53 protein-coding genes, 1 pseudogene and 1 riboswitch (2 of these 55 only partly in view) are annotated in these 55,633 nt (G+C 74.7%); of the genes and pseudogenes, 30 read left to right on the top strand and 24 right to left on the bottom strand.

Going from position 1 to position 55,633, the window contains the following annotated elements; genetic code table 11:
• Both ACWCXH_RS15920 and ACWCXH_RS15915 read left to right on the top strand, forming a co-directional pair.
• Positions 1–458, top strand: the final stretch of a protein-coding gene (locus ACWCXH_RS15920) for an HSP90 family protein (RefSeq protein ID WP_449802018.1). The gene continues 1,441 nt to the left of window position 1, outside the view; 458 of the gene's 1,899 nt are visible here — the last part of the coding sequence; its start codon lies off the left edge, out of view; the stop codon is at positions 456–458.
• Complete coding sequence (locus ACWCXH_RS15915) at positions 458–3,373, top strand: hypothetical protein (RefSeq protein WP_449802017.1); 2,916 nt, start codon at positions 458–460, stop codon at positions 3,371–3,373. Before ACWCXH_RS15920 ends, ACWCXH_RS15915 begins: the two co-directional genes overlap by 1 nt.
• A 60-nt stretch (positions 3,374–3,433) precedes the next feature.
• Here ACWCXH_RS15915 and ACWCXH_RS15910 read toward each other — a convergent pair whose 3' ends face one another.
• On the bottom strand, positions 3,434–4,693 hold the full coding sequence (locus ACWCXH_RS15910) for a carbohydrate-binding protein (protein WP_449802016.1): 1,260 nt from the start codon (positions 4,691–4,693) through the stop codon (positions 3,434–3,436).
• 199 nt (positions 4,694–4,892) lie between these two features.
• On the opposite strand from ACWCXH_RS15910, the gene ACWCXH_RS15905 reads away from it, so the two are divergent.
• Complete coding sequence (locus tag ACWCXH_RS15905) at positions 4,893–6,965, top strand: NB-ARC domain-containing protein (RefSeq protein WP_449802015.1); 2,073 nt, start codon at positions 4,893–4,895, stop codon at positions 6,963–6,965.
• On the opposite strand, the gene ACWCXH_RS15900 is transcribed toward ACWCXH_RS15905, so the two are convergent.
• From ACWCXH_RS15900 to ACWCXH_RS15885, 4 genes are all read right to left on the bottom strand, one after another.
• Positions 6,953–8,620, bottom strand: coding sequence for a translation initiation factor 2 (locus tag ACWCXH_RS15900; protein ID WP_449802014.1), 1,668 nt, complete (start codon positions 8,618–8,620; stop codon positions 6,953–6,955). The two genes, ACWCXH_RS15905 and ACWCXH_RS15900, sit on opposite strands and share 13 nt — an antisense overlap.
• Positions 8,621–8,832: 212 nt before the next feature.
• Positions 8,833–9,828 carry an Lrp/AsnC family transcriptional regulator gene (locus ACWCXH_RS15895; protein ID WP_449802013.1) on the bottom strand — a complete coding sequence of 332 codons (996 nt, stop codon included), beginning with the start codon at positions 9,826–9,828 and terminating at the stop codon, positions 8,833–8,835.
• The gene (locus ACWCXH_RS15890; RefSeq protein WP_449802012.1) at positions 9,818–11,278 is read right to left on the bottom strand and encodes an MFS transporter; all 1,461 of its coding nucleotides are present in this window, start codon (positions 11,276–11,278) and stop codon (positions 9,818–9,820) included. Before ACWCXH_RS15890 ends, ACWCXH_RS15895 begins: the two co-directional genes overlap by 11 nt.
• A 169-nt stretch (positions 11,279–11,447) precedes the next feature.
• Positions 11,448–12,344, bottom strand: coding sequence for a LysR family transcriptional regulator (locus tag ACWCXH_RS15885; RefSeq protein WP_449802011.1), 897 nt, complete (start codon positions 12,342–12,344; stop codon positions 11,448–11,450).
• A gap of 124 nt (positions 12,345–12,468) precedes the next feature.
• Here ACWCXH_RS15885 and ACWCXH_RS15880 point away from each other — a divergent pair, with 124 nt between their 5' ends.
• From ACWCXH_RS15880 to ACWCXH_RS15850, 7 genes and pseudogenes are all read left to right on the top strand, one after another.
• Positions 12,469–13,416, top strand: a complete 948-nt coding sequence (locus ACWCXH_RS15880) for a DMT family transporter (RefSeq protein ID WP_449802010.1) — start codon at positions 12,469–12,471, stop codon at positions 13,414–13,416.
• 147 nt (positions 13,417–13,563) lie between these two features.
• The gene (locus ACWCXH_RS15875) at positions 13,564–14,481 is read left to right on the top strand and encodes a GNAT family N-acetyltransferase (RefSeq protein WP_449802009.1); all 918 of its coding nucleotides are present in this window, start codon (positions 13,564–13,566) and stop codon (positions 14,479–14,481) included.
• Positions 14,482–14,516: 35 nt separating this feature from the next.
• A complete protein-coding gene (locus ACWCXH_RS15870; RefSeq protein WP_449802008.1) occupies positions 14,517–15,308 on the top strand; it encodes an aminotransferase class IV in 792 nt (263 codons plus the stop codon).
• Positions 15,309–15,353: 45 nt separating this feature from the next.
• Positions 15,354–15,572: pseudogene (locus ACWCXH_RS15865) on the top strand (multicopper oxidase domain-containing protein); the annotation flags it as partial.
• 185 nt (positions 15,573–15,757) lie between these two features.
• Entirely contained in the window at positions 15,758–17,116 is a 1,359-nt protein-coding gene (locus ACWCXH_RS15860; protein ID WP_449802007.1) for a DUF2252 domain-containing protein, read from the top strand.
• A gap of 158 nt (positions 17,117–17,274) precedes the next feature.
• A complete protein-coding gene (locus ACWCXH_RS15855; RefSeq protein ID WP_449802006.1) occupies positions 17,275–17,817 on the top strand; it encodes a GNAT family N-acetyltransferase in 543 nt (180 codons plus the stop codon).
• A gap of 74 nt (positions 17,818–17,891) precedes the next feature.
• The gene (locus tag ACWCXH_RS15850) at positions 17,892–18,812 is read left to right on the top strand and encodes a DUF6891 domain-containing protein (RefSeq protein ID WP_449802005.1); all 921 of its coding nucleotides are present in this window, start codon (positions 17,892–17,894) and stop codon (positions 18,810–18,812) included.
• 64 nt (positions 18,813–18,876) lie between these two features.
• On the opposite strand, the gene ACWCXH_RS15845 is transcribed toward ACWCXH_RS15850, so the two are convergent.
• Positions 18,877–19,782 carry a diacylglycerol kinase gene (locus tag ACWCXH_RS15845; protein ID WP_449802004.1) on the bottom strand — a complete coding sequence of 302 codons (906 nt, stop codon included), beginning with the start codon at positions 19,780–19,782 and terminating at the stop codon, positions 18,877–18,879.
• Positions 19,779–21,401: an FAD-binding oxidoreductase gene (locus ACWCXH_RS15840; protein WP_449802003.1), complete on the bottom strand. Its 1,623-nt coding sequence runs from the start codon at positions 21,399–21,401 to the stop codon at positions 19,779–19,781. The genes ACWCXH_RS15845 and ACWCXH_RS15840 overlap by 4 nt, the downstream gene beginning before the upstream one ends.
• Positions 21,402–21,421: 20 nt before the next feature.
• Between ACWCXH_RS15840 and ACWCXH_RS15835 the strand changes: the two genes are divergently transcribed.
• Together ACWCXH_RS15835 and ACWCXH_RS15830 are read left to right on the top strand one after the other, a co-directional pair.
• The gene (locus ACWCXH_RS15835; protein WP_449802002.1) at positions 21,422–22,048 is read left to right on the top strand and encodes a TetR/AcrR family transcriptional regulator; all 627 of its coding nucleotides are present in this window, start codon (positions 21,422–21,424) and stop codon (positions 22,046–22,048) included.
• Between the two features lie 14 nt (positions 22,049–22,062).
• The gene (locus ACWCXH_RS15830; protein WP_449802099.1) at positions 22,063–23,631 is read left to right on the top strand and encodes a glycerol-3-phosphate dehydrogenase/oxidase; all 1,569 of its coding nucleotides are present in this window, start codon (positions 22,063–22,065) and stop codon (positions 23,629–23,631) included.
• Here the strand turns inward: ACWCXH_RS15830 and ACWCXH_RS15825 are convergent.
• The 3 genes from ACWCXH_RS15825 to ACWCXH_RS15815 are packed head-to-tail and all read right to left on the bottom strand — an operon-like array spanning position 23,628 to position 24,910.
• Positions 23,628–24,080 carry a hypothetical protein gene (locus ACWCXH_RS15825; RefSeq protein WP_449802001.1) on the bottom strand — a complete coding sequence of 151 codons (453 nt, stop codon included), beginning with the start codon at positions 24,078–24,080 and terminating at the stop codon, positions 23,628–23,630. The genes ACWCXH_RS15830 and ACWCXH_RS15825 overlap by 4 nt on opposite strands.
• On the bottom strand, positions 24,077–24,565 hold the full coding sequence (locus ACWCXH_RS15820; protein WP_449802000.1) for a MarR family winged helix-turn-helix transcriptional regulator: 489 nt from the start codon (positions 24,563–24,565) through the stop codon (positions 24,077–24,079). The genes ACWCXH_RS15825 and ACWCXH_RS15820 overlap by 4 nt, the downstream gene beginning before the upstream one ends.
• A 51-nt stretch (positions 24,566–24,616) precedes the next feature.
• Positions 24,617–24,910 (bottom strand): hypothetical protein, encoded by a 294-nt coding sequence (locus ACWCXH_RS15815; protein ID WP_449801999.1) that lies wholly within the window; start codon positions 24,908–24,910, stop codon positions 24,617–24,619.
• A 255-nt stretch (positions 24,911–25,165) separates the two neighbouring features.
• Between ACWCXH_RS15815 and ACWCXH_RS15810 the strand changes: the two genes are divergently transcribed.
• Entirely contained in the window at positions 25,166–25,741 is a 576-nt protein-coding gene (locus ACWCXH_RS15810; RefSeq protein ID WP_359965676.1) for a TerD family protein, read from the top strand.
• Positions 25,742–25,801: 60 nt separating this feature from the next.
• On the opposite strand, the gene ACWCXH_RS15805 is transcribed toward ACWCXH_RS15810, so the two are convergent.
• Entirely contained in the window at positions 25,802–27,049 is a 1,248-nt protein-coding gene (locus ACWCXH_RS15805) for an FAD-dependent monooxygenase (protein ID WP_449801998.1), read from the bottom strand.
• A gap of 214 nt (positions 27,050–27,263) precedes the next feature.
• Between ACWCXH_RS15805 and ACWCXH_RS15800 the strand changes: the two genes are divergently transcribed.
• The 6 genes from ACWCXH_RS15800 (at position 27,264) to ACWCXH_RS15775 (ending at position 33,135) form a co-directional block, all read left to right on the top strand.
• The gene (locus ACWCXH_RS15800) at positions 27,264–29,303 is read left to right on the top strand and encodes an oxidoreductase (RefSeq protein WP_449801997.1); all 2,040 of its coding nucleotides are present in this window, start codon (positions 27,264–27,266) and stop codon (positions 29,301–29,303) included.
• A 31-nt stretch (positions 29,304–29,334) separates the two neighbouring features.
• Positions 29,335–29,868: a PadR family transcriptional regulator gene (locus ACWCXH_RS15795; protein ID WP_449801996.1), complete on the top strand. Its 534-nt coding sequence runs from the start codon at positions 29,335–29,337 to the stop codon at positions 29,866–29,868.
• 52 nt (positions 29,869–29,920) lie between these two features.
• On the top strand, positions 29,921–30,157 hold the full coding sequence (locus ACWCXH_RS15790) for a hypothetical protein (protein ID WP_449801995.1): 237 nt from the start codon (positions 29,921–29,923) through the stop codon (positions 30,155–30,157).
• Between the two features lie 244 nt (positions 30,158–30,401).
• Complete coding sequence (locus ACWCXH_RS15785) at positions 30,402–30,644, top strand: helix-turn-helix domain-containing protein (protein ID WP_449801994.1); 243 nt, start codon at positions 30,402–30,404, stop codon at positions 30,642–30,644.
• 83 nt (positions 30,645–30,727) lie between these two features.
• Positions 30,728–32,275: a hypothetical protein gene (locus ACWCXH_RS15780; RefSeq protein WP_449801993.1), complete on the top strand. Its 1,548-nt coding sequence runs from the start codon at positions 30,728–30,730 to the stop codon at positions 32,273–32,275.
• A gap of 104 nt (positions 32,276–32,379) precedes the next feature.
• Positions 32,380–33,135 carry a serine hydrolase gene (locus tag ACWCXH_RS15775; RefSeq protein ID WP_449801992.1) on the top strand — a complete coding sequence of 252 codons (756 nt, stop codon included), beginning with the start codon at positions 32,380–32,382 and terminating at the stop codon, positions 33,133–33,135.
• A gap of 64 nt (positions 33,136–33,199) precedes the next feature.
• Here the strand turns inward: ACWCXH_RS15775 and ACWCXH_RS15770 are convergent, their stop codons facing one another.
• The 5 genes from ACWCXH_RS15770 to ACWCXH_RS15750 all read right to left on the bottom strand — a co-directional run bounded on the left by ACWCXH_RS15770 (position 33,200) and on the right by ACWCXH_RS15750 (position 38,708).
• Entirely contained in the window at positions 33,200–34,333 is a 1,134-nt protein-coding gene (locus ACWCXH_RS15770; RefSeq protein WP_449801991.1) for an FAD-dependent monooxygenase, read from the bottom strand.
• A 58-nt stretch (positions 34,334–34,391) separates the two neighbouring features.
• Positions 34,392–34,988 carry a GTP-binding protein gene (locus ACWCXH_RS15765; protein ID WP_449801990.1) on the bottom strand — a complete coding sequence of 199 codons (597 nt, stop codon included), beginning with the start codon at positions 34,986–34,988 and terminating at the stop codon, positions 34,392–34,394.
• A 2-nt stretch (positions 34,989–34,990) separates the two neighbouring features.
• Entirely contained in the window at positions 34,991–35,410 is a 420-nt protein-coding gene (locus ACWCXH_RS15760) for a DUF742 domain-containing protein (protein WP_449801989.1), read from the bottom strand.
• Complete coding sequence (locus ACWCXH_RS15755; RefSeq protein ID WP_449801988.1) at positions 35,410–35,871, bottom strand: roadblock/LC7 domain-containing protein; 462 nt, start codon at positions 35,869–35,871, stop codon at positions 35,410–35,412. Before ACWCXH_RS15755 ends, ACWCXH_RS15760 begins: the two co-directional genes overlap by 1 nt.
• Positions 35,872–36,068: 197 nt before the next feature.
• The gene (locus tag ACWCXH_RS15750; protein WP_449801987.1) at positions 36,069–38,708 is read right to left on the bottom strand and encodes a sensor histidine kinase; all 2,640 of its coding nucleotides are present in this window, start codon (positions 38,706–38,708) and stop codon (positions 36,069–36,071) included.
• 1,045 nt (positions 38,709–39,753) lie between these two features.
• On the opposite strand from ACWCXH_RS15750, the gene ACWCXH_RS15745 reads away from it, so the two are divergent.
• The 8 genes from ACWCXH_RS15745 to ACWCXH_RS15710 all read left to right on the top strand — a co-directional run bounded on the left by ACWCXH_RS15745 (position 39,754) and on the right by ACWCXH_RS15710 (position 45,788).
• On the top strand, positions 39,754–39,972 hold the full coding sequence (locus tag ACWCXH_RS15745; protein WP_449801986.1) for a hypothetical protein: 219 nt from the start codon (positions 39,754–39,756) through the stop codon (positions 39,970–39,972).
• 67 nt (positions 39,973–40,039) lie between these two features.
• Positions 40,040–40,345 (top strand): urease subunit gamma, encoded by a 306-nt coding sequence (locus ACWCXH_RS15740; protein WP_449801985.1) that lies wholly within the window; start codon positions 40,040–40,042, stop codon positions 40,343–40,345.
• Complete coding sequence (locus tag ACWCXH_RS15735; protein WP_449801984.1) at positions 40,346–41,212, top strand: cobalamin biosynthesis protein CbiX; 867 nt, start codon at positions 40,346–40,348, stop codon at positions 41,210–41,212.
• A 61-nt stretch (positions 41,213–41,273) separates the two neighbouring features.
• On the top strand, positions 41,274–41,696 hold the full coding sequence (locus ACWCXH_RS15730; RefSeq protein ID WP_449801983.1) for an urease subunit beta: 423 nt from the start codon (positions 41,274–41,276) through the stop codon (positions 41,694–41,696).
• Positions 41,696–43,420, top strand: coding sequence for an urease subunit alpha (gene ureC, locus ACWCXH_RS15725; protein WP_449801982.1), 1,725 nt, complete (start codon positions 41,696–41,698; stop codon positions 43,418–43,420). The genes ACWCXH_RS15730 and ureC overlap by 1 nt, the downstream gene beginning before the upstream one ends.
• Positions 43,417–44,127, top strand: coding sequence for an urease accessory protein UreF (locus tag ACWCXH_RS15720; protein WP_449801981.1), 711 nt, complete (start codon positions 43,417–43,419; stop codon positions 44,125–44,127). Before ureC ends, ACWCXH_RS15720 begins: the two co-directional genes overlap by 4 nt.
• A gap of 75 nt (positions 44,128–44,202) precedes the next feature.
• The gene (ureG, locus tag ACWCXH_RS15715) at positions 44,203–44,823 is read left to right on the top strand and encodes an urease accessory protein UreG (RefSeq protein ID WP_449801980.1); all 621 of its coding nucleotides are present in this window, start codon (positions 44,203–44,205) and stop codon (positions 44,821–44,823) included.
• On the top strand, positions 44,820–45,788 hold the full coding sequence (locus tag ACWCXH_RS15710) for an urease accessory protein UreD (RefSeq protein WP_449801979.1): 969 nt from the start codon (positions 44,820–44,822) through the stop codon (positions 45,786–45,788). Before ureG ends, ACWCXH_RS15710 begins: the two co-directional genes overlap by 4 nt.
• A 187-nt stretch (positions 45,789–45,975) precedes the next feature.
• Here ACWCXH_RS15710 and ACWCXH_RS15705 read toward each other — a convergent pair whose 3' ends face one another.
• Positions 45,976–46,434, bottom strand: coding sequence for a protein-tyrosine phosphatase family protein (locus tag ACWCXH_RS15705; RefSeq protein WP_449801978.1), 459 nt, complete (start codon positions 46,432–46,434; stop codon positions 45,976–45,978).
• Positions 46,435–46,705: 271 nt separating this feature from the next.
• Positions 46,706–48,049: a LuxR C-terminal-related transcriptional regulator gene (locus ACWCXH_RS15700; protein WP_449801977.1), complete on the bottom strand. Its 1,344-nt coding sequence runs from the start codon at positions 48,047–48,049 to the stop codon at positions 46,706–46,708.
• Between the two features lie 217 nt (positions 48,050–48,266).
• On the opposite strand from ACWCXH_RS15700, the gene ACWCXH_RS15695 reads away from it, so the two are divergent.
• Positions 48,267–49,196, top strand: coding sequence for an NADP-dependent oxidoreductase (locus tag ACWCXH_RS15695; protein ID WP_449801976.1), 930 nt, complete (start codon positions 48,267–48,269; stop codon positions 49,194–49,196).
• Positions 49,197–49,217: 21 nt separating this feature from the next.
• Here ACWCXH_RS15695 and ACWCXH_RS15690 read toward each other — a convergent pair whose 3' ends face one another.
• From ACWCXH_RS15690 to ACWCXH_RS15675, 4 genes are all read right to left on the bottom strand, one after another.
• Positions 49,218–49,493 (bottom strand): SpoIIE family protein phosphatase, encoded by a 276-nt coding sequence (locus ACWCXH_RS15690; protein ID WP_449802098.1) that lies wholly within the window; start codon positions 49,491–49,493, stop codon positions 49,218–49,220.
• A 270-nt stretch (positions 49,494–49,763) separates the two neighbouring features.
• Positions 49,764–50,186 carry a MarR family winged helix-turn-helix transcriptional regulator gene (locus tag ACWCXH_RS15685; RefSeq protein WP_449801975.1) on the bottom strand — a complete coding sequence of 141 codons (423 nt, stop codon included), beginning with the start codon at positions 50,184–50,186 and terminating at the stop codon, positions 49,764–49,766.
• Positions 50,187–50,239: 53 nt separating this feature from the next.
• A complete protein-coding gene (locus ACWCXH_RS15680) occupies positions 50,240–51,433 on the bottom strand; it encodes a M48 family metalloprotease (protein ID WP_449801974.1) in 1,194 nt (397 codons plus the stop codon).
• Between the two features lie 153 nt (positions 51,434–51,586).
• The gene (locus ACWCXH_RS15675) at positions 51,587–52,363 is read right to left on the bottom strand and encodes a universal stress protein (RefSeq protein WP_449801973.1); all 777 of its coding nucleotides are present in this window, start codon (positions 52,361–52,363) and stop codon (positions 51,587–51,589) included.
• A 230-nt stretch (positions 52,364–52,593) separates the two neighbouring features.
• On the opposite strand from ACWCXH_RS15675, the gene ACWCXH_RS15670 reads away from it, so the two are divergent.
• Positions 52,594–53,772, top strand: coding sequence for a CapA family protein (locus tag ACWCXH_RS15670; RefSeq protein WP_449801972.1), 1,179 nt, complete (start codon positions 52,594–52,596; stop codon positions 53,770–53,772).
• Here the strand turns inward: ACWCXH_RS15670 and ACWCXH_RS15665 are convergent.
• The gene (locus ACWCXH_RS15665; RefSeq protein ID WP_449801971.1) at positions 53,708–54,112 is read right to left on the bottom strand and encodes a hypothetical protein; all 405 of its coding nucleotides are present in this window, start codon (positions 54,110–54,112) and stop codon (positions 53,708–53,710) included. The genes ACWCXH_RS15670 and ACWCXH_RS15665 overlap by 65 nt on opposite strands.
• A gap of 404 nt (positions 54,113–54,516) precedes the next feature.
• The gene (locus ACWCXH_RS15660) at positions 54,517–55,389 is read right to left on the bottom strand and encodes an MBL fold metallo-hydrolase (protein WP_449801970.1); all 873 of its coding nucleotides are present in this window, start codon (positions 55,387–55,389) and stop codon (positions 54,517–54,519) included.
• Positions 55,390–55,401: 12 nt separating this feature from the next.
• A riboswitch (guanidine-III (ykkC-III) riboswitch) is annotated at positions 55,402–55,471 on the bottom strand.
• Positions 55,472–55,586: 115 nt separating this feature from the next.
• Between ACWCXH_RS15660 and ACWCXH_RS15655 the strand changes: the two genes are divergently transcribed.
• On the top strand, positions 55,587–55,633 hold the beginning of the coding sequence (locus ACWCXH_RS15655; RefSeq protein ID WP_449801969.1) for a zinc-dependent metalloprotease. It continues 832 nt past the right edge of the window; the window shows 47 of its 879 coding nt (coding positions 1–47); its start codon is at positions 55,587–55,589; its stop codon lies off the right edge, out of view.

Below are 55,633 nucleotides of genomic sequence, written 5' to 3'. Positions count from 1 at the left end.
CCGCCGCCGCGTTCCTCACCGTCGCCCGCGAGGTGGTCGGCCGCTTCGACTGCGACGTCGCGCTGCGCAGCTTCCACCCGACCAGCGCCCCCGCCCTGCTGCTCGACAACCGGGAGGCCCGGCACGAGCGCACCCGGGCCCAACTCGCGGACGAGGCGGACGGGTTGTGGGCGGACATCCTCGGCTCGCTGCGCGCCGAGGTGCCCCGCGCCCAGCTGGTGCTCAACCACCTCAACCCGCTGGTGCGCCGCGCCGCGTCGCTCACCGGCAGCCGCGACCTCACCGTCACCGCCGTCGAGGCGCTGTACGGGCAGGCGGTGCTGATGACCCGCCGCCCGCTCAAGGCGAGCGAGAGCGCCCTGCTCAACCGCTCGTTCATCAGCCTGCTCGACCACGCCATGCTCGGCCACGAGGCGGCCGGGGGCCGTGGCGCCGGCACCGACCCGAAGGAGGCGTGATGCTGGACACCCCCGACGCGGTGATGGCCGCGCTGCGCGAGAACGACGCCCGCCCCTACGGCCGCCAGCGGACCGTGACCGCCGAGGAACTCGTCGACGCCGCCGAGCAGTTCGACGACACCGGGGTGCGTTCGATGGCCCTGCTGGAGCTGATGGAGGCGTACCAGTACGACGGCGAGCGCAGCAAGTCGCCGGTGGTCTTCGCCCGCGTGCTCAAGCTGTGGGACACCGACCCGGACGGCTTCGGCGAGTGGGCCCGGGACCAGGTGTTCTGGCGCTTCAAGTGGGTGGCCGGCTCGCTGATCGGCACCCCGGACGTGCCGCTGGAGGCGATCCGCCGCTGGCACACCGAGATGCGCGACCGCTACCGCGCGGCCGGCTTCGGCCTCCAGCCGTACTACGCCCAGCGCTACCACCTGGCCGCGCACATCGGTGTCGGCGCCGAGGACGCCTACGAGCTGTGGACCGGCCGTCCGCGCACCGAGCTGAGCGACTGCCCCGCGTGCGAGATCCGCGCCCGCGCCAACCACCACGTGCGCGCCGGCGACGACGCGCGGGCCCTGGAGGTCTGGCGGCCCGTCCTCGGCGGCCACAGCACCTGCTCCGAGGAGCCCTACCTCAGCCATGCCGCCGCCCTGGTGCCGCTGCTGCGCGAGGGCCGCCTGGACGAGGCCCGTTCCAGTCACCTGGTCGGCTACCGCTTCGCCCGCGGCAAGGCCGGCATGGCCCGACCGGTCGGCCAGCACATCGAGTTCTGCGCGCTCTCCGGCAACGAGCCGCGCGGCCTGGAGATCCTCTCCGAGAACCGCGACCTGTTCGCCGCCACCGGCGACCCGGTCGGCCGCCTGGAGTTCCTCACCGGCGTCGAGGTGCTGGCCGCCGCCCTCGCCCGCCAGGGCCACGGCGAGCTCGCGGTCAGCGGCCCGCCCGGCCGCAGCTGGACGGTCGACACGCTGCTCGCCCACGTCCGGACGGAGGCCGGCGCGCTCGCCGCCCGCTTCGACGCCCGCAACGGCACCGACGCGGTCGGCGCCCGCCGCCGCGCCCGGCTGGAGCGCGGGCCGCTGCTCGCCGAGCCGCTCGCGCTCGGCGTCCGCGCCGCCGTGGCGCCCGACCTGGCCGGCGCCCCGGCCGCCGCGCCCGCGCAGCGCCGCGAAGTCGAGCCGGAGCCCGAGGACTTCACCGCCCTCGTGGTCCGCGCCCGCGAGCTGGACCTGGTCGGCCACCCGGACGCCGACCGGCTCTGGCGCCGGATAGCCGAGCGTTTCGAGGCCGACGGCTACGTGCACGAGGAAGGCACCGCGGCGGGCACCGCGGCCCGGCTGCGCGCCGAACTCGCCGAGCAGCGCGCCCACGAGGCGCTGGAGCGCGACGACCACGCCGCCGGCAAGGCCCAACTGCTGGCCGCCGCCGACCTGTTCGAGCAGGAGGGGCTGCTCGGCCAGGCTCTCATGGTGCGCACCCGCACCCTCGTCGTCGAACTCGGCGAGGTCGAGGGCCTGGCGCCCGACTGGCCGGCGCTCGACGAAGCGCTGCGCCGCGCCCGCGAGTTGCGCGCCACGGGCTGCATCAGCGACGACGACTACCTGATCGTGTTCCAGTGCCGGGCCTTCGCCGCGCACCACGACCTGATCGCCGCACTGCCCGAGCCGCCGGCCGACGCCGTCGCCCGGTTCGAGGAGGCCGTCGGCGCCTACCGCGCCGAGAGCGTCGCGCTCGGCTCGGCCCGGCGGGCGGCCACCTCGCGCCAGTACGCCGCCGACGCCGCCGCCCGGCAGGGCCGGATGGCCGAGGCGGCGGCCGAACTGAGCGATGTCATGGCGCAGTTGGACGCCGCCGAACTGCCGTGGCAGGCCCCGCGGGTGCTCGGTCTGCTCGGCCAGGTGCTGCTGCAGAGCGGCGAACCGGCCCAGGCCGTCGAGGTGTTCCACCGGGCGCTGGCCGAGGCCACCCGCTGGGGCGACGACTCCTACCCGTTCGCCCCCACCTACATGATGCTCGGCCACGCGAAGGCGCACACGGGCGACGACGGCGGGGCGATCAGGGCCCTGTCGGAGGCCGCTGCGCGCTTCGACCGCAAGGGCCGGCCGGCGGCCGAGGAGGCCGCCCAGGTGCGGCTGCAGCTGGCCGACCTGCTGCGCGGCGGCGGTCGGGTGGTCGACGCGGTGGCCGTGCTGGAGTCGGTGCTGCTCGACGCCGCCGCACCGGAGCTGGACGAGCGGTTGATGGCCCAGGTCCGGCTCGACCTCGCCCGCGGACTGTTCGCGCTGGAGGAGTACCGCGACGCGGCCGAGGAGTACCTGCGCCTCGCCGACACCGTCGCGGGCTGGGAGGACCAGTCGACGCACACCATGGTCGCCTGCGAGGCCGCCCTCGCGCTCGCCCACGCCGACCGCTGGGAGGCGGCCGACGCGGCCCGCGAGCGAGCCCTCGCGGCGCACGCCGAGGCGCCCCAGTGGGACCAGGTGGCCGGGACGCTGCGCGACTTCGCCAAACTGGTGATGCGCGCGCACGGCCCGGAGGGGCTGGCGACCGCGCTCGCCCGGCTGGCCGAGGCGGACGGCGTCGGCGAGGCCGCCGAGCGGGCCGGGGCATCGTACAACTCGTGGTTCCTGCGCGGCGGTTCGCACTACGAGCGGGCGCGCTGCCTGGCCCTCGCCGGGCGGTTCGAGGAGGCGCTGGCCGAGGCCGAGCGGGCGATCCCGGTGTACGAGGAGGGCGGTGAGGAGGCCGAGTCGCCGCGTGCCGAGGCGGTGCGGCTGGCCGCGCTGATCGAGGGCACCGACCTCGGGCGGACGCAGGCCGCGGTGGCCCGGCTGACCGCCGCCGTCGACCGTTGTCGGCGGGTCGGGCTGCCGGAGGCGGCGGAGATCCTGGCCGACCTGCGGGAGCGGATCGCGGGCGACAAGGGCTGACGGCGAGGGGGCGGGCCCGGTGACGCCGAGCGGGTCCGCCCCTCCCCGCGTTCAAGGCCGTCAGCAGGGGCCGTCGTCGGCCCAGACGCCCCATTGGCCGCTGGCGCTCGGAACCTCGTTCAGCGTCCACCATTTCGCGTGGTAGTCGTGCCCGTTGTACGAGACCTTGTTGCCCGCCGTGTACGTGGTGCTCGCGCTCCACGCCGGGAGGGTGCAGGTGCCCGGGGTGGTCGGCGGCGTGGTCGGGGGAGTTGTCGGCGGCGTGCTGGGCGGTGCCGCGCCGGCGAACTTCACCGTGTACTTGGTGAAGTCCCAGTCGCTCTGCGCCACGCTGGAACAGGAGCCGGACAGCCCCGGGTCCACCGGGCCCTGGCACTGGCGGTCGCGGTTGACCGACCAGAAGGTGTACCGGGCCAGGTTGTGCGCGGTGGCGAAGTCCAGCACGGTCTGGAAGTCCGCCTGGTGGAAGTACTCGGCGGCGTCGGTGCGGCCGTTCATCATCGAGACGCCCTCGTGGGCGTACGCGGTGGCCTGCGACCAGCCGAAGGTGGTCTGCAGGAGCTGGTTGAACTTCACCAGTGCGTCGGTCTGCGCGGCGGCGCCGTTGAACCCGCCGTCGAACGGCATGATCGAGTAGTTGTTCGGCGTGAAGCCCTGGGACTTGGCCTCGCCCAGCATCTGGGTGCCGAACCAGCCGGTGCCCGCGTTGGTGCCGGCCGTGGTGATCGACACGTACAGGCCGGGGTTGTTCTGCTGGAGGATGCGGGCGGCGCCGATCTCGTTGTGGATGGCGGACGTGTTCTCGTACTCCGGCTCCTCCAGGTCGAAGTCGATCGCCTTGAGCCGGTACTTGGCGATGACCTGCTGGTACCCGGCGGCGGTCGCCTCCGGCGTCCCGCAGACCTGGCCGAGCTTGGTGCCGCCGTAGCCGCCGACCGACACCGAGACGTCCCCGCCCTTGCCGCGGATCGTCTGGATCACGGACGGCATGGTGGTGTCGGAGTCGATCGAGGACGTTCCGCCCCAGGAGGGGGCGCAGCTGTTGCCCTGCGCGAGGACGAAGGCCAGCTGGAAGGCCTTCTGCCCGGTGGCGTCCATCACCGCGGCGGCGTCCGGCGGGCTGTTGTCCTCGGGCATCAGGTACGGCGCCGAGGCGTACCAGTTGCTGCCCAGGCCGGTGGTGGTGTCGGCGGACGCGGAGCCGGAGGCGGTGACGGCGCCGACGCCGCCGGCGACCAGTCCGAGCACGCCGGCGACGGCGACGACGGCCCGGCGGGAGATGCTCTGGCGCGCGGGATGTGGGGGAAGAGCGCGTTCCATCGGAAGCCTTTCCAGGAAACGGCAGGGGGACGGGGCCCGTCCGCGCCGTACGTGGGGGCGGGCGCGCGGGCCGAACGGTCCGTCGGCACGGGGTCGTTGCCGAAGGCTGTCACTGGTATAGACCTTTTTCTGAATGGTGGTCAACCCCGAATCGGTCAAGCCGATTCCGCGAGACCGCGGCCAGCCCTAGAGTTGACGGGTGGCCAACGAGACCTCGAACCGGGTGGACGGGCAGGTGCGCGCGGGCAGCATCGTCCAGGCGCGGAGCATCGGGCACCTGTGTGTGCACGCACCGGCCGTCGAGCGGGATGCGCCCGTCCAACTGCCCCCGCCGCCCAAGTACTTCGCGGACCGGACCGTCGAGCAGGACCTGGTGCTGGCCACCGTCGCGGGCGATCACGGTGAGTCGGCGGACGGCCCCCTGGCGGTGTGCGTCAGCGGCATGGGCGGCATCGGCAAGACCGAACTCGGCTTCCGCCTCGCCCGCGAGCTGCGGCGCCGCGGCCACTGCCCCGACGGCGTGTTCCACGTCGACCTGAACGACCTGCGGCGCGACGGCGTCGTCGAGATGGCCGACGCGCTCGGCGACCTCTGCCGTTCGCTCGGCCGGGGTGACGCACTGCCGGCGGGTTACGCCGAGCGGCGCCGCGAGTACTGGGCGGCCACCCAGGACAAGCGGCTGGTGGTCGTGATCGACAACGCCCAGAGCGGCGCCGAGGTCCGCCCGCTGCTGCCGGCCTCCGGCGCCGCGATCGTGGTCGTCACCAGCCACGCCCGGCTGGCCGACCTCGACGGCACGCGATCCGTCGACCTCCCGCTCGGCCCGCTCTCCGGCGAGGACGCCACCGGCCTGCTGCGCGCCACCGTCGAGGACCCCCGGCTCGCGGACGATCCGGCGGCCGCCGCCGAACTGGCCGGGTGCTGCGCGGGCCTGCCCGCCGCGATCCTGGTGGCCGGGCGACTGCTGCGCAAGCGCCGGAACCGGGAACCGCGGCGGCTGATCGACGAACTCACCGCCGGACTCCGCGAGGAGGGCGTGCCCGTGGTCGAAGCGGTCTGGAACGCCGCCTACGAGCGGCTGGAGCCCACGGCGGCCCGGCTGTACCGGATCCTCCCGCACCACCCCGGCCCGGTGGTCACCGTCCCGGTCGCCGCCGCCCTGCTCGGCTCCGGCCTGGACCGGGCCGAGGACGCGGTCGACGAGCTGACGGACGCCGGCCTGCTGCTGCGGCGGCCCGAGGGCCTCGGCATGCACGACCTGCTGCGCGGCCACGCGCTCCGCAGGGCCGGCACGGGCGCGGACGCCCCGGGTGACGTCCGGCGGCGACTGGTGCGCTGGCTGCGCCGCCAGGCGACCAGGGCGGACCTCCTCGCCGCGGGCACCCGGCTCATCGTCTCCGGCCCGGCGCCGGAGGAGCCCGCACTGGCCGACGTGCCGGACCTGGAGTTCGCCGACAAGCACGCGGCCATGCACTGGTTGGAGCTGGAGCACCTCGCCCTCTTCGGCGGCGTGCGGATGGCCCACGAGGACGGGCTGGACGACGACGCGGTCGCCCTGTGCGAACCGCTCTGGACGCACTTCCTCGACCACCAGCACTACGCCGACGTCACCGACGCCTTCCGCTACGGCCTGGCCTCCGCCCAGCGCGCGGACTTCACCGCCGGGATCGTCCGCATGCACTGCCAGCTCGCCCGCCCGCTCTGGGAACAGCGGCGGTACGCCGAGGCGGAGCGGGAGATCGACGCCGCGATCCGGCGCGGCCGGCTGCTCGGGGACCGGGACGACGAACGGAAGTTGTACGCCTCGGCGATCGAGTTCCGCGGCAAGCTGGCCTCCGTCCAGGGGAACTGGGCGAACGCCGTTCCCGACTTCGAGGCCGCGCGCGAGGTGCACCGGGCGATCGGCAACGAGTACGGCGCGATGCTCCAGACCTACCTGATCGGTCGCGGGGCCGTCGCGATGGGCGAACTCGACCGTGCCGTCAAGCTATTGACCGAGGCGCACGGGACGGCGCGGCGGCTCGGCCGGGACCGGATGTCCTCGCGCACCGGCTTCGAACTGGCGGTGGCCCTGCGGCGGACCGGCCGCCGCGAGGAGGCCGCACGCCTCTACCGGGCCGCCCTCGACGGGGCCCGGGCGCGCAGGTCGGCGGCGGACGAACTGCGGGTGCTGGAGGCGCTGGTGGCCTTCTGCGAGGAGGGCGGCGACGCTGCCGGCGCCGAGGGCTACCGTACGGCGATGGCGGATCTGATCAGTCGTCAGGCGGGGTGATCCAGCTCGGCCCCGGTGGCGGGTGCCAGGTCGACGCGGTAGTCCGTGCCGCTGATCCGGGCGGTGAGCGAGCCGGGGAGCGCGAGCGGACGGACGCCCAGCCAGGCGTGGACGGCGGAGAGGACGGCGGCCGGGTCGGCCAGGCGGATCAGGGCGCCGGCACGGGTGGGGCCGACGCGGACGGTGAACGGCTCGGCGCCGTCGCGGCGGACGAGACAGGCGGCGGGGGAGAGGACGACGGCGGCGGTGCGGCAGCCCGGGTACTCGTCGAGCACCTCCGCCGTCCAGTCGCCGGCCGTCCGGTACTCCTGGTGCCAGTAGTGCTGCCCGTGCTGCCGGTTCGACGAACCCTCTCCGCACCGCTGGTAGATCAGCGCCGCGCTCTGGAGCTGGCGGACGCCCGCCCGCCCGTACTCGGCGGCGCGGTGGTGGAACGGCAGGTCGGTCCACGGCGGAAGCCGCTCGACCGTGACGTGCCGCCCCTCCGTCCCGGCCCGGACGGCGAACGCGGCCGGAGTGTGCGGCGTACGGTCCGGCCCCGGCACGGGGAGCGGGCGCGACCGGACGGCGTGCTCGGGCTGGGCCAGCCCGAGCAGCTTGTAGAGCTCCGGGCGCAGCGTCTCCAGCGACTCCCCGGCGAGGGCGAAGGCCCGCTCGGCGAAGCGGCGGGTCCGCGCAGGCGCCGCCGAGGCCAGGTCGACGGCGGCGGTGTCGAGGTCCAGGCGCGGGACGGAGGCGAGCAGTTCGTCCATCGGGCTGCCCGGGACGAGCTCGCTCGCGCCGACGCACCCGGCCACGACGGGCCGGTCCAGGGCGGCCGCGTACAACGCCACCGACCCGTGATCGGAGATGACGACGTCGCACGCGACCAGCAACGCCGCCCACTGCTCGTACGGCGCCGCCAGGACCAGGCCCGCGTCCAGGGCGGGCCGTAGCTGCCGGGCCAGGTCGAAGGCGCCGGTGCGGCTGTACTCGTTGGGGTGCACGATCAGTGCCAACTGGTAGGCGTCGTACGGCAGCCGGGCGGCCAGCGACGCGGGCAGCTCCGGGCGGCGGGCCAGCAGGGACTCCGGGCCCCAGGTGGACGACAGCACGACGAGCCGACGCGCCCCGGTGCCGAGGGCGGCGCGGACGGCGGCGCGGCGGTCCAGCGATTCGAGGATCCGGTCGAGGGTCGGGTCGCCCGCCACGATGGCGTGGCCGCGGGCGGAGGGGATCCGGGCGGCCAGGCGCTCGACCTGGGCGGGGTGGGCGAGGGCGTGCAGCGTCGCGGTCGGCCGGCCGTCGTCCAGCAGGAACGCCGGATCGAGGCCGGACGGCAGCGCGGGCGAACCTTCGTCCGGCAGCGCCTTGTTGAAGCCGGCGCCGTGCGGGAGCAGCACCTGGTGGCCGCGCAGGCCGCCGAGCGCGCCTTTGGGACTGGCGGTCAGGATCAGGTCGTGCGGGGAGGCCAGGGCCTCGGACCACGGGAGGCAGCGCGCTCCGGCGGCCTCGACGGCTGCGAGTGCGTCGGCGTCGAACTCCGAACCGGGGACGAGCGTGAACCGGCAGCGGACCCGCTCGTCACCCTCGAAGACGGGCAGTAGATCCAGCAGCCGGTGCAGCGCGGCCGCCGACCGCACGGCGAACAGCACCCGTGCCGGCGCCACCGCCAAGGCTGGCTGGCTGGCTGGCTGGCTGGCTGGCTGGCTGGCTGGCTGGCTGGCTGGCTGGCTGGCTGGCTGGCTGGCCGACGGTGCCGTACCACACCTCGGCGCCACCCGTCGAGGGTGGCCGGGCGCCGGCTCGGCGTGAGAGGGACGGTCCTGCGCAGGCATAGGGGCGATGCTAACCGCCCGCGCGGCACGGCAGGCCGTGACCCGGGGCGTCAATGGGGAGCGCGGGTGGGTGGAGGCGGGATCGGACCGGCGGCCTTGAGGGTCTGGAGGACGGGGGCGGATTCCAGGGAGGTGATGCCGGGGATCGCGGCGAGGTGGCGGGTCAGATAGCGGTGGAGGTCGGCCGGGTCGGTGCAGAGGGCGGTGGCGGCGAGGTTGGTCGGGCCGGTGGTGGCAGCGACGAAGGCGAGCTCGCGGTGGCCGGTGAGCGCTCGGGCGACGCGGTCGAGGTCGGCGGGGACGACGGTCATCCAGAGGAGCGCCTGCATGCCCGCGCCGAGTAGGCGGGCGTCCAGCTCGACGTCGAGGAAGACGGCACCGTCGGCACGGAGTTCGGCGAGGCGGCGGGCGACGGTCGCGGGGGTGCGGCCGGTGGCGGCCGCGAGGTCGCCGAGGGCGGCGCGGCCGTCGTGGTGGAGCGCGGTGAGCAGTGCCCGGTCGGCGGGGTCGAGGCCTGACGACGGCGACGGGGGGTCGAGCGGCACCGGGTTGGATGCTGCCCGCCGGAGCCGCGCCTGCTGGTCCTCGTCGAGGGCGCCCGTGCCGCCCGGCCAGGCGGTCGAGCCGCCGCGATAGGTGTGCAGCAGGCAGTGGGCGGAGACGGCCGTGACGGTGGCGGTGCGCGGGATGTCGCGCAGGAGCAGGGTGTGGCCGTCGTCGCCGGGCGCGGTCTCGACGACGGCGGTGATCTCGGTGCCGCCCGAGGTGAGCTTCACCCAGGCCGTGTCGCCGCGTCGCACCAGAGCGCGGGCGACGCTCTGGGCGGTGTGCGGACCGGCCGTGAGGCGCAGCAGCCACTGCGTGCGGCCGGTGCGGTGCGAGTCGGCGAGCCCGACGACCCGCAGGCCCGCCTCGGCGCGCAGCCGCCGGTAGCGGCGGGCGACGGTCTGGGGCGAGACGCCGAGCACGGCGGCGATGCGGCTGAACGGGACGCGGCCGTCGATCCGCAGGGCGTGGACGAGTGCGCGGTCGAGCTCATCGAGCATGCGTGGTTTCCAGGGGTTCGGTCGCCGGTTCCCGAGCGGGCTGCGATTCTGCGGGGCGCTCCGATTCTGCCGGGCCCGGGCGGCCGGGCGCGCGCATCGCCCGCCCGGCCGCCGCGACCACCGCCAGCGCGGCGAGACCGGCCCAACAGGCGCGCTGCGCCCCGCCGGTGTCCGCGGACGCGAGGTAGACCCGGCCGAGCGCGGCGACGCCGAGGGTGGTGCCGAGCTGCTGGAGGGCGTTGAGGAGGCCGGCGGCGGAGCCGATCTCCTGTGGCTGGAGCGGGTGCAGGGCCGCGGTGAAGAACGCGGGCGTGAACAGGCCCTGTCCGATGCCGACGACGGCGAGTGCGCACGGCAGCAGCGCCGGTCGGCCGCCCGCGCCGAACGCCCCGGCGGTGGCCAGGACGCCCGCCGCCATGACCGCGAGTCCGGCGGTGCGCACCCGCGCCCCGTACCGGCGGACGAGGTACGCGCCGGCGCACCAGGAGGCCGCCGCCATTCCGGCCGAACAGGGCAGGAGGGTCAGCCCGGCGGTCAACGCGTCGGCGCCGGAGCCGACTTGGAGCTGGAGGACGACGACGAGGGTGAGCCCGGTGCCGACCCCGAAGAACAGTGCGGAGCACACCAGCGCGGCCGGGAACCGCGTGGACGCGAAGAGGCTGGTCTCGACGAGTGTGCCGCGCCCGCGGCGCGCGCCACGGCGCTGGTGAGCCGCGAAGGCCACCGCGACCGCGCACCCGGCGGCGAGCGAGGCGAGCGCCGGGCCGTCCGCTGCGCCGCCGGACCGCAGCAGCGGAAGCACGATCAGGGCGGTCGCGAGGGCGGCGAGCGCGGTGCCCGCCGGGTCGAGGCCGGGGCGCCGGGGCGCGCGGTCCTCGGCGAGGAGCGGGGCGAGCGTCAGGACGGCGAGCGAGAGCGGTACGTTGACGAGGAAGACCGCGCGCCACGAGGAGCCGAACAGGTCGGCGTGCGTGAGCACCCCGCCGAGGACCGGGCCGCAGACGGCCGCCAGGCCCATGACCGGGCCGATGCTGCCGAGCGCGCGAGCCGTCTCGTCGCCGCGGAACATCGCCTTGATGAGACCGATGGTCTGCGGCACGATCAGCGCCGCCGCCGCGCCCTGGACGGCCCGGAAGGCGAGCAGCACGCCGAGGGTGGGCGCGCCGGCACAGGCCAGGGAGGCCAGCAGGAAGGCGGCCACCCCGATGCGGAACACCCGTCGCCGCCCGGCCCGGTCGCCGAGCCGGGCGCCGGTGAGCAGGAGGACGGCGAACGGCAGGGTGTAGGCCGAGGTGAGCCACGGCACGGCGGACATCGGGCCGCCGAGTTCGGCGTGCATGCGGGGAGCAGCGACCTGCACGATCGTCGCGTCCAGCAGGTTCATCGCCTCGGCCGTGAGCAGCGCGGCGAGCGCCGCCCGGCGGCGGGGGTGTGGTGCGGGGGTGGACAACGGGCCTCCCTCTGACAGCGGGTCGGAACGCCCGCCACCTTGCGGCCGGTGCGTCACCGGATCCAGCGGACCAGCCCTCCGACCGCGAAAAGTTCCACCGGGGGCGCCCGAGCCGCCGGCAAGTGCCATGCCGGCAAGTGCCACGCCGGCATGTGCCACACCCGCAGGCTCACCGCCTCGCGGGAGCCTCCACGGCCGGCACCGAGGACACCCTCGCCAACAGGCCGCTCACGGCCGGGGACCACGGGCGGGTGGTCGGGCCGGTGAGCGTCAGGGTGCGGTGGACGGTGGGGCGGATCGGGACGAGGACGCAGTCCGCCGGGATCATCGTCAGCGCGAGTGCGGGCATCACCGAGATGCCGACGCCCGCGTGCACCATGCCGATGAGCGTGTTGAGGTCGCGGATCCGGTGCCGCGGGGCGAAGCGGGTGCCGGCCCGGCGGTAGGCCTCGCGGATGTGGCGCTCGCAGCCGCCCTCGGACAGCAGGAAGTCGTCGTCGTCCAGGTCCGCCACGTGGATGGTCTCCTGCTCGGCGAGGGGGTGGTCCCGCCGGAGCAGCGCGTGCATGGAGTCCGCGCCGAGCGAGACCGCCCCGGGCGGGAGCGGCCCGGCGTCCACCAGGACAGCGGCGTCGACCGTGCCCGCCTCCAGCCAGACGGCCAGCTCGGCGTCCTCGCCCTCGAAGATCCGGACCGTCACCTGCGGGTGCGCCGCCGCCCAGTCCCGGAGCAGCCCGGGCAGCAGCACCTGGCAGACGGTGGTGGGCGCGGCCAGCCGGACGGTGCCGGTGAGGCCGCCCGAGTGCCGGGTGGCGATGGCGCGGACGGCGGCGGCCGAGGTGACCGCCGTGCGGGCGTGCGGGAGGATCTGCTCGCCCAGCGGGGTCGGCCGGGTGGGGTTGCCGCGGTGCAGGACGGGCGCGCCGAGGGTGCGCTCCAGGGCGGCGACCGCGTGCGAGACGGCGGACTGGGTGATGCCCAGGTCGTCGGCGGCGGCGCCGAAGCCGCCGGTGTCGGCGACCGCGATCAGGGCCCTGAGCTGGGCGAGGTTGACCTCCGAGGCCATGAGACTTCCTCATCCATTCGGCGTCATCACTTGTTGGACTCATGCTCCTTGGCGGGGCCACCCTCTGTCCAGGACGGACGGCCCGGAACGGACCGTCCCGAACGGAGAAGCGGGAAGGACGGAGGTGGTCGGAGTGCGGCGCTGGTGGCCGGGTTTCGTGGTGCTGTCGGCGATCTGGGGCGCGAGCTTCGCCCTGATCAAGGTCGCGGTGGACGCGGGGGTGCCGCCCCCCTGGGTGGCGCTCTGGCGCAGCCTGCTCGGGGCGGGGACGCTGTGGGCGATCCTCGCGCTGCAGCGCGAGCGGGCGCCGCGCGAACGCGCGGCCTGGGGGCACTCGGCGGTGGTCGCGGTGCTGCTCAACACCGTGCCGTTCACCCTCTTCTCGTTCGGGGAGACGAAGGTCAGCTCGGTGCTCGCCGGGGTGATGAACGCGACCACACCGCTGTTCACGCTGCTGTTCGCGGTGGCCACGGTGGCCGAGGAGCGCAGCCCGGGCGCGCGCCGGCTGAGCGGTCTCGCGCTCGGCTTCGCCGGTGTGCTGACGGTGCTCGGCGTCTGGCGGGGCGTCGGCGCGGGCGAGGTCGTCGGCGGGCTGGCCTGCCTGGGCGCCGCGTGCTGCTACGGCGCGGGCTTCGCCTACCTGCGGCGCTTCCTGGCCGGGCGGCCGTACACCGCCGCGGCGCTGTCGGCCGTCCAGATCACCTGCGCCGCGGCGGAGCTGGCCGTCATCGCGCCGCTCGGCGCGGGCGCGCCGCACTGGCCCGGCACGGGCCCGGCGGCGGCGCTGCTGGTGCTGGGGGCCGCCGGCACCGGCTTCGCGTACGTGCTCAACCTCGGCCTGGTCCGCTCGGCGGGCACCACGGTGGCCTCCGCCGTCACCTACGTGACGCCGCTCTGGTCGACGGCCCTGGGTGCGGCCCTCCTCTCCGAACCCGTCGGCTGGAACGCCCTCGTGGGCGGCGCGGCCGTGATCGCAGCCGTCGTGCTGACCCGGCCGGCGCGCCCCGAGGCGCCGGTGGAGCGCCCGGCAGAGGCCCAGCAGGAGGCGTGCGCCGAAACGGTGCGCGGTTGAGAGGCGCGCGGACATTCGGAACTCCCTTCCCGGCACGAGGCGGACGGCTGAATTCGTATCCGATCTGACGTTCGGTGTCCACCGAATTACGATCCGTGCCCGCCGCGGGTCTATCGTGGCTGCGTGGTGAGGTCCTGGGATGCAGCGGTGGAACGGGCGCAGGATCGGCTGGCGGCGGGGCCGCGGCTGGCCGTGGTGCCCGAGGGGGACGAACGGCGCTTCGCGCTCTGGGACTTGGCGTCCCTGGTGGAGGGCGAGCTGGGGGAACGGGTGGAGCCGGACGGGCTCGCGCCGGAGGCCGAGCGCGCGTGGCGCGAGCGGCTGGGCGAGAGCGGCCGGGAGTGGCCGGGCGGCGAGCTGTACCGGCACCGGTACTGGGTCCTGGGCCCGGACGGCGCGGTCGCCGGGACGGTGGCCGTCGACAACTGGACGAGGGGGCGCCAGCTTGCCGTCTCCTCGCTCTACCTGCGGCCGGAGGCCCGCGGGTGCGGCCTGGCCGCCGGCGTGCTGGACGACGTGTACGCGGCGGCCGCCGCCGAGGGCCTGCCCGGATTCCGGCTGGAGGCGCACTGGACCTGGCAGCACGCCGTCCGCTACTACCTGCGCCGGGGCCTGTGGGTGGTCGGCTGGAAGCACTCGCTCGCCCTCGCCCGGATGCCCCAACTCCCGCGCTACCGCGTGCGGGAGGAGGACGGGCGGCTGCTCCTGCTGGTCGAGGACGGCGCGCACGGGTGGGTGCCGCTGCTGGCCGCCGGGCGCGAGGGCCGTTGGCTGCGGCTGGACGAGACGGCCGCCTACCGGGGCGCGGACGGCTGGGTGCACGGTTACGCGCGCTCGACGCTCGCGCTGCACCTGGCGCTCGCCGGCCGCCCGCTGGTGCGCGGACCGCAGTGGTGGGCGGAGGCGTGGCGCTGGTCCGACACCGGGGAGCCGGAGGGGCTCGCGTACAAGATCGAGCACTTCGAGCAGCTGGCCGCGGCGGCGGGCCGGCGGTTCGTCACCCCGTACCGGCCGGTGTCTCCGGGCGAGCAGCGCGCGAGGCGGGACGCAGGAGCCGGGTTCTAGGCGGAATCGCGCGGGGGGACTGCCAGACTCGTGCCATGGCTGACATCGAGATCGACGGCGCCCCCGCCGACGCGGCGCGGGTGGCGGCGCTGGGGCTGCTGAACTACGGGCACTTCACCACCCTGCGCGTCGAGGCCGGCCGGGTCCGGGGCCTCGCACTGCACCTGGAGCGGCTGGTCCGGGACTGCCGGGCGCTGTTCGACGCCGGGCTGGACCCGGCCGTCGTGCGCGAGCGGATCCGCGCGGTGCTGCCGCCGGACGGGGCGGCGGCGATCGTCCGGGTCACCGTCTACGATCCGGAGCTCGGCCTGGAGCGCCCGTCGGGCCCGGCCGTGCCGCGTCTGCTGGTCACCACCCGACCGGCCCCGGCCGCCGTGCCGGGCCCGCTGCGGGTGCGCACGGTGGCGTACGTCCGGGAGGCGCCCGAGGTGAAGCACGTCGGGCTGTTCGGCCTGATCCGCCACCGCCGGAGCGCCCAACTCGCCGGGTATGACGACGCGTTGCTCGTCGACCCGGCGGGCCGGGTGACCGAGGGCGCCACCTGGAACATCGGCTTCGTCGACGACGGCGGGCGCCTGGTGTGGCCGCAGGGCCCGAGCCTGCCGGGCGTCACCGCCGCGCTGCTCGCCGGCGCGTACGACGGGCCGCAGGACCGCGAGCCGGTGGACGCCACCGGGCTCGACCGGTTCACGGCCGCGTTCGCGGTGAACGCGGGCGTCGGCCTGCGCCCGGTGGCGGCGATCGACGGCACGTGCTTCGACCCCGGCCACCCCGTCCTCGCCGAACTCCGCGCCGCCTACCGGGGGGTGGCGGCCGACCCGGTGTGAGGGGCTTCGGCGACACCGAGGTCCGGCGCTTCTCCGGCGACCTCCCCCGTCCACGTGCACCTCAACCAGTTCCAGGTGCTGTCGCGCGACGGCAGGGGCCCGGGGCCGTACGACGCCGGGTGGAAGGACACCGTCGACCTGCGGCCGGCCGAGGCGGTGGAGGTGCTGGTGCGGTTCACCGACCACGCGGGGACGTACATGCTGCGCTGCCACAACCTAGAACACGAGGACATGGCGATGATGGCCGACTTCGCCGTGGAGTGACGGCCGGGAGGCGGCGGGGCGGCCCCCGGAAACCGCCCCGGTGAACGGGCCCCGGGAATGGCGCCGGGGGAATCGGGGGATCATCCGTTCGGCGCAGCGCCGGAGGGCGCGCGGTGCGCCCTCCGGCGGCGGTCTCATAGCCTCGCTCGGAGGGGCACCCGCCGAGGCCGACCGAGGAGCCGCGCATGACCACTCCCACCGAACGCCGCCGCCTGGGCCGGGCCGCCCGCGAGCGCGTCTCCCGCTCCGCCCACGGCCGGTGGATCCCCGCCGCCGACCGGCCCGACCCGGTCGCGGTGCTGGAGCGGCAGGGCGAGGGCCGGGTCGCGCGGCTGCTGCCGATCCGCTACGGGCGGATGGCGGACACCCCCTTCACCTTCCTGCGCGGCGCCGCCGCCGTCATGGCCGCCGACCTCGCGGCCGGGCCCGACACCGGCCTGACGGTCCAACTCTGCGGCGACGCCCACCTGTCGAACTTCGGCCTGTACGCCTCGCCGGAGCGCTCCCTGCTCTTCGACGTCAACGACTTCGACGAGACGTACCCCGGCCCCTTCGAGTGGGACGTCAAGCGCCTCGCCGCCAGCGTCGCCGTCGCCGCCCGCGACAACGGGCACGACGAGGAGCGCGTCCGGCGCGCTGCCCTGAGCGCCGCCCAGGGCTACGCCACCGCCCTGCGCCGGCTGGCCGGGATGGGTGAGCTCGACGTCTGGTACAGCCGGATCGACGGCGCCGACCTGCTCCCGCTGGAGCGCGGGCGCAAGCAGCGCAGAGCGGCCGAGGAGGACCTCGCCGCCGCCCGGCGCCGGACCAGCCTCCAGGCCTTCGGCAAGCTGACCGAGGAGCGGGACGGGCGGCGGCGCATCGTCAGCGAGCCGCCGCTGATCGAGCCGCTGTCGAAGAACGAACTGCGCGGCGTCGGCACGATGTTCGGCGACTACCGGGCCACCCTCGCCGAGGATCGCCGGGTGCTGCTCAACCGCTTCCGCTTCGTCGACGCGGCGCTGAAGGTGGTCGGCGTGGGCAGCGTCGGCACCCGCTGCTACGTCGTGCTGCTGGAGGGCCGAGGCGGACGCGACCCGCTGTTCCTGCAGCTCAAGGAGGCCGGGCGGTCGGTGCTGGAGGACCACCTGCCGGCCGCCCGGGTGGACGCCGAGGTCGCCGCGCACCACGGCGGGCGGCGCGTCGTCACCGGCCAGCACCTGATGCAGGCGGCGAGCGACATCTTCCTCGGCTGGACCACCGGCCCGGCCGACCGGCACTTCTACGGCCGCCAGCTGCGCGACATGAAGGGCTCGGCGGACGTCGCGGACATGGCCCCCTCAGGCCTGCGCGCCTACGCCGACCTGTGCGGGCGCACCCTGGCCCGCGCCCACGCCCGCACCGGGGACCGGCTCGCCATCGCGGGCTACCTCGGGGCGGCCGACACCTTCGCCGAGGCGGTCGCCGACTTCGCGGTGCGGTACGCGGACCGCACGAAGCTCGACCACGCGGAGCTGGTGGCGGCGATCGAGGCGGGCCGGATCAAGGCGACGCGGGGAGTGTGAGCGCCGCGAGGCGCTCCAACTGCTCGCGCTGGGAGGGGAGGTCGCGCGCCGGACGGGCCGCCAGGTGCCGTGCGCGAGCGGCGGTTCAGCGGATGAGCGCGGCGGCGACGTTCTCCAGGGGTTGCCTTGGTCGGTGTGGGTGGCGTTGGCTTGCGTGCATGAGTGAACTGCGCACCGAACGCCTCCTCCTGCGCCGCTGGCGGGCGACCGACCTCGAACCCTGGGCCGCGATGAACGCCGACCCGGAGATCCGGCAGCACCTCGGCGAACTCCTCACGCGGGAACAGGCCGACGCCTCCGTGGCCCGCTACGAGGCCGCGTTCGAGGCGCGCGGCTACGGCTGGTGGGCGGTCGAGGTGCGGGCCACCGGGCGGTTCGTCGGGTTCGCCGGGCTCGACGACATCGACGAGGAGGTCCCCGTCGACGGAGTCGAGATCGGCTGGCGCCTCGCCCGGTCCGCCTGGGGCCACGGCTACGCCACCGAGGCGGCCCGCGCGGTGCTCGGGTACGGCTTCGACACCCTCGCCCTCCCCGAGGTCCTCGCCGTCACCACCGCCACCAACCACCGCTCCCAGGCCGTCATGCGGCGCCTCGGCATGACGTACGACCCCGCCGCCGACTTCGAGGACCCGGCCGCGCCCGAGGGCCCGCTGCGGCACAACGTCGTCTTCCGGATCGGCCCCGGCACTGAGCGGCACTGACCGGTACTCACCGGCACCGGCCGGGACTGACCCGCCGTCGGGGCGTTGTCAGTAGCGTGTGCCAGGGTGGCCCCATGTTGGCGATCACGGTGCAGGAGAACGACGGGACACGGCACGTCGGGGCGAGTGCGGACGACCTCGGGGGCCTGGTCGCACGGCTGGGCGCGCCCGGGGACAACTTCGTGGTCGTGCAGCGGATACCCGACCTCCCCGACATCTACATCCAGGTCCGGCACACCGAGGGCGGCGACTACTCCCTCGAACACCGGGACGGTTCCGCCGAACGGCACTTCGAGGTCAGGCTCGACGATCCCGGCGCGGTGATCGCCGCCATGCTCGGCTGGGCGCGCCGCGAGCCCGGCTGGGGCGACGGGCTGGACTGGAAGCCGCTCGACATGGGCCCCGCGCCCGAGCCCGTGCCGCCGCTCGACCTGCCCGCCGCCGAGCGCCGCGACCTGGAGGAGCGGCTGCGCCTCACCCTGGCCTGCGGCTACACCACCCGCGCCGGACTCGCCGAGGAGGCCGAGGAGTACCTGGTCTCCCCGGACCGCCGCCCGGTCTCCCGCGAGCAGGCCGAGGAGCTCGCCGACCGGCTGTGGCTGGAGCGCGTCGGCGAGCAGACCGGCTGGGTCGGCGAGACGGACCCGGAGCGCCTCGCCCGCGCCTTCGCCGCCCTGGAGGCCGACGGCATCACCGCCCGGGAGCACTTCACCTGCTGCCGCTCCTGCGGCGAGGCCGAGATCGGCGCTGCCGGTGCCGACGATGCCCGCGGATTCGTGTACTTCCACACCCGGTGCACCGAATCCGCCGCCGAGGGCCGCGGCCTCTCCCTGCTCTACGGCGGCTTCGACGGCTCCCCGCTCACGACCACCGCCGTCGGCCACGAGGTGGCGGCCGCCCTGGCGGACGCCGGCCTGCCGGCCGTGTGGAACGGCGACCCCTCCACCGCGATCGAGATACGCCCGCTGAGCTGGCGCAAGCGGCTGGTGGGCTGAGCCGGCACGACGTACGCACACATCCCTGCTCGCCGGGCGCGCCGCCCCGAACGGCCCGGGCGGGTCAGGGGACCAGCAGGTGCAGGGCGTTGGGGACGGCGGTGACGTCGACGGGCAGCGGGGCGATGAACTCGCCGTCGGCGTAGGACGTGATGCCGGGGGACTCGATCCGGAGGGACGGGGTGCGGTGGGTCGCGACCTCGGGGTGGTGGATGTGGGTGCCCTTGAAGATCGTGGGGAAGAAGCGGGCGATCCGCAGGCGGGGCATGGCGGCGACGAGGGTGAGGTCGAGCAGGCCGTCGTCGGGGAGTGCGGCGGGGCAGACGAGCATGCCGCCGCCGTAGCTGCGGGTGTTGCCGACCGCGGCGAGGGTGAGGTCGCGTTCGATGACGGTGCCGTCGGCGAGGGTGATGCGGAAGGGCAGCGGGCGCAGGTTGGCGAACTCGGCCAGGATGGCGAGGTTGTAGCGCATCCGGCCGCGCGGCCAGCGCAGGCGGTTGGCGCGGTCGCTGACCAGGGAGTCGAAGCCGGTGGCGAGGACGGAGCCGAACCAGCGGGTCGCGCCGTCCGGGCCGGTGATGCGGCCGAGGTCGACCGTCCGGGTCCGTCCGGCGGCGATGACGTCGGCGGCGGCCTCGGGGTCGTCGCGCGGCAGGCCGTACTCGCGGGCGTGGTCGTTGCCGGTGCCCGCGGGGACGACGCCGAGCGGGACGGCGGTGCCGGCGACGGCCTGGAGGGCGAGGTTGATCATGCCGTCCCCGCCGACCACGGCCACCGCGTCCGCCCCGCCCGCGACGGCCTCGCGGGCGAGGCGGACGGAGTCCTCGGCGTCGCGCCCCGCGTACCGCTCGACCTCGATGCCGAGCGCCCGCAGCCGGGCGACGGCCCGCTCGGCTGCGGGCGCGGCGTGCCCCGCGCCGGCCGCCGGGTTGGCCAGCAGCGCGACGGTTCTCGGCGCGCTCGCGCTCACGGGATCAGCTTGCCCGGGTTGAGGATGCCCGCCGGGTCGAGTTCGGCCTTGACCGCGCGCAGGATCCGCACGCCCAGCTCGCCGATCTCGTCGGTCATCCAGGGCCGGTGGTCGGCGCCGACGGCGTGGTGGTGGGTGATCGTGCCGCCCGTCGCGACGATCGCGTCCCCGGCCGCGCGCTTGGCGGAGCCCCACCGGGTGAGCGGGTCCTCGCCGAGGGCGGCGACGACGGTGAAGTAGAGCGAGGCGCCGGTCGGGTAGACGTGCGAGATGTGGCAGAGCACGAGCGCGCCGGGCAGCGCGGTGGTGAGCGCCTCGGTGACGGCGACCCGCAGGTGCGGCAGGCGGCTCCAGTTCGCCGCCGTCTCCAGGGTCTCGCACAGCGCGCCCGCGCCGAGCAGCGAGTCCCGCAGGTAGGGGGCGTTGAAGCGGCCGTGCTCCCAGGCCCGGGCGGGGGCCTCGCCGAGCGAGGTGCCGCCGGCGGCGAGGAGGACCTCGCGGGTGAGCTGGTGCCGGGCCGCGACCTGTTCGGCGGTGCCCTCGAAGACGGTGACGGCGAGGCAGCCATTGACGGCGGGCGCGCCGCCGATCTGCTCGGTCATGGCCAGGTTGACCATGGTCTCGGCCTCGTCGGAGAGCCGGATGACGGTCGGGCCGGTGCCCTGCTGCTCGACGGCCCGCAGGCCGGCGGTGCCGGTCGCGAAGTCGGGGAAGCTCCAGGCCTCGTACGCCTTGACGGCGGGCACCGGGTGCACGCGGACCCTGACGGCGGTGATGATGCCGAGCGTCCCCTCCGAGCCGAGGAAGAGCTCGCGCAGGTCGGGACCGGCCGCGGAGGCGGGGGCGCGGCCGAGGTCCAGCACGCCGACCGGGGTGACGACGCGCAGGCCGCGCACCATCTCGTCGAAGCGCCCGTGGCCGGCCGAGTCCTGGCCGGAGGAGCGGGTGGCGGCGAAGCCGCCGATGGTCGCGAAGCGGAAGCTCTGCGGGTAGTGGCCGAGTTCGTAGCCGCGCTCGGCGAGCAGCGCCTCCGCGGCCGGGCCGGTGAGGCCGGCGCCGAGGAGGGCCTCGCCGGAGGTCTCGTCGAGGTCGAGCAGCGCGTCGAGGCGGCGCAGGTCGAGCGAGACGACGGCGGCCAGCCCGCCGCGCTCGGGGTCGAGGCCGCCGACCACGCTGGTGCCGCCGCCGAACGGCACGACGGCGATGCGGCGTTCGGCGCAGAGCGCGAGCACGGCGGCGATCTCGTCCTCGCTGCCGGGCAGCACGACGGCGTCGGGCGCGTCCTGCGGCTCGCGGCTGCGGCGGCGCAGCAGGTCGGGCGTGGACTTGCCGCCGGCGCGGGGGAGGCGGTCGGCGTCGGCGGCGCTCACGTGCGCCTCGCCGACGGCGGCGGCGAGCGCCTTGAGGTCGGCCTCGGTGAGCCGGGAGGGGCGCAGGCGGACCTCGTCGGCGGTGGGGCCGGGCGCGGCGTCGCCGGTGACGCCGAGGGCCGCCGCGAGCAGTCCCTTGATGTCCGCGGACAGCTCCTTGGCGAGCGCCGGGTCGCCCCAGGCGTCCCACTTCATCGGGGGGAGCGGCAGCGCGGCGTCGGCCGGTCCCGCTTGCGTCTCAGGTGCCATGCGTTACAGTTTCACACATCATGTCAAGTAGTAACGCCACCTCCTCCGCGGACGACGCCCAGCGGCCGCGCAACGCCGGGCAGCCGCGCAGCACCGACGACGCGATCCTCGACGCCGCCGCCGAGCTGATCGTCCACCTCGGCGTGCGCCGGACGCAGCTGGCCGAGATCGCGCGCCGCGCCGGGGTCAGCCGGCCGACCGTCTACCGGCGCTGGCCGGACGTGAAGGCGGTGATCGGCGCACTGCTCACCCGGGAGATCCTGGTGGCCACCCAGGAGGGCGTCGTGCTGGACGTGCACGACCGCGAGACCTTCGTCGACCGCGTCGTCGAGGTCGCCGTCCGCCTGCGCGACCACCCGGTGCTCGGCGCGCTGCTGCACTCGGACGATTCCGACCTGCTCCTCGAGTACGTCGTCGAACGGCTCGGCACCAGCCAGCGCGGCCTGCTCGAAGCGCTGCGCACCGGCATCGAGCAGGGCCAGGCGCACGGCTCGATCCGCACCGGCGAGCCGCTCGAACTGGCCGCCATGGTGCTCCTGATCGCCCAGTCCACCGTCCAGTCGCACCGCATGGTCGCCTCCCTGCTGCCCGAGGCGGCCTGGCGGCGCGAACTGGCCAGAGCGTTGAACGGATACCTCGCGCCATGACGCCCTCCTCCGCGATGACGCCCCCCTCCGAGCCGACCGCGGGCCCCTTCACCGGCACAAGCCGACTCAACGGCGCCAGACGGGCGTTGGAGCTGGACGCGCTCGCCGACCGGCCGCGGGTCGACCTGCTCGTGATCGGCGGCGGCGTCACCGGCGCCGGGGTGGCCCTGGACGCCGCCGCGCGCGGTCTGCGCACGGTGCTCGTCGAGTCCCGCGACCTCGCGTTCGGCACCAGTCGCTGGAGCTCCAAGCTCGTGCACGGCGGCCTGCGCTACCTCGCCTCCGGACGGATCGGGGTGGCCCGCGAGAGCGCCGTCGAGCGCGGGGTGCTGATGACCCGCACCGCGCCGCACCTCATCCGGGCCCTGCCCCAACTCGTGCCGCTGCTCCCCGACTTGCTCCGCCCCGGGCAGGGCGCGCTGATCCGCGTCGGCTTCCACGCCGGCGACGCGCTGCGCCTCGGCGCGGGCACACCGGGCGCGCTGCTGCCCAGGGTGCGCCGCATCGACGCCGAGCGGACCCGCGGGCTGGTGCCGGCCGTGCGGACGGCGGGTCTGCGCGGCGCGCTCGTCGCGCACGACGGCCAACTCGTCGATGACGCGCGGCTGGTGGTGGCGCTGGCCCGGACGGCCGCGCAGTACGGTGCGACGGTGCTGACCAGAGTCCGCGCCGAGGACGTCACCGGCGGTTCGGCACGGCTGGTCGACACGGTGAGCGGACACGAACTGACGGTCGGCGCGGGCGCCGTCGTCAACGCGACCGGCGTGTGGGCCGACGAGGTGGACCCGTCGATCCGGCTGCGGCCCAGCCGCGGCACCCACGTCCTGGTGGACGCGGCCGCGCTCGGCCACCCCACGGCCGCGCTCACCGTGCCGGTGCCCGGCTCGACCAGCCGGTTCGTCTTCGCGCTGCCGCAGCAGCTCGGGCGGGTCGCGATCGGCCTCACCGACGAGGACGCGCCGGGCCCCGTCCCGGACGAGCCGGTGCCGACGGACGGTGAGATCGCCTTCCTCCTCGACACCGTCAACGCGGCCCTGAGCACCGCTCTGACCAGGGCGGACGTGTGCGGCGCCTACGCCGGGCTGCGCCCGCTGATCGACACCGGGGGCGGGAACACCGCCGACATCTCCCGCGAGCACGCGGTGCTGGAGTCCCCGTCCGGGGTGGTCACGGTGGTCGGCGGCAAGCTCACCACCTACCGGCGGATGGCCGAGGACGCGGTGGACGCCGCCGTCCGTCTGCGCGGCCTCCCGGCCCGGGCGTGCTGGACGGCCCGGCTGCCGCTGGTCGGAGCCCCCGGGCACCGCGACAGCCGCCCGCTCCCGGAGCTCGGCGTGCCCGCCTCGCTGCTCGCCCGCCACGGCGGCACGGCGGCGGAGGTGCTCGCGGCCGGTGAGCTCGCCCCCATCGCGGAGGGGATCGACGTGACGCGCGCCGAGATCGCGTACGCCGTCACCCACGAGGGCGCGCTGGACGTGGCGGACGTGCTCCACCGCCGGACCAGGATCGGCCTGGTGGCAAAGGACGCGGAGCGGGCGGCGAAGGCCGTCGAGGAGATCCTGGCGCAGTGCCAGGACGGTTAGCCGCCGAAGGGCTTGAGGTCGGGCTCGACCCAGCCGGTCCGGGCGCGCTCGTCGGCGAGTGTCCCGGGCCGGTAGTGGCGGGCGAGCAGCCCCTTGTCGAGCAGGTCGCGGTGGCGGTCGGCGAAGGCCTCGAAGTCCTCGTCGGCGGTGGCGCGTCGGGCGACCAGCTCGACCCAGGCGCGGGTCGTCGTGACGTGGAACTTCCGCGGCGCTCCGGCTCGGGTGGCGGTGGCCCGGATGCCGTCGGCGACCAGGGCGAGGGTGGCGTCGCGGCCGTGCCGGCGGACGGCGAGCCAGGTGAGGTGGACGTGCTGGCGGTGGCCGAAGCGCTCGGCGCCGGCCATCACGTCGTGCATCAGGGCGGTGAACTCGGCCGGAGCTGTGGGGAGTTCGGGTGCCGTGGGCCTGGCGGGCGCGGTGGGGGCGGTGGGGGCGTCGGGCGGGGTCATGCGGAGGCCTTCGTCAGGGCCAGGAGCACGGCGTGGAAGCCGTCCACCTGGGCGGGGGAGAGGTCGTGGAGCGCGCGGCGCTCCAGGCCGGTCACCGTCCGCCGGATGGTGTCGGCGGTCTGCCGGCCGGAGGGGGTGAGCTCGACCAGCACCGATCGGCGGTCGCCGGCGCGGGTGCCGCGGGTGATGTGGCCGCGCTGCTCCAGGCGGTCGAGGACCCCGGTCAGGGTGGTCGGCCGGGTGCCGGCGGCGGCGCCCAGCTCGGAGGCGGTCCGGGCGTGCCCGTCGGCGAGGTTGGCGAGCGCGTTGATCTCGGAGGCGGTCAGGCCGAGGCCGGCGAGATCGGCGGTCAGCGACTGGAGCGTGGCGTGGGTCGTCCGCTGCAGCGCGAGCAGCGCGGACGCGCCGGGGGCGTCAGGCTCGGCGGGGTCGTCGGACGCGCCGGGCTCGCCGGGGGTTTCGGGTGGTGCGGAGTCGGACGTCACGTTTTCGGATATTACGGTTCCGTAGTATCCGGGGCAAACCCGGTACGGGCCTCAGCGCTCGACCCGCTCCGGCATCGCGCGCGCCGCCCCGTCCAGCTCCAGCACGCACGCGAGCGGGTGCTCCGCCACCCCCGTGCGCTCCAGCCGCACCGCGAGCGGCAGCGGTGGCTCGTCGGCGAGTTGCACGGCCAGCGTCAGCGGGTAGGTGCCGTGCCCGTGCACGCGGTGGAACGCGTACTCCTTGCCGTCCACCAGCAGTTCGGTCTCGGTGATCCAGCCGGAGCGGACGTTGACGGTCACCGAGTGGCTGCCCTGGTCGACGTGGAAGCTGTACCGCTGGCGCATGGGGACCTCCGCGCGGTCGCGGGGCGGGGCGTCCCGCCCGCACGGCCAGTCTAGAGTCGGGCGCCCGGCCGGGCCCGCCCGCACGGAGGCCGGGCCCGCCGCCGCGAGGGCGGTGGCCGCAGGGTCGCGGATCGTGTCGCCGGTTCCGCCGCGCGCCCCTGAAAAAGCCGGGGGGCGGCATCGACCGCAGGTGGATTCTCGTGATCTCTACAGTGTTGTAGATTCGTCCGCAGGGAGAGATCCGAGGAGGGAATCGTGGGAGTTTCGCTGGCCAAGGGCGGCAACGTCTCGCTGAGCAAGGAGGCGCCCGGCCTGAGCGCCGTGATCGTCGGGCTCGGTTGGGACGTTCGGACCACCACCGGGGCGGACTACGACCTGGACGCCAGCGCGCTGCTCTGCAACGCCCTCGGCAAGGTCGTTTCGGACCAGCACTTCGTGTTCTTCAACAACCTGCGCAGCCCGGAGGGTTCGGTCGAGCACAGCGGCGACAACCTGACCGGTGGAGGCGACGGCGACGACGAGCAGATCAAGGTCGACCTGGCCCGGGTGCCCGCCGACGTGGCCAAGGTGGTCTTCCCGGTGTCGATCTACGACGCCGACGCGCGGATGCAGAACTTCGGCCAGGTCCGCAACGCGTTCATCCGCGTCGTCAACCAGGCCAACGGGCAGGAGATCGCCCGCTACGACCTGAGCGAGGACGCGTCCACCGAGACCGCGATGGTCTTCGGCGAGCTGTACCGCAACGGCGGCGAGTGGAAGTTCCGCGCGATAGGCCAGGGCTACGCCTCCGGCCTGCGCGGCATCGCGAGCGACTACGGCGTCAACGTCTGACCGTCCGGCGAGTCCTCACGGGGTTTCGGCGGCAGCCCGCTCGGCCGACCGTCCGGCCGCTCACGTCCGTTCGCCCGGCCGTGCGCCGAGCGGACCGCCGCCGAAACCCCCGCTGCCGGTGAGCTGCCGGTGCCACCAGCCGACCATCCCGGGCTCGTCCATGGCCGACCAGTCCGGCGCGTCGACGACCTGCGCCCCGCCGAGCCGGCGGCCCAGGTCCACCAACTCCCGCCCGGCCTCGCCCCGTTCGCGCTCGTAGGCGCGGAGCGCGCGGGCCCACGAACCGTCGGCGCCGTGCACCGCCTGCTCGAAGGCGTGCGCGTCCTGGAGCGCCTTCACCGCGCCGCTGGTGTTGTGCGGGCGGACGACGGTGGCGGCGTCGCCGGCGAGGAGCAGGCGGCCGGCCGTGCGCCGCGGGGTCGCGAGGTCGTAGATCGGCTGGAGGAAGGTCCGCTCGGGCGGGGTCAGGGTGACCACGGCGGCCCAGTACGGCGGCAGCCGGCGCTCGGCGAGTTCCGCGAGTTCGCCCGCCCGCCCGGCGCCGAGCGCGCCCGCCGGGATGCTGGTCGGCCCGCTCAGGCGCAGCCAGTCGGGTGTCGGCGCGTAGAAGACCCAGTTCACCTGCGTGGTGCCGGGATCCACGCCCGGGATGCGGTAGAGCACGACCTGGCCGCCCGGGTAGCAGACGGTCGCGCACTCGTCCTCCGGCCAGGCCCCGGCCCCGCCGGGCAGCCGTTCCAGGAGCGCGGCGTCGTAACTGCCGCGCCAGCACACGTATCCGGCGTACTCGGGCCGGGCCTGCGGGCAGACCGCCTCGCGGACCGCCGAGCGGTAACCGTCCGCGCCGACGACGAGGTCGTACGGCTCCCGGCCGCCGCGGGCGTCGGCCACCCAGGCGCCGTCCCCGTCGGTGCCGACCTCCGTCACCGTCGTGCCGAGCCGGTACTCGACGTTCTCGGGCGTCCGCTCGCGCAGGGACTGCCAGAGCACGCCCCAGTGAAAGGAGTGGAACGCGAACGGCTGCCCCCACAGCAGCCGTCCGCGCGGGTCGCCGCCGCCCGACGCGTCCCGGGTCACCCAGCGGCGCAGGGCGAGGCGGTGGCGGCGGACGCCCGCGGGGACGTGCCCGGCGCCGACGAGCTCGGCGAAGCGGTCGTCCAGGACGCAGAGACCGACGCCGCGGTCCTCCAGCAGCCCCGGGCTGCGCTCCAGTACCACGACCCGCTCGGCGCCCTGCCGGGCCGCGGCCCGGGCGAAGGCGCTTCCGGCGATGCTGCCGCCGACCACGGCGACCGAGCCACCCCGCACGTCCGTCCCCCTCCTGTGCTTCGACTGCGCTCGGACAGTGCTCCGACGTCGCTAGGACGATACGCCGGGTGCCGCGGCCCGCGGTCCGCTTTCGGGCAAACGGGGCACGGATCCATTATGCAACTAGTTGCACATGGCTCCGAGCGTCCCCTACTCTGCGGTAACCCAGACGGCAACCAAGAACACCCGCGCCCCGAGGACCCAGGAGACGTCGATGAGCGCCACGCCCGGCAGCCCCTACCCCCACCTGCTCAGCCCGCTCGACCTCGGCTTCACCACCCTGCCCAACCGCGTGGTGATGGGCTCGATGCACGTCGGCCTGGAGGAGGCCCCCGGCGGCTTCGACCGCATGGCCGCCTTCTACGCCGAGCGCGCCCGCGGCGGCGTCGGCCTGATCGTCACCGGCGGCATCGCCCCCAACGAGGCCGGGCGCCCCTGGGAGGGCGGCGCGATGCTCACCACCGAGGAGGAGGCCGACAAGCACCGGGTCGTCACCGACGCCGTGCACGCCGCCGGCGGGAAGATCGCCCTGCAGATCCTCCACTTCGGCCGCTACGCCTACCACCGCGACCTCGTCGCCCCCAGCGCGCTCCAGGCGCCGATCAGCCCGTTCGTCCCGAACGCGCTCACCGCCGAGCAGGTCGAGCAGACCGTCGAGGACTTCGCCCGCTGCGCCGCCCTCGCCCGCCGCGCCGGCTACGACGGCGTCGAGATCATGGGCTCCGAGGGCTACCTGATCAACGAGTTCATCGTCGCGGCCACCAACCACCGCGAGGACGAGTGGGGCGGGCCGTACGAGCAGCGGATGCGCTTCCCGGTCGAGATCGTCCGCCGGGTCCGCGAGCGGGTCGGCGAGGACTTCATCATCGTCTACCGCCTCTCCATGCTCGACCTCGTGCCCGGCGGTTCCACGCTGGCGGAGGTCGTGCAGCTGGCCCAGGCCGTCGAGGCCGCCGGCGCGAGCATCATCAACACCGGCATCGGCTGGCACGAGGCCCGCATCCCCACCATCGCCACCTCGGTGCCGCGCGGCGGCTTCGCGTGGGTCACCAGGAAGGTGATGGGCTCGGTCGGCATCCCGCTCGTCACCACCAACCGCATCAACACCCCCGAGATCGGGGAGCAGCTGCTCGCCGACGGCTACGCCGACCTGGTCTCGATGGCCCGCCCGCTGCTCGCCGACGCCGACTTCGTCGCCAAGGCGAAGGACGGCCGCGCCGACGCCATCAACACCTGCATCGGCTGCAACCAGGCCTGCCTCGACCACACCTTCAGCCTCCAGATCACCTCCTGCCTGGTCAACCCGCGCGCCTGCCACGAGACCGAACTCGTGCTCTCGCCCACCCGGTCGCGCAAGCGCATCGGCGTCGTCGGAGCCGGCCCGGCCGGGCTCGCGTTCGCCGTCTCCGCCGCCGAACGCGGCCACGACGTCACCCTGTTCGACGCCGCCGACACGATCGGCGGGCAGCTGAACATCGCCCGGCGCATCCCCGGCAAGGAGGAGTTCGACGAGACGCTGCGCTACTACCGCACCCGGCTCGCCGAGCTGGCCGTCACCCAGCGCCTCGGCGCCGTCGTGACCGCCGAGCAGCTCGCCGCCGAGGGCTTCGACGAGATCGTCCTCGCCACCGGTGTCACCCCGCGAACCCCCGCCGACATCCCGGGCGTCGACCACCCCAGCGTGGTCGGCTACCTCGACGTCCTGCGCGACGGCGCGCACGTCGGCGAGCGCGTCGCGATCCTCGGCGCGGGCGGCATCGGCTTCGACGTCGCCGAGTACCTCACCGACCAGGGTGACGCCGCCAGCCTCAACCCGCCCGCCTTCCAGGCCAAGTGGGGCATCGACCCGGAGTACCGCGAGCGCGGCGGCCTGCGCCGCCCCGAGCAGCCCTTGCCCCCGCGCCGGGTCCACCTGCTCCAGCGCAAGACCACCAAGGTCGGCGCCGGACTCGGCAAGACCACCGGCTGGATCCACCGCACCGAGCTCAAGCACCGCGGCGTGGTGATGGTCGCCGGCGTCACGTACGACCTCATCGACGACGCCGGACTGCACATCACCGTGGACGGCGAACGCCAACTCCTGCCCGTCGACACCGTCGTGCTCTGCACCGGCCAGGAGCCGCGCCGCGACCTCGACGCCGAACTGCGCACCCTCGGCCTCACCCCGCACCTGATCGGCGGCGCCGACGTGGCCGCCGAACTCGACGCCAAGCGGGCCATCAAGCAGGGCACCGAGCTGGCGGCGGCGCTCTAGGGACCGCCGCTCGCGCTCTAGGATCGACGCCATGTCGCTGCCCCACGCCATCCTCACCGCCCTGCTGGAGAAGCCCTCCTCGGGGCTGGAGCTGACCCGGCGGTTCGACAAGTCGATCGGCTTCTTCTGGTCCGCGACCCACCAGCAGATCTACCGCGAGCTGGGCCGGCTGGAGGCCTCCGGACTCATCCGGGCCCTCCCGCAGGCCGGCCCGGCCCGCGGCCAGAAGAAGGAGTACGAGGTGCTGCCGGCCGGCCGCGCCGAACTCGAGCGCTGGACGGCCGACGGCTCCGACCCGCGCGCCGTCCGCGAACCGCTGCTGCTGCGGCTGCGCGCCGCGGCGGTCGTCGGCACGGCCGGCCTGGACGCCGAGCTGCGGCGGCATCTCGCCCTTCACCGCGCGCAGTTGGACGACTACCTGGACATCGAGCGGCACGACTTCCCGCCCGAGCGTGCGGCCGACGAGAACCGGCTCCAGCACGCCGTCCTGCGGGCGGGCATCGGTCTTGAGAGGTTCTGGGTGGAGTGGCTCGCCGAGACGCTGGACGCGCTGCCGGCGGACTGACCTCCCGGCGGACTGACCTGCGGACGCCCCCGCCGTCCGCCTCGACGGCACCTTGGCCGGCGTCCGACTCGACGCCTTCGTCGGCATCGAGCGCTTCGGCGCGGCGGCGATGGTCCTCGGCTTCTTCCAGCGCGAGGGCTCGTCCGCCCAGGAGGCGTCCATCCAGTACCGCACGGCCGTCGCCAAGGTCGAGCGCATCCTCGGCGCCACGGCCGGCAGCACCCTGCCCCCGACCGCCCCGGCGACTCAGGGCGTAGCGGTCCGACCACCGCGCACATCGCTCCCGTAGCGTCGTACACGGACGCCCGCCGCGGACAGTTGGGGAGCAAGTCGGAGGCGGGTCAAGGGGATCGATCACAACGAGAAGGACGGTCACCGGCTCTCCGTCGCCCGGCAGCTGCCCGTCGAGCAGGCAATCCCCAAGCGGCGGTCAAGAATTCTTGACCGCCGCTTCGCGCGCCCTGATCTGTCGCCGTGTCACGCTGTGCGCCCACCGACGCGCGTGTGCGTGCACGCGCCGATGAGGAGGCGCCGTGAGCGAGCAGAGACGCCCGATCGAGGACTTCCCCGCCCACCCGGACGGCGACCCGGCCGCCGACCTCGCCCACGCCGTCCGCGAGCGCCGCACCGCCCTCGGGCTCTCGGTCGCCGACCTCGCCGAGCGTGCGAAGTTGACGGAACGTCAGATCCGTGCGATCGAAGCCGGGCATGCCGCGCCGACCCTTCCGCTCCTGACCGCGCTGGCCCGCGCGTTGGGAACGACGTTCGCCGCGTGAGGCCGCGCGGGTCGCGTGACCGCCCTCTACCCGACTTGGCCTGTCTTCGACAAAATTATTCCTCATCAGTAACATGGCGCCGCGTGTTCAAGAGCTCGATAGGCCGGGCCGTCCGCCCCGCCATCCTCACCCTCGTCCTGACCGGGGTCGCCGCGTGCGGGCCGACGTCTCCCGGTACCCCCCAGGCCGCCACCGAGCCGGCCGCAACCCCCGTCGCCGCCGCGGCGACCGGCGCCGGATCGCCCACGGCCGGCCAGGCCTCCGGCGCTCCGCACGCCCACGGCACCACGCCCGCCGCACCCGGCGGACGCCCGTCCGCCTCCGCGTCCGCCTCCGTCACGGCCGCCCCGGCCGGCGTCCAGCAGGCCGCCATCGGTACGCCCGGCAAGGACGGCGGCGCCGTCACCGCGACCGCGAAGAACCTGCAGCTCACGGCGTACGACCCGACGGGCGGGACGGCCGTCCTGTCGGCCGCACCGGGCACGGCCGCTCCGACAGCCTCGCCGACCGCTTCGTCGAGCGGTTCGCCGACCGCTTCGTCGAGTGCCGCGCCCTCCGCTTCGCCCAGTGCCGCCTCCGCCGTGCAGCCCGGCGCGCTGATCGCCAGCCCGCCGACCGCCGCCGCGCCCCAGGGCGCGCTCGTCGCCGTCACCGCCGTCCAGCCCGGCGCCGGCGACAGCATCAAGCTGGCCACCCGCCCGGCCACGCTCGCCGAACTGCTCGGTGGCACCGAGGCGGACGGCAAGGTCGCCGTCGACCCGCACGGCATCAAGGTCACGCCGCTGGTCAAGGACCTCAAGGCGAGCATCGGCGCGGACCTCGGCGGTGTGAAGGCCGACGCCTCCGGCACCCTGGAGGTCGATGTCAACGCCCCGATCCCGCTCCCCGAGGGCGCGAGCGTGGCGGCCACCGGCTCCCTCCAACTGCACCCCGCCGTCCACTTCGCCTACCACGGTGCCGCCGCGGGCAGCCCGCGCACCGCGTCCATCGGCTTCGACCTCGGCGCCAACGCCCACTGGAAGGTCACCGGCGACCTCGCCCGCAACACCGGCGCGGCGCCCGTCCGGCTGCCGTTCGCCAAGCTCCAGGCGAGCCCGGTGCTGACCGTCGCGGGCCTGCCCGTCGTGGTCAACCTCGGCCTCACCTGCTACCTGGAGATCAGCGCCGACGGCCAGATCCACGTGGAGGCCGAGCAGGAGGCCACCGGCACGTGGTCCGTGCGGGCCGACTACACCGGCGGCAAGGGCTGGGCCCCGCTCAGCGACGCCTCCGACACCAAGGTCTCCCCGGTCCACCTGCGGCTGAACGGCAAGGCCGGCGTCCGCGCCGCGCTCGGGGCCGAGGCCAGCATCGGCCTGTACGACACCGTCGGCGTGGAGACCACCGTCGCGCCCTACCTGAGCGCCAAGGCGGAGGGCTCGCTGACCGCCGACGTGCCGGGCGGCACTCCGCAGGCGCAGGGCAGCTGGTCGGTGGTCGGCGGCATCGACCTGAACGGCGCGCTGACCGCGCACCTGAAGGTCTTCGGCACCCCGATCATCGAGGGCAAGCTCCCGCTGCCGGCCTTCCACCGCGAGTGGCCCCTCCTCACCGGCACGGCCACCCTCCCGTCCCCGCGTCCCAGCAGCTGACGCGGCGCCACACCCACCCACATGGCCCCGGCCGGGGACACCCGGCCGGGGCCATGTGCCGTGATTCCCCCGGAAACGCCTGCCGACCGGCCTAGGCTTGCCGGATGTTGTCTGTGGTGGTGGCTCCCTGGGGGAGCGGTGAGCCGGTGTTCGTGCGGGCGGCGGACGAGCGGCACTATGCGGCGAGCACGATGAAGGTCGCCGTGCTCGCCGCACTGCACCGGAGCGGCGTCGACCTGGACGCCGAGGTGCCGGTCGTGAACCGGTTCGACTCGGCCGTGGGTGGCGAGTTCTCCAACTCCCGTGACGGCGACGGCGATCCGTTCCCCTGGGGGCTCCTCGGCGGGACGGCTCCGCTCCGTACACTCGCCGAGCGGATGATCACCCACTCCTCCAACCTCGCCACCAACCTGTGCCTCGCCGCCGTCGGCCCCGAGGCGGTGGCCGGGGTCTGGCGGCGGGCCGGGGCGACGCACAGCGCCACCCCGCGCGGGATCGAGGACGCCGCCGCGCGCGAAGCCGGAGTCGACAACCTGGTGACCGCCCGCGATCTCGTGCGGCTGCTGCGATCCCTGGACGGCGAGCCGGAGTTGCTGGCCCTCCTGGAGCGCAACGCCTACCGGGTGGACCTCGCGGCTGGCCTGCCGCCGGGCACCCGGATCGCGTTCAAGAACGGCTGGGTCACCGGCGCCCGGCACAGCGTGGGCGTCGTGTACGCGGACGACTGCCCGCCCTACCTGATCGCCGTCTGCTACACCGGCCCGCTCGCCTCCGGCCACGGCACCACCGACCCGGCGGCCCGGCTGGTCGCGCGGATCTCGGCGGCGGTCTGGGACCGCCGCCGGGACATCACCGCCTGAGACGGCCAGCCCGAGCGGCCAGTGGCCAGCCTGGGACAACCAGCCCGAACGAACAGCTCTGCCGTCAGTACGGCTTGACGAGGACGTGCGCCGCGCCGGGGACGCCGACCTTCAGCAGTTCGTCCTCCTCCGGCGTGGTGGGCGTGCCGGTCTCCTGCTTGAGGATCGCGCGGGACAGCGCCTGCACCCACAGGGCGCGCGGGCGGCGGCGCTCCTCCCAGGCCGTGAGCGCGGCCTCGACGGAGTCGGCGGCGTCCAGGCTCTCGGCGAGCACGAGCGCGTCCTCGACGGCCATCGCGGCGCCCTGGGCGAGGTGCGGGGTGCTGGCGTGGGCGGCGTCGCCGGCGAGGGCGATGCGCCCGACGTGCCAGGGCTCCTCCACCGTCACCTGGGAGATGCGGGAGTAGACCACCGCGGCCGGGTCGGTGACCTGGGCGAGCGCCTCGGCGATGGGGCCGCCGAAGCCGGCGAGCCGCTCGGCGAGCTGCTCGTGGGCGCGTTCCGGGTCCGGGCGGAAGTCCTCGGCCTCGGCGAACACCGAGCCCAGGTACATGAGTTCGTCGCTGATCGGGGTGAGCAGCGCCTTGGCCCTGGGGTTCCCGGCGGACATGACCACGCCCCGCACCTCGGGCGAACGCGGCAGCGTGACCCGCCAGTTGGCGAAGCCGGTGTACTCGGGCGGGTACCTCTCCCCGTACAGGCGTCTGCGCAGCGGCGAGCCGATGCCGTCGAAGCCGGCCACGAGGTCGTAGCGGCCGGTGCGGCCGTCGGTGAGGGTGACGTCCACGCCCCGGTCGTCCTGCGCGAGCGAGGCGATCGTGGTGCCGAAGCGCAGGTGTGCGCCGGCCTCGGTGGCGGTGGTGGCGAGCACCTCGGCGAGGGCGGGGCGCGGGATGCCGTTGTTGGCCGGGGCGTCGCCCATCCGCGGCTGCGGGATCCGGGCGAGGGTGGCGCCGGCCGGGTCGCAGATGGTCAGCACGTCCCATGCGAAGCCGGCGGCCAGGCAGGCGTCCAGGGCGCCGATCTCGCGCATCACGTGCAGGGCGTTGGACGGCTGGATGATGCCGACGCCGAGCGCTTCCAGGCCGTCGCGCAGCTCGGCGACGTCGACGTGGTGGCCGCGCCGGGCGAGGGCGGTGGCGAGGGTGAGGCCGCCGATGCCGCCGCCGTGGACCAGGACGCGCAGGGGTGGGGTCATGCCGGGCTCCAAGGGGTGGATTTCAAGCCGGGGTTCGGCCGGCGGACCGGCCGGCGGTTCAGCCGGCGGGGGCGGCGCCGGCCGGCTCCATCAGGTGGTCGACCAGGGCGAGCAGGAGGTCCCGGCCGAAGGCCCGTTCACGGACGTCGCCGATCAGCATCGGCACCTGCGGGTCGAGGTCGAGCGCGGCCCGGATCTCGTCGGGGGTGCGGGTGTTGCGGCCGTGGAAGCAGTTGATCGCGACCACGAACGGGATGCGCCGGCTCTCGAAGAAGTCGATGGACGCGAAGCTGGTGTCCAGCCGCCGGGTGTCGGCGATGACGATGCCGCCGAGCGCGCCGTTGACCAGGTCGTTCCACATGAACCAGAAGCGCTCCTGGCCGGGCGTGCCGAACAGGTAGACGACGAGGTCCGGGTTGACGGTGATCCGGCCGAAGTCGAGGGCGACGGTGGTCGTGTCCTTCTGGTCGACGCCGGCCAGGTCGTCGATGCCGACGCTGGCCTTGGTCAGGTACTCCTCGGTGCGCAGCGGGGCGACCTCGCTGACCGTGCCGACGAGGGTGGTCTTGCCGACGCCGAATCCGCCCGCGATGAGGATCTTGACGGCGGCGGGTGCGGCGGGTGCGACTGCGCTGGTGGAGTCGGGTGTTGCCATGTTCAGAGTCTCCGGAGTCCTTCGCGTACGGCCGTGAGCAGGCCGAGGTCCGCGCCGCCGGCGGCCCGGGCCACCGAGAGCGGCGCACGGGCCCGCAGCAGGCCCTGGGCGACCAGGTCGCCGAGCAGGATCTTGGTGACCGAGACCGGGAGGTCCAGGCCGGCCGCCACCTCGGCGACCGCGGCCGGGCGGCGGCAGCGGTCGAGGATCGCCCGGTGCTCGGGCTGGAGGCCGCGGGCGCCGGCCCGGCTGCGCGTGAGGGCCCGGGCGGTCTCCTCCTCGTCGGTGGTGAGCACCGTGATCAGGGTGAGGTCGTCGCGCTCGGGCGCGGTGCGGCCGCGGGTGATGGTGTACGGGCGCACCATCGTCCCGGCGCCGTCGTCCGCGTCGTCGAGTTCGCTCCAGTGCGGGACCACCCGCATCAGCCCCGTCCGGTGGCGCCGGGCCTGCGGGCGGCGAAGGCGTCGAAGGAGCCGGGGGCCGCCTCGTCGCGGGCCGGGGTGCCGAGCTTCTGGCCGACCTGCTGCACGAGGGTGTGCATGGCCACCGACATCACCTCGGCGTCGACCTCCTGGGAGGCGATGACGGCCAGGTGGGTGCCCTGGGCGGCGGCGATGACGAACAGCCAGCACTCGGCGAGCTCGACGATCACCTGGTGGACCGGCCCGCCGTCGAAGAGCTGGCCGACGCCGCGGGCGAGGCTCTGCTGGCCGGTGGCGACGGCGGCCAGGCGCTCGGCGTCGGCGCGCTCGATGGAGCGGGAGTGGCTGACGACCAGGCCGTCGTCGGAGAGCAGCACGGCGTTCCTGGTCCCGGGCACGGAGTCGACGAGTCCGTCCAGCAGCCAGTCGAGGTCCTGGTGGGTGGCGATCGTTCGGTTCATCGGATACCTCCGTGGATTGTCCCCGGTGGTGACCGGAGGGGGGATTGGACTTCCCGCACAGCGGGGCAGAGAGCGGTGATACGGGGCAGGGGGAGACCGCCGCGGCATCTGCAGGCCGACAGGCGGCGCACTCGCTGTGCTCGGCCGGTGACGACCCGCGAGGGTCGGGATCCGCCTAGGTGACGGGGCGGTCGAGGTCAAGACTGGTCGTCCGTCCGCGTGGATCGGGTGCCCGCGTCGGGCCGGGCCCATGGTGACGGGCCCGGCGCGGGCGGGGCGGGATGTCCGGGCGGGGTCTCGCCGCTGTCCTCGGAGCCGCTCTGGCGGCCCTGGGCGCGGGCGGCGCGGGACTGGCGCTGGAAGGCGCCGATGGTCGCGCCGGAGCGGCGCACCGGGCGCTGGAACGGACCGCCGGAGGGCTGCCCGCCCGCGATCTGTCCGTCCGCGATCTGCCCGCCAGCGATCTGCTTGTCCGTCAACGGTCCGTCCGCCGCGGGCCCGCGCGCCTCGGGACGGTCCCCGGGCGGCGGCGGGACGCGCAGCTCGGCCGCGAGGCTGGCCTGGCGGATGCGCTGCGGCAGCGGCGGCTGGTGACCGTCGGCGGCGCTGAGCGGCACGGCGGAGGCGTACTCGCGGCGCCGGCGCCGCTCGGCCAGCCGGTAGTGGTCGGCCGGGCGGTACTGCTCGTCGGCGTACGGCGCCTCGGCGTCCGTCACCCGGGCGTAGGCGATGTCCGGGTAAGCGGGGGCGTCGTGCGAGGGCGCCTCGTCGAGGGGCGCGTCGGAGGCCGGGGAGCTGTGCTCGATCGGCTGGTCGGCGTGCGGGGCGTCGGGCAGCGGCCGGGCGTGCTCGACGTGCCCGACCGCCTCGACCGGGACGGGGCTCCCACCGGTCGGCCCGAAGGCGTCCACCGGGGCGACCGGCGCGGCCGGCCGCGGCGCGGGCGCCTCGCTGGAGGCGGTCAGCAGTGCCTTGCGCGAGCGCCGCACGAGCGGGATCGGCCCGCCGGCCGCGGCCGGCGCGGGGGCGGCGTCGGGCAGTCCGGCGTCGCCGTCGATGACGAGCTCCGCCGGGACGAGGACGACCACCCGGGTGCCGCCGAAGGCGGACGGGCGGAACTCGACCTTGAGGCCGGCGTTGGCGGCCAGCCGGGCGACCACGTGGAAGCCGAGGCGGATGTCGTCGCCGCGCTCCAGGACGTCGATGCGGGCCGGCGGGCGGCTCATCAGCGCGTTGGCCGCGTCGTACTGCTCCGGGTCCATGCCGAGGCCGCGGTCCTCGATCTCCACGGCGAGCCCGCGCCCGACCATGGCGGCCCGGACCTCGACCGGCGTCGGCGGCTTGGAGAAGGTGGTGGCGTTCTCCATCAGCTCGGCGAGCACGTGGGCGACCGGCCCGACGGCCCGTTCGGAGAGCCAGGGGTGGCCCTCGACGTCCAGCATGATCCGCCGGTAGTCCTGCACCTCGCCCTGCGCGGCGCGCAGCACGTCCAGCAGCGGGACGGGCTTGCGCCAGCGCCGTTGCGGCTGGCCGCCGGCCATGATGACGAGGTTCTCCTCGTAGCGGCGCAGGCGCGCGGTGAGGTGGTCGAGGTCGAACAGGCCCTCCAGGACCTCCGGGTCCTCGTGCTTGCGCTCCAGCTCGTCCAGGCGGCGCAGCTGGCGGCCGATCAGCAGCTGGGTGCGGCGGGCGATGCGCTGGAGCAGCCGCTCGAAGCCGCGGTGCTGCTCGGCCTGCCGGACGGCGGTCTCCAGGGCGGAGGTGCGGGCGGCGTTGAGCGCCTGGCCGAGGGTGGCCAGTTCGTCGGTGCCCCGGCCGGCCTGGCCGGTGGTGATGGCCTGGGACTGCGCCTCGACGTCGACCTGCTCGCCGCGTCCGAGGCGCTCCACGACCTCGGGCAGGGTGCGCTCCAACTCCTCCGCCTGGGTCTGGAGTTCCTTGATCCGGCGGCGCAGCGAGCGGCTGAGCCGCCAGCTCGCGACGCCGATCCCGACGACGGCGACCAGGCCGACGACGGCGGTCAGCACGACGGTGGTCAGGAGCGAGAAGATGGAGTTCAGGCCGACCTTGACCACGCCGTCGGTGCGGGTCTCGATCGCCTTGACGAGCTGCGGGTTGACCTGGTCGACGGCCTGGCGCCACTGGTCCTGCATCGGCGGCAGCTTGACGGTGGCGCCGCCCGGCTCGGCGGCGGTGGGCTTGGTGAGGGCCTGCTCGACGGCCGTCTTCGCCTGCCAGGACGGGCTGTTCATCAGGTCGTGCCAGGCCTGCGCCTCGCCGGCCGGGATGTAGGGCGCGATCTGGACGGTGAACAGGTGGTCCTGCGCCCCGATCGCCTCCTGCACCTGCTGGTACTCGGCGACGCCGAGCCGCCCGGAGGGCCAGCCGCGGGCCAGGACGGCGTCCTCGCGGGCGAGCATCTCCTTGGCCCAGAAGGCGTTCACGAGGGTCTTGGAGATCCAGGTGATCTCACCGGTGTCGACATGGCTGAGCGCGGTGAACAGCCGCAGGTCGACGGCGATCAGGTCGGTGTAGTAGGCGTACAGCGACTGCTGGTCGATGGTGCCCCGGTCGACGGCGGCCCGCTGCTCGCCGAGCCGGCCGAGCGCCTGGCGGGCCTCGGCGACGGCGGTGCGCACCTCGGCGGGCGCCTCGTCGGCGGCCTCGCCGGAGAGCGTCTGGAACTGGCGCACCGCGTCGTCCGTCAGCTGCCGCTGGTGGCGCAGCTGGTCGACGCCCGCGCCGGGCCGGGCGAGCGCCTCGGCGCTGAGCCGGCGCTCCTCCTGGAGGTTGTAGTAGACGATGTTGGACGGCTGCCCGGCCTTCTGGGCGAGCATGCCCTGGGCGGCCTGCCGATGGAAGGAGGAGAGCGTCTCGCCGCTGGTGACCGCCCAGAGCAGGGCGAGGGCGATGCTGGGGACGACGGCCAGGACGAGCAGCGCCGTCCGCAGGGACAGGCGCGGACGCCTGCGGGGGGCCTTCGGCGTCGGGGGCCGCCGATTCGCACGCGCGCGCAGAGCTGACTCCTTAGGGCGGGCTTTTTGACGAAGCGATACTAGTCATACCGTGTTATTGGAGTGAAAGCCTGTTCGCCGCCTGGACGGTGCTCGCACACCCGTCGGACACAATGTCATCTTGCCGTTGACCGTTTGCCGGCGAACGACCCCCGTTCGGAGCTGTCGGACACAGTGTCATGCACGCGATTGCCGAACGGGTGGCGTTCGTGTGAAGAGTGTGTGATGTCCATCGCGGACATGTCATCAGGTGGCGGGGCGTCGGGCCCAGCTCCTCCGTCGGCACCCGCCCGGCCTCCTCGGCGTCCCCGCGGTGCGGCGCCGCGTCGCGCGGCGCGGCCTCGGGGATGCCCGGGATCGGGCAGGGGGTCTGCCGGCGCATCGTCGGCTCCCACTGCCGCCCGCGTCCGTCGCCGCGCGGCGCGGTCGGTTCGGCGTCGAGGTCGAGCCGGTCGAGCGGTCGCTTGCCCCCGATCGGGTGGAGTGGGATCCACGGGTCCGTCACGTCCCCCTCGCTTTCCGCGACCCGGTGGCCGCGCCCAAATGTCTGAATTGCCCGCGAAGGATGGGCTTCGTGGTGAATTCCTTGGCATGACCACGCTCTTGTTCCTGGCGGCCGTAAGTAAAACTTCGCAAAGAATGCAACTCTTCAAGGGGTGCGTGACCTGCAGATTCAACAGAATGTTGCAGCTCAGGGGCATGGTGATCACCGTTCGTCATTCGGACGTAACGTGTTGTGTGCGAGCATGTCGGCAATCCGCAGGAGTACGGTTCCGAAGGAATCGCGAGCTGTTCGTGAGCAAGTCGATCGGGCTCGCGGATTATTTCGTCATGCCGTGAAGAGCCGAAGCGGGAATTGGTGCGACGCATGAGTCAGGAAAAGGGCGGACAGGGCGGCGGCGGGACCACCCGCCCGATATCCGCCAAGTCGGCTGTCGAAATCATGCAGGGGGTCGCCCAGGTCGATTTCACGCCGTCCGCCGTCTCCGCGCCCTTCGGTGGCCCTGCCTTCACCTGGCCGTTCGTCGTCACCACGTTGCTGTTCCCCGGGGCGGTGCCGGAAATTCCACGCCTGCGCCGAGTCTGATGGTTCGTGCCATCCCCCGAACTCCCCCTGCGATTCCTCGGAAAGCCGGAAAGGAAGCGTGATCCCCGTGAACCTGTCCCCGCGCGAGATGGACAAGCTGTACATCTACGTTGTGGCCGATCTGGCCCGCAAACGCCGCGACCGCGGCGTGAAGCTGAATTACAGCGAGGCCTGCGCACTCATCAGCGAGGCGATCATGGAGGGCGCGCGGGACGGGCGCACCGTCGCCGAGTGCACGGAGATCGGCAAGCAGGTCGTCAGCGGCACCGAGGTCATGCCCGGCGTGCGCGAGATGCTCCCGCTGCTCCAGGTCGAGGCCGCCTTCCTCGACGGCACCAAGCTCGTCTCCTGCCACGACCCGGTCGGTGCCTGAGTGACGGTGGACCGCCGGGCCGCCACCGTGGTGCTGGCCGGCGGGCACGAGAGCGACCACGCCCGTGACCTCGCCCCCCTGGTGGAACGCGAGCCCGCCGTCCACGCCGCGGCCGCCCCGGGCCGCGAGCTCACCGGGGCCGTCCGCTCGGCGCTCGCCGCCACCGGCGGACCGGTGTGCGTCGTCCCCATGACGCTCGGCCGCGACCCGAAACTGGTCGCCGACAGCGCCCGCGCCCTGCGCTGGCTCGCCGCCGGCGAGCCCCGGGGCCGACTCGCCCTCACCGCACCGTTCGGCGCCGCCGAACACCTCGTCGGCTGGCTGCGCGCCACAGCCCCGGCCGCCCCCGAACCCGACGGCGCGGTCCTGGTCACCGCCCCGGCCGCCGGACCGTTCGAGGACGCGGAGCTCTTCCGGATCGCCCGGCTCGTCCGCCAGCACGGGCACCACCGCTGGGTGGAAGTGGCCCTCGCGGGCGGCGACCCCGACCCCGCCGAGGGCGCCGAACGCTGCCGCCTCCTCGGCGCCCGGACCGTCACGGCCGTCCCGGCCTCCTTCGGACCGGCCCTGCGCACCGACCTGCCCGGGGTGCGCGACGGCGGCCCGCTGCTGCGCCCGGCCGCGATCGCCGGGGTGGTCGCGGCCCGCGCGGCGGCGGCCCTGTACCTGCTCGGCCACGGCGAGGACGGCGTCGCGGCCGGCCTCGACGCCGAGCACGGGCACGGATACGCCCACAGCCACGGCCCGGGCGGCGCCCACAGCCACGGCCCGGGCGGCGCCCACACCCATGGGCGGGGCGGCGCCCACAGCCACGGGCAGGGGCGCAGCGACCCGGACGGCCACGCGCACGTCCACACGCACCACTGAACCGAGAGAACCGACAGAACCGACAGAACCGACAAGAACCGACGGAGAGGAAGGGCCAGCCATGTCTGGTGGCGCCACGTACCTGTACGGCGACGACCCGGTAGAGATCAACGCCGGCCGCGCCACGGTCACCATCACGGTCAGCAACACGGGCGACCGGGCGATCCAGGTCGGTTCCCACTACCACTTCTTCGAGGCCAACCGCGCCCTCGACTTCGACCGCAACGCCGCCTTCGGCAAGCACCTGGACATCCCGGCCGGCACCGCCGTCCGCTTCGAGCCGGGCGACACGAAGGACGTCACGCTCGCCGAGTTCGGCGGCCACGGCCGCCTGGTCGGCTTCAGCAACCTCGTCGACGGCGGCATCAGGTCCCCCGACACGCGCGCCCGCGCCATCGGCCGGGCGATCGCGCTCGGCTTCAAGGGCACCAACCTCGACCACAAGGTCGACCACAAGGACGACCACAAGGAAGGCACCCTCTGATGGCCATGCTCTCCCGCAAGCAGTACACCGACCTGTTCGGGCCCACCGTCGGAGACCGCTTCCACCTCGCCGACACCAACCTCGTCGTCGAGATCGAGAAGGACTTCAACCAGGGCCACTACGGCGACGAGGCCGTCTACGGCGGCGGCAAGGGCATCCGCGACGGCATGGCCCAGGACCCGGCCGCCACCTCCGTCCAGGGCGCGCTCGACCTGGTCATCACCAACGTCGTCGTGCTGGACCCGGTCCTCGGCGTCGTCAAGGGCGACATCGGCGTCAAGGACGGCTTCATCGCCGCCGTCGGCAAGGCCGGCAACCCGCACACCCAGAGCGGCGTGCACCCCAAGCTGGTGATCGGCCCCGGCACCGAGGTGATCTCCGGCGAGCACCTGATCGCCACCGCCGGCGGCATCGACACCCACATCCACTTCATCGCCCCGCAGCAGGCCCAGGAGGCGCTGAGCAACGGCATCACCACCCTCATCGGCGGCGGCACCGGCCCCTCCGACGGCACCAACGGCACCACCTGCACGCCCGGCCCGTGGAACATCGGCCGGATGTACCAGGCGGTCGAGGACCTCCCGGTCAACGTCGGCCTCCTCGGCAAGGGCAACGGCTCGCTGCCCGGCGCCCTGCGCGAGCAGGTCGAGGCGGGCGTGTGCGGCCTCAAGGTGCACGAGGACTGGGGCAGCACCCCGGCCGCGATCGACACCGCGCTGCGCGTCGCCGACGAGTACGACGTCCAGGTGGCCATCCACACGGACACCCTCAACGAGGGCGGCTTCTTCGAGGACACCCTCTCCGCGATCGACGGCCGCACCATCCACACCTTCCACACCGAGGGCGTGGGCGGCGGCCACGCCCCCGACATCATGCGGATCGCCGGCGAGGCCAACGTCCTGCCGTCCTCCACCAACCCGACCCTGCCCTACACCGTCAACTCCGTCGACGAGCTGCTCGACATGGTGATGGTCTGCCACCACCTCAGCCACGACATCCCCGAGGACGTCTCCTTCGCCGACTCCCGGGTGCGCGCCGAGACCATCGCCGCCGAGACCGTCCTGCACGACGAGGGCGTCATCTCGATCTTCTCCTCCGACTCGCAGGCCATGGGCCGCATCGGGGAGTCCTTCACCCGCGCCTTCCAGACCGCCCACCACTGCAAGGACCAGCGCGGCAAACTCGCCGGCGACACCGGGCGCAACGACAACTTCCGGGTGCTGCGCTACCTCGCCAAGCTCACCATCAACCCGGCCATCGCCTCCGGCACCGCCGACCACATCGGCTCCCTGGAGCCCGGCAAGCTCGCCGACATCGTGCTCTGGCCGATCAACTCCTTCGGCGCCAAGCCCAAGATGGTCATCAAGGGCGGTGTCATCAACTGGGCCCTCATGGGCGATCCCAACGCCTCGCTGCCCACCCCGCAGCCGGTCTACTACCGTCCGATGTACGGCGCCTTCGGCCGCGCCAAGCAGGCCACCCGGGTGTCCTTCATGTCCCAGGCCGCCGTCGACCTCGGCGTCCCGGCCGCGCTCGGCCTCGACAGCCGCGTCCTGCCGGTGCAACGGTGCCGCTCGGTCGGCAAGCAGCACATGATCCGCAACGACGCGCTGCCGAAGATCGCGGTCGACCCGGAGACCTACAAGGTCACCCTGGACGGCGAGCCCGCCACCATCGAGCCCGCCCGCGAACTCCCGCTCAACCACCTGTTCTACCTCGCGTGAGCGGCGCCCCGGCCCCCACGGCCCCGCTCGGCGCCCTGCTCGTCTGCCTCCAGCTCACCGACTCCGCCTTCCCCAGCGGGTTCTACACCCTCTCCCACGGCCTGGAGGGCTACGCGCAGGCCAAGGCCGTCACCCCCGACACCATGCCGGAGCTGCTCACCGACCTGCTCCGCCACTCGGTGGGCCCGGCCGACGCGACCGCGCTCGCCCTGGCCCACCGCGCCGCGACGGCCGGTGACTGGGACCTGCTGGCCGAGGTCGACGAGCGGCTGCACGCGACCAGGCTCAACCGCGAGCTGCGCCTGGCCGCGACCCGGACCGGGCGCCAACTCCTGGACATCGCACGGGAGTCGCTGGGCGGTGAGCCGCTGGAGCGGTACGCCGCACTGGTCGCCGACAAGCGTGCCCCCGGCTCGCAGGCGGTCGCCGCCGGGGTCGCGTACGCGGCGGCCGGCGTGCCGGTCGAACAGGCCGTCGCCAGCGACCTGTTCGCGTTCTGCACCAGCTTCGTCGGCGCCGCCCTGCGACTGCGGCTGACCGACCACCGGAAGGCGCAGGTCGTGCTGCGGGCGGTCGCGCCCGTCATCGAGGAGGTCGTCCAGGCGGCCCTGGAAAGGGAGTTGGCAGACCTCGGCGGCTGCGTGCCGGTCGCGGACGCGATGTCCGGACGGCACGAGCGGGCCGAGGCCCGGCTGTTCATGAGCTGAACCGCCCCGGGGGCGCGCGCGACCGCACCCCCTGGGCGGAGGAAACACACGCAACACCGCACCAGAGGAGGAAAGTTGACCGAGAACGTGCTCCGTGTGGGCATCGGCGGCCCCGTCGGCTCCGGCAAGACGGCACTCATCGAGGCCCTCGTCCCGGTCCTGATCGCGCGCGGCCACCACCCGGCCGTCATCACCAACGACATCTACACCCAGGAGGACGCCCAGCACGTGCGCCGCACCCTGGCCGGCGTGCTCGACCCCGAGCGGGTCGTGGGCGTCGAGACCGGCGCCTGCCCGCACACCGCCGTCCGGGACGACCCGACGATGAACCTCGCGGCCGGCGCCGAGCTCCTGGAACGCTTCCCCGACGTCGACACCCTGCTGTTCGAGTCCGGCGGCGACAACCTGACCCTGACCTTCAGCCCCGTCCTGGTCGACCTCTTCCTCTTCGTCCTCGACACCGCCGAGGGCGAGAAGATGCCCCGCAAACGCGGCCCGGGCATCACCGAGTCCGACCTGCTGGTCATCAACAAGATCGACATCGCCCAGTACGTCCGTGCGGACCTCGGCGTGATGGAGTCCGACGCCCACCGCGTCCGCGAGGGCGGCCCGGTCGTGCTCACCAACTGCCTGACCGGCGAAGGGCTGGAGGAGATCGCCGACTTCCTGGCGACCTTCCGCAAGGTCGCCGCATGACGGCGCCTCCAGATGTGGTGACGCCCCCGGACGTGGTGGTACCCCGGCTCGACCCCCGGCACTACGAGCCGGCCCGCGTCCCGGCCGAGGTCCGCCGGCACGCCGGCACGCCCGACACCCTCGGGGTCGGGCGTCCCGGCAAGGTCGGCCTGCTGGAGCTCGCCTTCGAACGGATCGGCTCCCGCACCGAACTCACCGGCCACTACCAGAAGTCGCCGCTGCAGATCATGCGCCCGCTGTACTACGACCCGGCCCGCCCGGACCTCGCCGTCACCCTCCTGATGTCCACCGGCGGCGGCATCCTCCAGGCCGACCGGCTCCGCACCGACCTGCGCTGCGGGGCGGACACGGCGGTGCACCTCACCACGCAGGCGGCCACCAAGGTCCACCGGATGGAGTTCGACTACGCGACGCAGCTCGTCAACCTGCACGCCGGCCCCCGCGCCTACGTCGAGTACCTGCCCGAGCCCGTCATCCCCTTCGCCGGCTCCCGCCTCTACCAGCGCACCGTCCTCACCGTCGACCCCACCGCCACCGTCCTCGCCGGCGAGACCGTCCTCGCCGGCCGCCTCGCCCGCGGCGAACGGAACGCCTACCGGGTGTTCGCCTCCGACCTCGAGGTCCGGCGCCCGGACGGCCGGCTGGTCGCCCTGGACACCGTCCGCCTGGAGCCCGCCGGCGGGGGCGTCACCGGCCCGGCCGTGCTCGCCGGACACGACGTCATGGCCAGCCTGTACGCGATCACGCCGCTCGCCCCGGCCGCCCGGGTCGCCGACACGCTGCACGACGCCCTCGCCGACTGCGGCCTGCTGTACGGCGTCAGCGTCCTGCCGCACGACGCCGGCGCCTGGCTGCGCCTCCTCGGCGACGACACCCGCGCCTGCGCCGCCGCGCTGCGCACCGCGTGGGACGCCGTGCGCCGGCTCCTGATCGGCGCCCCGGCCCCGGCCCTGCGCAAGACCTGACCAACAGGGGCCGGAACCGCTGGCGGCACCAGTCCCACCGGTACCAGTCCCCGGTGGACGACCCCGTCGCACTCCCGCAGCAGGGCCGAGAGGTCGGGCGGGACCCGCTGCCCGAGCCCCTCGACCTCCCCCAACGAGCCGTCGGCGGCAGGAGCACCGGGCGCGGCGTCCGGGGCCAGTTCGAGCATCAGTTGGCGTCACATGGGGAGGATTCTCCCGCGGACCGCCGGACGTACCGCTTCTGCCAGGGCGTCTCGACGGCGTGCGGGCTGTAGTGGGCCCGGACGTAGGCGACGGCCTCGGCGGGCGGGACGCCGTCCAGGACGGCGATGCGGGCGAGCGCGGTGCCGGTGCGCCCGCGGCCGCCGAGGCAGGCGACCTCGACGCGCTCGCCGGCGCACCGCTCCCACGCCTCGCGGAAGGCGGCCGCCGCGTCGGCGCGGTCGGCGGGGAGGCGGAAGTCGGGCCAGCGCACCCAGCGGGCCTCCCACGGGACGGGGGCGGGGCGGTGGCCGAGCAGGTGGAGCGCGAAGTCGGGCCGGGGGCCGGGCGGCAGCGGGCGGCTCAGACCCCGGCCCCGCAGCACGCGGCCGGACGGGAGCCGGAGGATGCCGGGGGCGGTCGGGTCCCACGTTGTCTCGGGCACGTCATCTCTCCCGATTTTCGCTTGTGCTGGAGTGAGGCTGGCGATTTTAATCGTCGACAGGGCCGCTGTCCGGTCCCTTATCGAGGGAGATGTCCATGATTGCGTACGTCCCTTGCCCTGTCTCCTGCTCCGATTCGCGCTCCGGTTCCGGCCTTGACTCCGTTTCCGGTTCCAACTCCGGTTCCAACTCCGACTCCGGCTCCGACGACACCGGCTGGAGCGCCGTACCGGGTGCGGCCCGCTGAGCCGCTGAACCACTCCTGAGCGTCGGTCACGACGCGACGTACAGTTCCGGAGCCGCCGGCATCCCGGCGCGGTGGGCAAGGGCGGCGGCCTCGCCACGGGAGGCGACGCCCAGCTTCGCCAGGATGTTGGCGACGTGGAACTTCACCGTCGACTCGCTGATGTGCAGTTCCCGGGCGATCTCGCGATTGCGCCGGCCCCGCGCCAACTGGTCCAGGACCTCCAGCTCGCGAGGCTGCAGACCGTCCAGCGGGTCCCCGGCGAGGGCCGGTCCGGGGGCGACGAGCGGCAGGTCCACCGTCACCGTGCTGCCCCAGCCGGGGACGGCCTCCACGTCGGCCCGGCCGCCGAGGGCGGCGATCCGGTCGGCGGTGCGGTGCACGGTGAGGGCGTCGGCGGCGAGCAGGCCGGGGCCGTCGTCGCGGACCACCGCCCGCAGCGTGTCGCCGGTGAACGTCCAGCTCACGTGCAGCCGGGTCACCCCGTCCTGGTCGAGCATCGTGAGGACGGTCGCCCGGACGGCGTCCCGGGCGGTGTGCGCGGTGTCCGCGGGGACGGACCGGGCGGAGTCGGCCGGGGGCACAAGGTCCAGCCGGACCCGGCCGTGCCGCAGCAGCGGCCGCAGCTCCTCGGCGAGCCGGGCGAACGCGGTGTCGGCCGGCTCCTCGCTCAGTGTCCGGTCGAGTTCGGCGCCCGCGCGCAGGTCCAGCAGCGCCGTCACGGCCAGTTCGGTGGCGTTGCGGCGCGCGGTCGCGTCGTCCAGGGCGGGCGAGCGCAGCGGCGCGAGGATCGCGGTGAGCGCGGCGCTGTGCAGGCCGGTGAACTCGGCGATCGCGCGGGCCCGGGCGTTCGCCGAGGCCCGGGAGGCAGCCGCGTGCTTGGGGGCCGCGTCGGTGGCCCGGTGGTGCGAGTGCGTGGTGATCAGCTCCCACAGCTGCTGGAGGACGGCGAGTGCGCCGTCGGGCACCGGCTCGGCGGTCGTGCGGACCAGCACCAGCACGGCGGCGCTGCTGTTGCCCGGCGTCGCCGCGGCCACCACGACGGGCCGTGTCCGGCCCGCGAGCCGGGCCTCGCCCTGCCACGGCCGGCCGTCCGGTGCCGCACCGGCGGTGGCCTCGGCGAGCCGGGAGAGCTCCAGGCTGCTGACCTCCCCGGCGAGTTCCGGCAGGCCGAGGGTCTTCGTGGGGGAGTACGTGCAGACGCCGCTGAGCTGGGCCAGCGCCACGTGCGGGACGAGCGTGCCGAGCACCTCGGAGAGGCGGTTCAGGATCGTGGGCCGGGGTGCGCGCAGCACCTCGACGGCCCTCGCGAGCGCGTCCTCGGGGCGCCCCCACCCGCTCTGCCAGTCCCCGTCCGTGCTCATTCCGGTCATGCCGTCCAGCGTAGCCCCGGGGATGCCCGGCCGGCCTGGCCGTTGGGAGGGGCGGAACCGTCCGAAAGGCGGGCCGGGGTGCGTCGGTCCGGAACCGAGGATGGAGCCGTACGAGTCGGCGGCTCTTCGACGACTCCCGTGTGACTCCTCGGCAAGTCCCTCGACTGCCCCCTCGACTGCCCCCTCGACAACTCCTTTACACGGCAAGGACTTTCTCATGACCAAGGCGATCGCCTTCTCCGAGTACGGCGGCGCGGACGTGCTCCGGCCCATCGACCTCGACCTGCCCGCCCCGGGCCCCGGCGAGGTCCTGGTCGAGGTCCGTGCGGCGGGCGTCAACCCGCTGGACCACAAGATCCGCGCCGGCCTGATGACGGACATGTTCCCCGCCGCCTTCCCCTTCGTCCTCGGCTTCGAACTGGCCGGTGTGGTCCGGGCCGTCGGCGCGGACGTGACCGCGTGGGCGCCCGGCGACGAGGTGTTCGGCGCCGTGATGGGTGGTGCGCACGCCGGGCACGCGATCGCGCCGGCCGGCCTGCTGGCCCGCAAGCCGGCCACGCTGAGCTGGGAGGAGGCCGCGGCGATCCCGGTGGCGGCGGAGACCGCCGAGCGGGCGCTGGACACCCTGGGCGCGCGGGCCGGTGAGACGCTGCTGGTGCACGGCGCGGCGGGCGGGGTCGGCACCCTGGTGCTGCAGTTCGCCCGGGTGCGCGGGATCACCGTGGTCGGCACCGCGTCCGAGGCCAACCACGCCCACCTGCGCGAGCTGGGCGCGATCCCGGTCGCGTACGGCGACGGGCTGGCCGAGCGGGTGCGGGCCGCCGCCCCGGGCGGCGTGGACCGGGTGCTGGACGCGGCCGGGCTCGGCGGGGTGCTGCCGCTGTCGATCGAGCTGGCCGGCGGCGCGGACCGGGTGCTGACGATCGTCGACATCGCCGGCGCCGAGGAGCACGGGGTGCGCTTCAGCGGCGGTGCCGACGGCGGTCCGGCGTACCACGGGCGCGCGTACGAGTCGGCGCTCGCGCTGCACGCGGCTGGGGAGCTGCGGCTGCCGCTGCACCGGGTGTTCCCGCTCGCGGAGGCGGCGGAGGCGCACCGGGTGAGCGAGCACGGGCACCTGCGCGGGAAGATCGTGCTCACCGTGTGAGGTGCGAACAGATGACAACTTTCAGCGAACAGATTTCGAAATCTGTTCGCTGAAAGTTGTTCGCCGTCCCCGCGTCGTCCCCGCGCCGTCCCCGTGCCGCCGCCCGCCGCCGGACTGGCGGTCGCCGGGGAGGAATGGGAACGCCTCCACCTGGTACTCGGCGGGGGCCAGTTCGCCGAGGCTGAGCGGCGGCGCCGGGTGGTGTGCGGCCGGCGGGGTGATGCCGTCGGGACGCAGCAGCAGCGGGGGCGGGTGGCCGTAGACGATCAGGCGGACCTCGGTGCCGTCGTCGGGGATGTCGATGGGTCTCGATGTTGGCGCTGGTCAGGTCCTCGCGGGCGGCGCCGATGCCCATGAGCGCGGCGAGTGCCGGCACGGCGGCGCCGAAGGTGGCGCGGGGGCCGGCGAGGGAGGCGGTGAGGTCGGGTCGCCATGATCGGCTGTGGTTGCGGGGGCGCGGGTCACGATCTCGCTCCCGTGGGGGCATCTTTCCTCTGTGCACCGTGCGGGCGGTGCGGCGCACCCCGGGCGGTGTCGTTCGCAGCCTCGGCGGGCGGGGGCGGGGGTTCAGCCCTCGGCGCCGTAGCGGGCGAGGTAGCCGGCGAAGCGGGCGACGTCCTCGTCGGACCAGTCGGTGAAGCGCTCGGTGAAGGCCAGCCGGCGCTGTTCGTTGGCGTCCCGCAGGAGGGTGAGCCCGGCGTCGGTGGCGCGCAGGATCTGGCCGCGCTGGTCGTCGGGGTCGGCCTCGCGGCGCAGCAGTCCGAGCTTCTCCAGGGCGGTGACCTGCCGGCTGACGGTGGACTTGTCGAGCATGAAGTACGCCGCGACGTCGGCCGCCCGGCAGCCGCCGCGCTCGGTGATCAGATCGAGGATGCTGTACGTGACCAGGGACAGGTCCGGGTGCAGCTGCGAGGCCTTGTGGCGGGCGCGGCGGGCGAAGGCGGTCAGCTCGCGCTGGATGGTGTCGATCGACGTCTGGCGGCCGGGCACGGTGTCCTGTCCTCCTCGAGATTTGTTGCACTATACAACGGATTTGGGGGGATTCAGGCCGGGGTGCCCGTCGGCCCACTGGTCCCCGGGGTGCCGGTCCGCACGCCCTCCGCCCGCCAGGTACGGGCGGCGGCGATCCGGCGGGTCGCGCTGGGGTGAGTGGCGAACAGTAGCTCAAGCACCCGGGGCGGGTCGACATCGGCCACGTTGGCCAGTGCCAGTCTGCGCTGCATCGCGATGAACTGCTCGGCGTCCGAGGTCAGTTCGAGGGCGTGCCGGTCCGCCCTGGCCTCGATCCGGCGGCTCGCCGCGCACTGCGCAGGCCCCGACAGCGCGCCCAGCAGCGCCGCGCCCGCCGCCAGCAGCGGGAGCGCCCGCGGATCGGCCGCGTTCGCCGCCCCGGCCGCCGCCGGCAGCGGCTGCCACGTGCTCAGCAGGCCCAGCACCGCGACCGCCACGGCCGCGCCCACCGCGCCCAGCAGGGTGCCGGTCAGCACGTCCCGGTGCTTCACGTGCCCCAGCTCGTGGGCGACCACCAGCTCGACCTCGCTCGGCTCGGCCGTCGACAGCAGCGTGTCGTACGCGACGATCCGGCGGGTCGCGCCCAGCCCCGACACGTAAGCGTTCAGCGCGGTCGTCCGCCGGGAGGCGTCCGCCACCAGGACGTCCCGGATCCGGACGCCGTCCCGCTCGGCCAGCGCGAGCAGCGCCGAGCGCAGCGGGCCCTCGGGCATCGGGGTGAAGCGGTTGAACACCGGCTCGACGAGGAGCGGGTGCAGGAACGACAGCGCCCCGACGAGCAGCGCCGCCGCGCCCGCCCCCGGCACCCACCAGCGCTCCGGCGACCACGCCGTGAGCGCGAACAGGCCGAGCGCGAGCGGCGGGACGAGGACGAGCGCCAGTGCCAGGCCGCGCACCGCGTCCATCGCCCAGCCGGCCCAGCCCTGCGTCACCAGCCCGTACCGGGCCCGGACCACCCGCACGCCGGCGCCGAACGGCAGCTGCGCCGCCTGGCCGAGCACGACGAGCGCCGCCGCGCCCGCCAGCACCTCGGCGGTGCGGGAGCCGCCGAACCAGCTGCCGACGGCGCTCACCAGGCCGGCCCCGGCGGGGGTGAGGCCGAGGACGAGCGTGAGCGCGAGGCCGGTCAGCCGCCCGCCCAGCGCCCACGGGAGCTGGGCGCGGCGCAGCGCCCGGCCGCGGGCGCGTTCGGCGGGGGTGAAGTCGTCCGTGGTCGTGGCGTCCATGGGTGGGGTGCGGCTCCGGGGTCCTGGGCGGTTCGGCTGCTGGTACCTGTCGGGGTTCAGCATGGCGTACCGCGGCGGGCCCGGTTCGCTCCTCGGCCGGGTTCGCTCCTCGGCCCGGTTCGCTCCTCGGCCGGGTTTGCTCCTCGGCCCGGTTCACTCCTCCGCCGGACCGGTGGCGCTGTGGACGCCCGCGCGCAGGAGCTGGTGGCCGAGGTCGACCAGGGCCCGGCCGACCGCGAACTCGTCGCCGACGGCGGCCGCCGGGGTGTCGCGCGGGTTGCGGCGGGCGAGCGCGTCGCTGTGCAGGACGTCGCCGTCGGCGTCCAGCACGGCGTGCACCCGGGTGGTGTCGCCGTCCTCGACGACGTGCAGGCTGAGCTGCCAGTCCTTCGTGCGGGCGGCGCCCTCGGCCGACGCCGTGGTCGAGCGGGGGCGCGGCGGGGCCGAGGCCGTGCCGTCGGCGCGGACGATCACCACCGGGCAGACCCCGTGCACCGCGCAGCGCGCGCTCACCGAGCCCAGCAGCGTCCGGGCGAAGGTGCCGCGGCCGCTGCTGCCCAGGACCAGCAGGTCCGCCTCCTCGGCCGCCCCCAGCAGCACCTCGGCGGCGTGGCCGAGCACCAGGCTCTCCCGGACCTCCACCGGGCGGTCCCGGCCGACCACCTCGTTCACCTCGGCGGTCAGGGTGCGGCGGGCGGTCTGCTCGAAGCCGTCGTCCACCATCGGCGCGAACCAGCCGTACAGGGACGGGTAGTCCCAGGCCGCCACCGCGTGGACCACCGCCCCGGTGAGCACGGCCTGCCCCACCGCCCAGCGCAGGGCGGCCTTCGACGGCGGCGAGCCGTCGATCCCGACCACGATCCGGCGCGGGCGGCCGGTGGCGGGCCGGGTGGTGGCCGACTGGTCCTCGGCCGGCTGGTTGGTGCCCATGGCGTACCACCTCGGTGAACCTCGGCGTGCGGGTGCCCCTCTCCACGCTGCGCGCGGGCGGGGGTGGTGCACCAGGGACGCGGTGGCCGGGCGGGGCGGGCGGTTGGGACGGGCGGGCCAGGTTCGGTTCGGTGTCGATCTTGTCCTTACGGTGCCCGAACGGTGCACAAACCGCGCGGGTCGGTGACGTAGGCTGACCGCTCTTGTGTCGACCCCGGGGGGAACCACTCATGCGCCGCGCCGCCGTATCCGCTGCTGCCACCGCCGCACTGCTGACCGGGCTGACGGGCGTCGCCGCGTGCGGGCCCGACGACCCGGCGCCCGCGGCCGCGCCCGCCACGGCGTCCGGTGCCGTGTCCGCCGTGCCGTCCGCCGCTGCGTCCGCCGCAGCCCCCGGCACGGCCCCCGGCGCGACGTCGGCCACGCCGACCGCCAAGCCGACCGCGCCCCGGTCCGACGGCACCATCCGGGTGGCGTTCGCCGGGGACGTCCACTTCGAGGGCCGCACCGAGGCCCGGCTCGCCGTGCAGCCGCCCGAGCAGGCGCTCGGCCCGATCTCCGCGACCCTCGCGGACGCCGACCTGTCCGTGCTCAACCTGGAGACCGCGATCACCGGCCGCGGCGCCCCCGAGCCCAAGCTCTACACCTTCCGCACCTCGCCCAAGGCGCTGGACGCGCTCAAGGCCTCCGGCGTCGACGTCGTCTCCATGGCCAACAACCACGCCGTCGACTTCGGTGCCGACGGCCTCACCGACACCCTCAAGGCCAAGGAGTCCGCGCCGATCCCGGTCATCGGCGTGGGCCGCACCGCGAAGGAGGCGTACGCGCCGTACGTCTCGACCGTGCGGGGCGTGAAGGTCGCCGTGGTGGCGGCCAGCCAGGTCGAGGACCTCACCAACCAGAAGTGGCGCGCCGGCGCGGCCAAGCCGGGCATCGCCTCCGCGCTCGACGAACCCGCGGTGGTCAAGGCGGTCGAGGAGGCGAAGCGCCAGGCGCCCGTCGTCCTCGTCTACCTGCACTGGGGCGAGGAGGGGAAGGCCTGCCCGACCGCCGCCCAGACGTCCATCGCGAAGAAGCTCGCCGCTGCCGGCGCCACCGCCGTGGTCGGCACCCACGCCCACACGATGGTCGGCTCCGGCATGCTCGGGAACACCTACGTCGGGTACGGCTTCGGCAACTTCCTCTGGTACGGCACCTCCGACTACCCGTTCTCGAACGAGACCGGCGTCACGACGCTTACCGTCACCGGCGACGGCCGGGTGACCGGCGAGGCGTTCACCCCGGCGACCGTCGACGACCGGGGCGTCCCGGTGCCGGTGACGGGCGCCGCCGCGGAGGCCGCGCTCAAGCGGCGCGACGGCCTGCGCGGCTGCGCGGGACTCGCGCCCGCGCCCGCCGCTTCGCACTGAGCTCGTCGACGTCCCGGGTGGTCAGCGCCGCGGCCACCGACAGCCCGGTGCCGCGCGAGGCGGCCAGCCGCTCGCGGACCTCGCGCGGCGTGCGCGGGCGCCAGCCGGGCCCGTCGCAGCACGAGGAGTGGAACGTCACGCCCGCGTGCAGCAGCGCGGTGAGCGCCCGCCAGCCGGCGTCGTCCCGCTTCCGCGGCACCTCCAAGTCGTGTCCGGCGTCGACCAGGTTCTGGCCGCAGCGCGGGCACCCGTCGTGCCCGGCCGCACCGAGGCGCTTCATCGACACCCGGCAGGACGGGCACACGTAGTGGCGCAGGGAGGTCTGCGATCGCGTGCACATGCCCGCCACGCTAAGGGAGTCGGCGAGTCGCGGCACCCCGTTTTCGGCCGCCGCGGGCGATGGCAGGATCGGCGTTCCGAGCGGACCGGTGGACGGACTGGACCGGCAGACAGACCGGCAGACGGGCCGCGACCACCCGCGCACGGGCTTCCCGCTCTACCTGGTCGTCAACCCCCGGCAGTGGACGGTGATGCCGTCCTCCGAGCCGACCGACGACCGCTACCGCACGAGGACCGAGCGGAAGTTCGGCGACTCGATCCGCATTCCCGACCCGTTCGCTTCGAACCGGACCTGCCGGGGCTCGTGCCGTACAAGGACTGACCCGCGACGCGGCAGGGCCGCTCCGGCACGACCGGGCAGCCGGCTCCTGAACGGGGGCCGCAGGTCCGGGCCACCGGGCACGGTCACTCGCTCGGCCAGAGGATCAGGTCCGCCAGGGCGTGCCGGGCCGGCCGGGTGCCCAGTTCGGCGAGGGCGGCGCGGATCTCGTGCAGGTGGCCCACGGTGAGCTGGAGCGGGGGCTCGTCGGGCTGGTAGGTGGTGCGGATCGGGTAGTCGAGGCCCGGATCGCGGGTCATCTCGATGTGGCAGCCGAGCACGTGCGTCACCGGGCGGCGCCCGGTGAAGGCGATCAGGCGGTCGACGGTGCGGGTGAAGGCGGCCCAGTCGTCGATGTAGAGCCGCCCCGGGTAGACGGTGTCGCCGGTGAGCAGGAAGCCCGTCCACGGGTCGTAGTAGGTGACCGCCGCCGCGTGGTGCCCCGGTGTGGCGAGGCATTCGAGCACGCGGCCGCCTCCGAGGTCCACCCGGGCCACGGCGTCCGGGGCCGCGTCGAAGCCGAAGTACGGCCACGCGAGGGCCGGATCGGCGGCCACCACGGTCGTGCCGGGGCGGTCGGCGAACTGGCCGTCGCCCGCGACGTGGTCGCCGTGCGGGTGGGTGTGCAGGACGAGCAGCCCGTAGCCCTCGCGGTCCTCCCGGGGGTTGCGGTCGAGCCACTTCCCGATCAGCTCGTCGACCACCGCGCGCAGCGGGAAGTACGCGGCCTCGACGGTGGCCCCGGTGTCGATCAGCACCGCCCGTTCGGCCCCGAACAGGAGGTACAGGAACGGCGCCTCGTAGTTGGTCGCCTTGTTCTGCCGAAGAATGACGGTGTGCTCGTCGTACTCGTGGACCTGGATCTCCGGGTCCGTGTCGTGCTTCGCCGACGGCGAGCCGTGGATCCACCGCACGTCCAGCGGCCGCGGCACCGGGACGGCCCGGGTGAAGTCGGACATGACGCCTCCTCCGGTGCGTCGTCTTGTCAGGCCGGGTACGGCGCACGTCTCGTCCGGGGCCGACGCGCCGGTGCGCCGCCACCGGGACGCTAGCACGGGGCGGACCCGCCCCGGAGGCCCGTTCCCGCGGGCCGGATTCCGGCCGGTCGGGCGGACCGAGTGGGAAGAGCTTTCCCGGCGACGTACAGTTCCGCTTCGTGATCGAGATCGAGATCGTCGTCGAACAGCAGGCGGGCGGTGGCTG

Source organism: Kitasatospora sp. NPDC001660, assembly GCF_053596725.1.
Note: the sequence above shows the minus strand (reverse complement) of the source record. Positions and strands in the feature narration are given on the sequence as shown.

Excerpts from the sequence above, each read along its gene's own strand:
- ACWCXH_RS15915 (WP_449802017.1), top strand. The coding sequence starts at position 458 with ATGCTGGACACCCCCGACGCGGTGATGGCCGCGCTGCGCGAGAACGAC.
- ACWCXH_RS15910 (WP_449802016.1), bottom strand. The coding sequence starts at position 4,693 with ATGGAACGCGCTCTTCCCCCACATCCCGCGCGCCAGAGCATCTCCCGC.
- ACWCXH_RS15895 (WP_449802013.1), bottom strand. The coding sequence starts at position 9,828 with ATGCTCGATGAGCTCGACCGCGCACTCGTCCACGCCCTGCGGATCGAC.
- ACWCXH_RS15885 (WP_449802011.1), bottom strand. The coding sequence starts at position 12,344 with ATGGCCTCGGAGGTCAACCTCGCCCAGCTCAGGGCCCTGATCGCGGTC.
- ACWCXH_RS15870 (WP_449802008.1), top strand. The coding sequence starts at position 14,517 with ATGGCTGACATCGAGATCGACGGCGCCCCCGCCGACGCGGCGCGGGTG.
- ACWCXH_RS15860 (WP_449802007.1), top strand. The coding sequence starts at position 15,758 with ATGACCACTCCCACCGAACGCCGCCGCCTGGGCCGGGCCGCCCGCGAG.
- ACWCXH_RS15855 (WP_449802006.1), top strand. The coding sequence starts at position 17,275 with ATGAGTGAACTGCGCACCGAACGCCTCCTCCTGCGCCGCTGGCGGGCG.
- ACWCXH_RS15850 (WP_449802005.1), top strand. The coding sequence starts at position 17,892 with ATGTTGGCGATCACGGTGCAGGAGAACGACGGGACACGGCACGTCGGG.
- ACWCXH_RS15840 (WP_449802003.1), bottom strand. The coding sequence starts at position 21,401 with ATGGCACCTGAGACGCAAGCGGGACCGGCCGACGCCGCGCTGCCGCTC.
- ACWCXH_RS15835 (WP_449802002.1), top strand. The coding sequence starts at position 21,422 with ATGTCAAGTAGTAACGCCACCTCCTCCGCGGACGACGCCCAGCGGCCG.
- ACWCXH_RS15830 (WP_449802099.1), top strand. The coding sequence starts at position 22,063 with ATGACGCCCCCCTCCGAGCCGACCGCGGGCCCCTTCACCGGCACAAGC.
- ACWCXH_RS15825 (WP_449802001.1), bottom strand. The coding sequence starts at position 24,080 with ATGACCCCGCCCGACGCCCCCACCGCCCCCACCGCGCCCGCCAGGCCC.
- ACWCXH_RS15815 (WP_449801999.1), bottom strand. The coding sequence starts at position 24,910 with ATGCGCCAGCGGTACAGCTTCCACGTCGACCAGGGCAGCCACTCGGTG.
- ACWCXH_RS15800 (WP_449801997.1), top strand. The coding sequence starts at position 27,264 with ATGAGCGCCACGCCCGGCAGCCCCTACCCCCACCTGCTCAGCCCGCTC.
- ACWCXH_RS15795 (WP_449801996.1), top strand. The coding sequence starts at position 29,335 with ATGTCGCTGCCCCACGCCATCCTCACCGCCCTGCTGGAGAAGCCCTCC.
- ACWCXH_RS15775 (WP_449801992.1), top strand. The coding sequence starts at position 32,380 with ATGTTGTCTGTGGTGGTGGCTCCCTGGGGGAGCGGTGAGCCGGTGTTC.
- ACWCXH_RS15770 (WP_449801991.1), bottom strand. The coding sequence starts at position 34,333 with ATGACCCCACCCCTGCGCGTCCTGGTCCACGGCGGCGGCATCGGCGGC.
- ACWCXH_RS15765 (WP_449801990.1), bottom strand. The coding sequence starts at position 34,988 with ATGGCAACACCCGACTCCACCAGCGCAGTCGCACCCGCCGCACCCGCC.
- ACWCXH_RS15760 (WP_449801989.1), bottom strand. The coding sequence starts at position 35,410 with ATGCGGGTGGTCCCGCACTGGAGCGAACTCGACGACGCGGACGACGGC.
- ACWCXH_RS15755 (WP_449801988.1), bottom strand. The coding sequence starts at position 35,871 with ATGAACCGAACGATCGCCACCCACCAGGACCTCGACTGGCTGCTGGAC.
- ACWCXH_RS15750 (WP_449801987.1), bottom strand. The coding sequence starts at position 38,708 with ATGCTCGCCCAGAAGGCCGGGCAGCCGTCCAACATCGTCTACTACAAC.
- ACWCXH_RS15745 (WP_449801986.1), top strand. The coding sequence starts at position 39,754 with ATGAGTCAGGAAAAGGGCGGACAGGGCGGCGGCGGGACCACCCGCCCG.
- ACWCXH_RS15730 (WP_449801983.1), top strand. The coding sequence starts at position 41,274 with ATGTCTGGTGGCGCCACGTACCTGTACGGCGACGACCCGGTAGAGATC.
- ureC (WP_449801982.1), top strand. The coding sequence starts at position 41,696 with ATGGCCATGCTCTCCCGCAAGCAGTACACCGACCTGTTCGGGCCCACC.
- ACWCXH_RS15710 (WP_449801979.1), top strand. The coding sequence starts at position 44,820 with ATGACGGCGCCTCCAGATGTGGTGACGCCCCCGGACGTGGTGGTACCC.
- ACWCXH_RS15700 (WP_449801977.1), bottom strand. The coding sequence starts at position 48,049 with ATGACCGGAATGAGCACGGACGGGGACTGGCAGAGCGGGTGGGGGCGC.
- ACWCXH_RS15695 (WP_449801976.1), top strand. The coding sequence starts at position 48,267 with ATGACCAAGGCGATCGCCTTCTCCGAGTACGGCGGCGCGGACGTGCTC.
- ACWCXH_RS15680 (WP_449801974.1), bottom strand. The coding sequence starts at position 51,433 with ATGGACGCCACGACCACGGACGACTTCACCCCCGCCGAACGCGCCCGC.
- ACWCXH_RS15675 (WP_449801973.1), bottom strand. The coding sequence starts at position 52,363 with ATGGGCACCAACCAGCCGGCCGAGGACCAGTCGGCCACCACCCGGCCC.
- ACWCXH_RS15670 (WP_449801972.1), top strand. The coding sequence starts at position 52,594 with ATGCGCCGCGCCGCCGTATCCGCTGCTGCCACCGCCGCACTGCTGACC.
- ACWCXH_RS15665 (WP_449801971.1), bottom strand. The coding sequence starts at position 54,112 with ATGTGCACGCGATCGCAGACCTCCCTGCGCCACTACGTGTGCCCGTCC.
- ACWCXH_RS15660 (WP_449801970.1), bottom strand. The coding sequence starts at position 55,389 with ATGTCCGACTTCACCCGGGCCGTCCCGGTGCCGCGGCCGCTGGACGTG.